Source organism: Delftia sp. WSY_16 (genome assembly GCF_043104415.1).
GTDB lineage: Bacteria > Pseudomonadota > Gammaproteobacteria > Burkholderiales > Burkholderiaceae_C > Comamonas > Comamonas tsuruhatensis.
In genome coordinates this window covers 341915-397378 of record NZ_JBICKS010000040.1, presented here as the reverse complement: position 1 = coordinate 397378, position 55464 = coordinate 341915, and the positions used below count along the sequence as shown (strand labels likewise).

Annotated in this window: 54 protein-coding genes and 1 pseudogene (2 of these 55 only partly in view); 27 read left to right on the top strand and 28 right to left on the bottom strand. The window is 65.2% G+C overall.

Translation table 11 applies throughout. The features are described from left to right. The 3 genes from ACF8O7_RS21485 to ACF8O7_RS21475 form a co-directional block, all read left to right on the top strand. On the top strand, positions 1-704 hold the 3' end of the coding sequence (locus ACF8O7_RS21485; RefSeq protein WP_126312250.1) for a DUF1800 family protein. Its footprint begins 1186 nt before the window's first position; 704 of the gene's 1890 nt are visible here — the last part of the coding sequence; its start codon lies off the left edge, out of view; its stop codon occupies positions 702-704. A 55-nt stretch (positions 705-759) separates the two neighbouring features. Then, positions 760-2208 (top strand): DUF1501 domain-containing protein, encoded by a 1449-nt coding sequence (locus ACF8O7_RS21480; RefSeq protein ID WP_126312249.1) that lies wholly within the window; start codon positions 760-762, stop codon positions 2206-2208. A gap of 136 nt (positions 2209-2344) precedes the next feature. Continuing rightward, positions 2345-2815, top strand: a complete 471-nt coding sequence (locus tag ACF8O7_RS21475) for a sel1 repeat family protein (RefSeq protein WP_280048341.1) — start codon at positions 2345-2347, stop codon at positions 2813-2815. 149 nt (positions 2816-2964) lie between these two features. Here the strand turns inward: ACF8O7_RS21475 and ACF8O7_RS21470 are convergent, their stop codons facing one another. From ACF8O7_RS21470 to ACF8O7_RS21460, 3 genes are all read right to left on the bottom strand, one after another. Continuing rightward, complete coding sequence (locus tag ACF8O7_RS21470; protein WP_126312312.1) at positions 2965-4728, bottom strand: DEAD/DEAH box helicase; 1764 nt, start codon at positions 4726-4728, stop codon at positions 2965-2967. A 505-nt stretch (positions 4729-5233) separates the two neighbouring features. Then, complete coding sequence (locus tag ACF8O7_RS21465) at positions 5234-6814, bottom strand: esterase-like activity of phytase family protein (RefSeq protein ID WP_126312248.1); 1581 nt, start codon at positions 6812-6814, stop codon at positions 5234-5236. Between the two features lie 122 nt (positions 6815-6936). Next, a complete protein-coding gene (locus tag ACF8O7_RS21460; protein ID WP_392444509.1) occupies positions 6937-8037 on the bottom strand; it encodes a porin in 1101 nt (366 codons plus the stop codon). A 597-nt stretch (positions 8038-8634) separates the two neighbouring features. On the opposite strand from ACF8O7_RS21460, the gene ACF8O7_RS21455 reads away from it, so the two are divergent. Further along, positions 8635-11127, top strand: a complete 2493-nt coding sequence (locus ACF8O7_RS21455; RefSeq protein WP_392444221.1) for a PAS domain S-box protein — start codon at positions 8635-8637, stop codon at positions 11125-11127. Between the two features lie 54 nt (positions 11128-11181). On the opposite strand, the gene ACF8O7_RS21450 is transcribed toward ACF8O7_RS21455, so the two are convergent. The 5 genes from ACF8O7_RS21450 to ACF8O7_RS21430 form a co-directional block, all read right to left on the bottom strand. After that, positions 11182-12138: a LysR substrate-binding domain-containing protein gene (locus ACF8O7_RS21450; RefSeq protein WP_392444219.1), complete on the bottom strand. Its 957-nt coding sequence runs from the start codon at positions 12136-12138 to the stop codon at positions 11182-11184. Positions 12139-12305: 167 nt separating this feature from the next. After that, positions 12306-13469, bottom strand: a complete 1164-nt coding sequence (locus tag ACF8O7_RS21445; protein WP_012205503.1) for an acyl-CoA dehydrogenase family protein — start codon at positions 13467-13469, stop codon at positions 12306-12308. Positions 13470-13526: 57 nt separating this feature from the next. After that, positions 13527-13922: a cupin domain-containing protein gene (locus ACF8O7_RS21440; protein ID WP_012205502.1), complete on the bottom strand. Its 396-nt coding sequence runs from the start codon at positions 13920-13922 to the stop codon at positions 13527-13529. Next, complete coding sequence (locus tag ACF8O7_RS21435) at positions 13907-15226, bottom strand: CaiB/BaiF CoA transferase family protein (RefSeq protein WP_392444217.1); 1320 nt, start codon at positions 15224-15226, stop codon at positions 13907-13909. Before ACF8O7_RS21435 ends, ACF8O7_RS21440 begins: the two co-directional genes overlap by 16 nt. 11 nt (positions 15227-15237) lie before the next feature. Further along, positions 15238-16221, bottom strand: a complete 984-nt coding sequence (locus ACF8O7_RS21430; RefSeq protein ID WP_046986438.1) for a tripartite tricarboxylate transporter substrate binding protein — start codon at positions 16219-16221, stop codon at positions 15238-15240. A gap of 221 nt (positions 16222-16442) precedes the next feature. Between ACF8O7_RS21430 and ACF8O7_RS21425 the strand changes: the two genes are divergently transcribed. Then, the gene (locus tag ACF8O7_RS21425; protein WP_126312245.1) at positions 16443-16895 is read left to right on the top strand and encodes an SRPBCC family protein; all 453 of its coding nucleotides are present in this window, start codon (positions 16443-16445) and stop codon (positions 16893-16895) included. A gap of 100 nt (positions 16896-16995) precedes the next feature. Next, positions 16996-17331 (top strand): cupin domain-containing protein, encoded by a 336-nt coding sequence (locus ACF8O7_RS21420; protein WP_016445980.1) that lies wholly within the window; start codon positions 16996-16998, stop codon positions 17329-17331. A gap of 11 nt (positions 17332-17342) precedes the next feature. On the opposite strand, the gene ACF8O7_RS21415 is transcribed toward ACF8O7_RS21420, so the two are convergent. Both ACF8O7_RS21415 and ACF8O7_RS21410 read right to left on the bottom strand, forming a co-directional pair. Then, a complete protein-coding gene (locus ACF8O7_RS21415; RefSeq protein WP_373681058.1) occupies positions 17343-18140 on the bottom strand; it encodes a hypothetical protein in 798 nt (265 codons plus the stop codon). A 112-nt stretch (positions 18141-18252) separates the two neighbouring features. Then, entirely contained in the window at positions 18253-19782 is a 1530-nt protein-coding gene (locus ACF8O7_RS21410) for a PLP-dependent aminotransferase family protein (protein ID WP_392444215.1), read from the bottom strand. 126 nt (positions 19783-19908) lie between these two features. Between ACF8O7_RS21410 and ACF8O7_RS21405 the strand changes: the two genes are divergently transcribed. Further along, entirely contained in the window at positions 19909-20544 is a 636-nt protein-coding gene (locus ACF8O7_RS21405; protein ID WP_047219015.1) for a LysE family translocator, read from the top strand. 27 nt (positions 20545-20571) lie between these two features. On the opposite strand, the gene mnmH is transcribed toward ACF8O7_RS21405, so the two are convergent. The 3 genes from mnmH to ACF8O7_RS21390 all read right to left on the bottom strand — a co-directional run bounded on the left by mnmH (position 20572) and on the right by ACF8O7_RS21390 (position 23636). After that, the gene (mnmH, locus tag ACF8O7_RS21400) at positions 20572-21636 is read right to left on the bottom strand and encodes a tRNA 2-selenouridine(34) synthase MnmH (RefSeq protein WP_034367412.1); all 1065 of its coding nucleotides are present in this window, start codon (positions 21634-21636) and stop codon (positions 20572-20574) included. A gap of 240 nt (positions 21637-21876) precedes the next feature. Then, entirely contained in the window at positions 21877-23001 is a 1125-nt protein-coding gene (locus ACF8O7_RS21395) for a serine hydrolase domain-containing protein (protein WP_392444213.1), read from the bottom strand. 47 nt (positions 23002-23048) lie between these two features. Beyond that, the gene (locus tag ACF8O7_RS21390; protein WP_249343465.1) at positions 23049-23636 is read right to left on the bottom strand and encodes a TIGR02281 family clan AA aspartic protease; all 588 of its coding nucleotides are present in this window, start codon (positions 23634-23636) and stop codon (positions 23049-23051) included. Positions 23637-23773: 137 nt separating this feature from the next. Between ACF8O7_RS21390 and ACF8O7_RS21385 the strand changes: the two genes are divergently transcribed. Continuing rightward, complete coding sequence (locus ACF8O7_RS21385) at positions 23774-24541, top strand: DsbA family protein (RefSeq protein WP_016445973.1); 768 nt, start codon at positions 23774-23776, stop codon at positions 24539-24541. 66 nt (positions 24542-24607) lie between these two features. Here the strand turns inward: ACF8O7_RS21385 and icd are convergent, their stop codons facing one another. After that, on the bottom strand, positions 24608-25870 hold the full coding sequence (gene icd / locus ACF8O7_RS21380) for an NADP-dependent isocitrate dehydrogenase (protein WP_013802507.1): 1263 nt from the start codon (positions 25868-25870) through the stop codon (positions 24608-24610). A gap of 209 nt (positions 25871-26079) precedes the next feature. Between icd and ACF8O7_RS21375 the strand changes: the two genes are divergently transcribed. From ACF8O7_RS21375 to ACF8O7_RS21345, 7 genes are all read left to right on the top strand, one after another. Then, positions 26080-26301 (top strand): hypothetical protein, encoded by a 222-nt coding sequence (locus tag ACF8O7_RS21375; protein WP_016445972.1) that lies wholly within the window; start codon positions 26080-26082, stop codon positions 26299-26301. Between the two features lie 215 nt (positions 26302-26516). Further along, the gene (locus tag ACF8O7_RS21370) at positions 26517-26966 is read left to right on the top strand and encodes a DUF192 domain-containing protein (protein WP_016445971.1); all 450 of its coding nucleotides are present in this window, start codon (positions 26517-26519) and stop codon (positions 26964-26966) included. Between the two features lie 9 nt (positions 26967-26975). Then, positions 26976-27347, top strand: coding sequence for a DUF2946 family protein (locus tag ACF8O7_RS21365; protein WP_013802509.1), 372 nt, complete (start codon positions 26976-26978; stop codon positions 27345-27347). 98 nt (positions 27348-27445) lie between these two features. Next, on the top strand, positions 27446-29659 hold the full coding sequence (locus ACF8O7_RS21360; protein WP_392444507.1) for a TonB-dependent receptor: 2214 nt from the start codon (positions 27446-27448) through the stop codon (positions 29657-29659). Positions 29660-29673: 14 nt separating this feature from the next. Further along, the gene (locus tag ACF8O7_RS21355; RefSeq protein ID WP_203399422.1) at positions 29674-31206 is read left to right on the top strand and encodes a PepSY domain-containing protein; all 1533 of its coding nucleotides are present in this window, start codon (positions 29674-29676) and stop codon (positions 31204-31206) included. Positions 31207-31229: 23 nt separating this feature from the next. After that, on the top strand, positions 31230-31721 hold the full coding sequence (locus ACF8O7_RS21350; RefSeq protein WP_392444210.1) for a MarR family winged helix-turn-helix transcriptional regulator: 492 nt from the start codon (positions 31230-31232) through the stop codon (positions 31719-31721). Continuing rightward, the gene (locus ACF8O7_RS21345; protein WP_392444208.1) at positions 31718-32503 is read left to right on the top strand and encodes a DNA alkylation repair protein; all 786 of its coding nucleotides are present in this window, start codon (positions 31718-31720) and stop codon (positions 32501-32503) included. The genes ACF8O7_RS21350 and ACF8O7_RS21345 overlap by 4 nt, the downstream gene beginning before the upstream one ends. Here ACF8O7_RS21345 and fur read toward each other — a convergent pair. From fur to ACF8O7_RS21315, 6 genes are all read right to left on the bottom strand, one after another. Next, entirely contained in the window at positions 32490-32939 is a 450-nt protein-coding gene (fur, locus tag ACF8O7_RS21340; protein ID WP_016445966.1) for a ferric iron uptake transcriptional regulator, read from the bottom strand. The genes ACF8O7_RS21345 and fur overlap by 14 nt on opposite strands. Positions 32940-32956: 17 nt before the next feature. Beyond that, on the bottom strand, positions 32957-33517 hold the full coding sequence (locus ACF8O7_RS21335) for a hypothetical protein (RefSeq protein WP_016445965.1): 561 nt from the start codon (positions 33515-33517) through the stop codon (positions 32957-32959). Further along, complete coding sequence (ykgO, locus tag ACF8O7_RS21330; protein ID WP_013802515.1) at positions 33514-33663, bottom strand: type B 50S ribosomal protein L36; 150 nt, start codon at positions 33661-33663, stop codon at positions 33514-33516. Before ykgO ends, ACF8O7_RS21335 begins: the two co-directional genes overlap by 4 nt. A gap of 44 nt (positions 33664-33707) precedes the next feature. Continuing rightward, positions 33708-34598: a GTP cyclohydrolase FolE2 gene (folE2, locus tag ACF8O7_RS21325; protein WP_392444207.1), complete on the bottom strand. Its 891-nt coding sequence runs from the start codon at positions 34596-34598 to the stop codon at positions 33708-33710. Positions 34599-34693: 95 nt separating this feature from the next. Beyond that, positions 34694-35914, bottom strand: coding sequence for a zinc metallochaperone GTPase ZigA (gene zigA, locus ACF8O7_RS21320; protein WP_392444205.1), 1221 nt, complete (start codon positions 35912-35914; stop codon positions 34694-34696). 66 nt (positions 35915-35980) lie between these two features. After that, a complete protein-coding gene (locus tag ACF8O7_RS21315) occupies positions 35981-36424 on the bottom strand; it encodes a transcriptional repressor (protein ID WP_392444203.1) in 444 nt (147 codons plus the stop codon). 315 nt (positions 36425-36739) lie between these two features. Here ACF8O7_RS21315 and ACF8O7_RS21310 point away from each other — a divergent pair, with 315 nt between their 5' ends. After that, entirely contained in the window at positions 36740-36949 is a 210-nt protein-coding gene (locus ACF8O7_RS21310; protein ID WP_016445961.1) for a hypothetical protein, read from the top strand. A gap of 111 nt (positions 36950-37060) precedes the next feature. Beyond that, positions 37061-37408 carry an RNA-binding protein gene (locus ACF8O7_RS21305; protein ID WP_016445960.1) on the top strand — a complete coding sequence of 116 codons (348 nt, stop codon included), beginning with the start codon at positions 37061-37063 and terminating at the stop codon, positions 37406-37408. A gap of 156 nt (positions 37409-37564) precedes the next feature. Here the strand turns inward: ACF8O7_RS21305 and ACF8O7_RS21300 are convergent, their stop codons facing one another. Continuing rightward, positions 37565-39799, bottom strand: coding sequence for an NADP-dependent isocitrate dehydrogenase (locus tag ACF8O7_RS21300; RefSeq protein ID WP_392444201.1), 2235 nt, complete (start codon positions 39797-39799; stop codon positions 37565-37567). A 644-nt stretch (positions 39800-40443) separates the two neighbouring features. On the opposite strand from ACF8O7_RS21300, the gene ACF8O7_RS21295 reads away from it, so the two are divergent. The 6 genes from ACF8O7_RS21295 (at position 40444) to ACF8O7_RS21270 (ending at position 47786) form a co-directional block, all read left to right on the top strand. Beyond that, on the top strand, positions 40444-41853 hold the full coding sequence (locus ACF8O7_RS21295) for a GntP family permease (protein WP_016454628.1): 1410 nt from the start codon (positions 40444-40446) through the stop codon (positions 41851-41853). 307 nt (positions 41854-42160) lie between these two features. Then, a complete protein-coding gene (locus ACF8O7_RS21290) occupies positions 42161-43198 on the top strand; it encodes an aliphatic amidase (protein WP_012205469.1) in 1038 nt (345 codons plus the stop codon). A gap of 72 nt (positions 43199-43270) precedes the next feature. Then, positions 43271-44128: a CbbQ/NirQ/NorQ/GpvN family protein gene (locus ACF8O7_RS21285; RefSeq protein WP_016454627.1), complete on the top strand. Its 858-nt coding sequence runs from the start codon at positions 43271-43273 to the stop codon at positions 44126-44128. A 12-nt stretch (positions 44129-44140) separates the two neighbouring features. Beyond that, entirely contained in the window at positions 44141-45865 is a 1725-nt protein-coding gene (locus tag ACF8O7_RS21280; RefSeq protein ID WP_392444199.1) for a nitric oxide reductase activation protein NorD, read from the top strand. Between the two features lie 80 nt (positions 45866-45945). Further along, a complete protein-coding gene (locus tag ACF8O7_RS21275) occupies positions 45946-47094 on the top strand; it encodes a transporter substrate-binding domain-containing protein (RefSeq protein ID WP_392444197.1) in 1149 nt (382 codons plus the stop codon). Between the two features lie 2 nt (positions 47095-47096). Further along, the gene (locus tag ACF8O7_RS21270; protein WP_392444196.1) at positions 47097-47786 is read left to right on the top strand and encodes an ANTAR domain-containing response regulator; all 690 of its coding nucleotides are present in this window, start codon (positions 47097-47099) and stop codon (positions 47784-47786) included. A 212-nt stretch (positions 47787-47998) separates the two neighbouring features. Here the strand turns inward: ACF8O7_RS21270 and ACF8O7_RS21265 are convergent, their stop codons facing one another. Both ACF8O7_RS21265 and ACF8O7_RS21260 read right to left on the bottom strand, forming a co-directional pair. After that, positions 47999-49138 carry a hypothetical protein gene (locus ACF8O7_RS21265; RefSeq protein ID WP_392444194.1) on the bottom strand — a complete coding sequence of 380 codons (1140 nt, stop codon included), beginning with the start codon at positions 49136-49138 and terminating at the stop codon, positions 47999-48001. Between the two features lie 199 nt (positions 49139-49337). Further along, a complete protein-coding gene (locus ACF8O7_RS21260; RefSeq protein WP_392444192.1) occupies positions 49338-49682 on the bottom strand; it encodes a hypothetical protein in 345 nt (114 codons plus the stop codon). A 188-nt stretch (positions 49683-49870) separates the two neighbouring features. Here ACF8O7_RS21260 and ACF8O7_RS21255 point away from each other — a divergent pair. Next, a pseudogene (locus ACF8O7_RS21255) lies at positions 49871-50281 on the top strand (hypothetical protein); the annotation flags it as partial. A gap of 57 nt (positions 50282-50338) precedes the next feature. Further along, entirely contained in the window at positions 50339-51805 is a 1467-nt protein-coding gene (locus ACF8O7_RS21250) for an IPTL-CTERM sorting domain-containing protein (RefSeq protein WP_392444505.1), read from the top strand. A 60-nt stretch (positions 51806-51865) separates the two neighbouring features. On the opposite strand, the gene ACF8O7_RS21245 is transcribed toward ACF8O7_RS21250, so the two are convergent. After that, positions 51866-52144, bottom strand: coding sequence for a hypothetical protein (locus tag ACF8O7_RS21245; protein WP_016445950.1), 279 nt, complete (start codon positions 52142-52144; stop codon positions 51866-51868). A gap of 166 nt (positions 52145-52310) precedes the next feature. Between ACF8O7_RS21245 and ACF8O7_RS21240 the strand changes: the two genes are divergently transcribed. Next, positions 52311-52802, top strand: a complete 492-nt coding sequence (locus ACF8O7_RS21240; protein WP_191625554.1) for a hypothetical protein — start codon at positions 52311-52313, stop codon at positions 52800-52802. Positions 52803-52844: 42 nt separating this feature from the next. Here the strand turns inward: ACF8O7_RS21240 and ACF8O7_RS21235 are convergent, their stop codons facing one another. The 4 genes from ACF8O7_RS21235 to ACF8O7_RS21220 form a co-directional block, all read right to left on the bottom strand. Further along, a complete protein-coding gene (locus ACF8O7_RS21235) occupies positions 52845-53858 on the bottom strand; it encodes an HD-GYP domain-containing protein (protein ID WP_392444189.1) in 1014 nt (337 codons plus the stop codon). Further along, on the bottom strand, positions 53807-54259 hold the full coding sequence (locus ACF8O7_RS21230) for a hypothetical protein (protein WP_392444188.1): 453 nt from the start codon (positions 54257-54259) through the stop codon (positions 53807-53809). Before ACF8O7_RS21230 ends, ACF8O7_RS21235 begins: the two co-directional genes overlap by 52 nt. Positions 54260-54356: 97 nt before the next feature. Continuing rightward, positions 54357-54524 carry a hypothetical protein gene (locus ACF8O7_RS21225; RefSeq protein WP_156493777.1) on the bottom strand — a complete coding sequence of 56 codons (168 nt, stop codon included), beginning with the start codon at positions 54522-54524 and terminating at the stop codon, positions 54357-54359. 335 nt (positions 54525-54859) lie between these two features. Then, positions 54860-55090 carry a hypothetical protein gene (locus ACF8O7_RS21220; RefSeq protein ID WP_392444187.1) on the bottom strand — a complete coding sequence of 77 codons (231 nt, stop codon included), beginning with the start codon at positions 55088-55090 and terminating at the stop codon, positions 54860-54862. Here ACF8O7_RS21220 and dusA point away from each other — a divergent pair. After that, positions 55080-55464 carry the start of a tRNA dihydrouridine(20/20a) synthase DusA gene (dusA, locus tag ACF8O7_RS21215; RefSeq protein ID WP_034363914.1) on the top strand. Its footprint extends 593 nt past the window's final position, so the window shows 385 of its 978 coding nt (coding positions 1-385); the start codon lies at positions 55080-55082; its stop codon lies off the right edge, out of view. The two genes, ACF8O7_RS21220 and dusA, sit on opposite strands and share 11 nt — an antisense overlap.

Here is a 55464-nt window from a genome sequence, read left to right as displayed (position 1 = left end):
GCGTGGCCGCCGCCTTCGCCGACAACGGCAGCGGCACGCGGGGCGACCTGCGCGCCGTGATCGCCACCGTGCTGCTGGACCCGGAGGCGCGCGGCGCGGCAGGGCTTGCCAGCCCCCAGTACGGCCGCCTGCGCGAGCCCATGGTGCGCTTCGTGCAATGGGGCCGCACCTTCGGGCTGCGGTCGGCACGCGGCACCTGGAAGATCGACAACCTGAGCGACCCGGCCACCCGCCTGGGCCAGAGCCCGCTGCGCTCGGGCTCGGTGTTCAACTTCTTCCGCCCGGGCTACGTGCCGCCCTCCACGCCCCTGGCCACGACGGGCCAGGTGGCGCCGGAGTTCCAGATCGTCACCGAGACCAGCGTGAGCGGCTACCTGAACTTCATGCAGAACGTGATCCGCTTCGGCTACTACGTGAACGCGCCAGACCTGCCCCAGGGCGGCAGCAGCGCAGCCAACGGCTTCGATATCACCTGCAGCTACGCCAACCTGCTGCCCCTGGTGGCCGACGCCGCCGCGCTGGTGCGCAAGGTGGCGCTGCTGCTGTCGGCAGGGCAGGTATCGGCCGCCACGCAGGCGCGCATCGTGGCAGCGCTCAATGCCACGCCGGTGACGGCCACCAGCAACACCGCCACCCAGCTCAACCGCGTGGCAGCCGCCGTGCTGCTGGTGATGGCCAGCCCCGAATATCTGGTGCAGAAGTGACCGAACAAGCGACCGAACAAGTGACCGAACGTCTGCAAAGCAAAGCGACATCTCCATGAATTTCATCGACCCCGCCCGCCACACGCGCCGCGCATTCCTGCGCCGCAGCACGCAACTGGCCGCCGCCGGTACCGCCCTGCCCTTCGCCCTGAATCTTGCCGCGCTGGGCGAGGCCGCCGCCTTCGAGGCAAGCGACTACAAGGCGCTGGTCTGCGTCTTCCTCTATGGCGGCTGCGACTACGCCAACACCGTCGTGCCCTACGACAGCACCCGCTACGGGCAGTACTCCGCCATCCGCGGCGGCAACAGCGATGGCACGGCCGGTGGCATTGCCCTGGCCCGCGCCGCGCTGGGCAATACGCTGCTGCAGCCCCGCACGGCGCTGGCCGGTGGCATGCAGTACGCGCTGCACCCATCCATGACGGGCCTGGCCGGCCTCTTCAACGCGGGCCGCGCTGCGGTGCAACTGAACGTCGGCCCGCTGCTGGTGCCGCTCACGCGGGCCCAATATGCCACCGGCGACCGGCGCAGCTACCCGCTGCCGCCCAAGCTTTTCTCGCACAACGACCAGCAGTCGGTGTGGCAGTCGCAGGGCGCAGAAGGCTCCACCCTGGGCTGGGGCGGCAACCTGGGCGACCTGGCGCTGTCGTCCAACGCCACGTCGCTCTTCACCTGTATCTCGGCCACGGGCAACGCCGTGTTTCTCTCGGGCGACCAGGCGCTGCAGTACCAGATCAGCCCGGGCGGCGCCGTGCCCATCAACGCCGTCAAGGGCACCAGCGTCTATGGATCGACCGCCGTGCGCGGCCTGTTGAGCGAGCTGGTGCAGACGGCCGGCAGCCACGCGATGGAGGCCGAGTACGCCCGCGTCACGCAGCGCTCCATCAGTGCCGAGGGGCAGATCTCTTCAGCCCTCTCCAGCGCCAGCCTGTCCACCGCCTTCCCTGCCAACAACCCGCTGGCCGACCAGCTCAAGGTGGTGGCCCGGCTCATCGCCGGACGCAACGCGCTGGGCACGCGCCGGCAGGTGTTCTTCGTCTCGCTGGGCGGGTTCGACCTGCACGACAACCTGATCGCCAACCAGCCGCAGCTGCTCGACAAGGTGAGCAGCGCCATGACGGCCTTCTACAACGCCACGGCCGAACTCGGCGTGGCCGACAAGGTCACGGCCTTCACCGCGTCGGACTTCGGCCGCACGCTGACGTCCAACGGCGACGGCTCGGACCATGGCTGGGGCGGCCACCACTTCGTGGTGGGCGGCGCGGTGCGTGGCGCGTCCTTCTATGGCGCGCCGCCGCCCATCAGCGTGGGAAACGGCAGCGGCAGCGAGGACCAGTGGCATGTCGGCCAGGGGCGCCTGTTGCCCAGCACTGCCGTGGACCAGTACGCCGCCACCCTGGCGCGCTGGTTCGGCGTGGCGAATACCGAGCTGGCGGGGGTGCTGCCGCACATCGGCAACTTCGGCGGCTCGGCGTATCCCATCGATCTGGGGTTCATGGGCTGAAGCCGTGCGCGCCGGGCCTGCACGGCCGATTCGAGTCAGCCTCTGGGTGGCCCTGAGGGCGCCTTTGACAATTCCGAATTTTCAGGGATCGGGATTGCGAAGACGATGGGGCCACTCAATTCAAGTGGAGACAAAAATGCGATTCGAATTCCGCCCAATTGCCACACCAATTGCCACCCCAATTGCCACCCCAATTGCCACGCTGGCCCGGCATGCACGGCATGGCTTGTTCATCGCAGCGGCCCTGTCCGGCGCGCTGGCGCAGGCGGCACCGCTGCCGTTGGACATGGCCACCACTTCCGAGCAGCGGTTTCAACTGGCCCTGGAGGCCCAGACTGCGGGTGACTACGCTTCCATGCTCGCGTTGCTGCGCCAGGCGGCCCGGGATGGCGAGCCACAAGCCCAGGAAACACTGGCATGGATTCTTCTGGCAGGTCCAACCCTGTATGGCACCGCGGTGAAAGCGGATCGCTGCGAAGCAGTGCACTGGCTGCGGCAAGCCGTGGCAAAAGGGAATCAAACGGCCAAAAGCCAGCTGGATTTCCTGAACCGCCTGCGCAATGCGCCGAGTGGCAAGATGGCGTGCACATCCGAGTGGGAAGGGTGATAGGCACAACATCCTTTTCGGATCGCAGCGCCATCCTCAAGAATGCGCTGCGGGTGCAACGCCACTGGTACCACGCCTGGAGCCCTGACCACCGCACCACGGACTTGTGCCCCTCCTCGCCCTGCCCTCAACCCGTATTCACCTCGCCCTCACCCAGCATTCACCAGCGCCTTCGCAAACGCCCCTTCACCCGCCACAGTCAATACCAGTTTTTGTGTCGCCCGCGTCGCAGCCACATAGAACAGTTTGGCCTCGTCCGCCGCATCTTCGCCTTCGCGCGGCATCTGCCCCACTCCTGCAACGGCCACGACCGGGAACTCCAATCCCTTGCTGGCGTGCATTGTCATCACTTTGATGGTGTCGGCCAGTGGATCGAAGTCACCTGACCGATGACGCACGCGATGCGGCAGTTTTTGGCGGCCAAGTGCCATGGCGCACTGGTTCATGGAGTCGTGATCGCGGCACAGGATGGCCATGTCACCCCAGGCGTGGCCTTCCTGATGCGCCGCAGCCAGCAGCTCGGCGATCTTGGCGGGCTCGTCCCGCAAGCTCGGCAGGCGCACGATCAGCGGCTCCTGCCCTTCGCGGCCGCAGCTGATGGGTTGCACCAGCGGCACACCGTCCTCATCCTGGGCATTGGGTTGCAGGAACTCGGCGGCGACGCGGTTGGCGATTTGCAGAATCTGCCTGGTGTTGCGGTAGTTGATCTTGAGAATGGTCGTGCGCCCAGAGGCCTGGATTCCCACGCTCTTGAAGCTGAAGCCACGCGCCTTGCTCTTGCCATAGATGTTCTGGGCGCTGTCGTACAGGATCAACAGGCTGTTGGTCTCAGGGTCGACCATCTGGGTGACGAGCTTGAGCCATTCAGGCTGAAAGTCGTGCCCCTCGTCGACCATCACGGCCTGGTACTGCCCGGACGGAATCTGTTGCCGGTCCACGCCGCGAATCACAAAATCCACCATCTGATCAAACATGCCAGGGCCCTGAGCAGGTAGCGTCTGACCATAGGCCACCAACTGCTGGCGACACCACTTGTGGAAGTTGCGGGCGTGCACCCGATCGGCCAGGCCCTTGGCCGCAAACCAGGCATTGAGCTTCACGGCCAAGGGCTCGTTGTAGCAGAGCACGAGGATGGGCTTGGTCGAAGCAGTCTTGGCCAGGTGTTCCGCACGATAGCCAAGAATCATGGTCTTGCCTGAGCCGGCAACTCCGTGGATCACGCGATGCCCATCGCCCAGGCTGCGCGCGAGTTGCTCCTGCTGCAAGTCCATGACGCGCATGATGTCCGGCAGCTCGTCCGCGTCTTCCGGCAGAAGGCTGCCTTGCACCGGAACACGCACCTGCGGGAACATGATCCACCGCGTGCGCTCGAGCTGCGGCACCGACATGGCTTTGCCGAAAGCGTGGGGGAACATGTTCCACAGGCGCTGCTGAAAAGCCTCCGCATCAACGGATTCCAGCATCTCGTCCTTGCAGATGACCAGATGCGCATCAATCGTCTGGTCCAGTGCAGATTCTTCAAACTGCTTGCGCGTGATGTTGGTGAACACCACGCCGCTGCCCCAGGGAAATGCCAGCTTTCCCTGATGAGGGCCTTCGCCGTGAATGAGTTGCTGATCCCGCTCCAGTGCATTGACCACTTGAATGGCGCAGTGTCGCGCCTGGGCTGCCGGATTGATGACGACTTTGGGCCTTCCATCCACGATGAGCGTCCAGGCCTGTTTGGTCGCCTCTTGAACCGTCTCGAGCCGCCAATCCTTGGTCTCAAGAATCATAACGCCCCTGCGTGGATGAATGACGACAAAGTCAGGATGCGTCTGCTTGGGGCCGATGGGCACGTCATACCAAAGCATGTAATCGTCTTCGAGCTTTTGCTCCAACCGCTCGGCCAGCCGTCGCTCGCCAGGCGTCATGCGCCCAACGCACGCCCCCATCGCAGGAATCAGTACCGCCACTTTCTTCTCCTCTACAGAGCGGCTGAGGATACCGCACGCACTATCTCTTCAGGAATTCGATGACTGGCCAATCCCAAGCCATCGAAAATCCGGAATTGAATTCTGAACGGCTCTCTGTTGAATTTCCTCGACTCACGCGGAAACCAGCATGGAATTTGAAGGCGCTTCTGAAATGGCCAAGCAGATGGGCATTTGATTGTGGAAGTGATCGGCTCGGACGTATGCCTGCCATCTACGCACTCGACGACTACCGCTTTGGGCAATGCCGTAAGACTGCTGGAGGTCGAAAGGTCCAGCCATTGCGGCAACCCCGCACTTTCGCCGCAACGGCGGCGCTGCTCCGTGCAGATGCCAGAGGAGGCGACATCAGCGTTGCGGCCCGTCGCAGCGCCTTCGCGCTGGACGAACCGCCCTGGATCGCCTTGGCCCCGTTGTCTTGCCTATGCCAAGCAGTCGCAGTCGTTCAGGGAGCGCCGTATTCGCTCAGTTTCTTGCTGAACTTAAAGGTCCACAGTCGCTGCGTGCGGTCGTTGACGTCATTGGTGGTGAAGCGAAGGCTCGCCGCGCCCTTGGCGCATTGGCCGTCCTTCACGATCTTGCCTTCGGCGTCCACCATGCATTTGGTGACGTTCGAGCCTTCGATTTCCTTGCCGCTGGCGTCCAGCACGGCCAGCGAAACACCGAAGTCGGTGTCGTTGGTCAGCGCCAGCGTGTAGTCATCGACCAGTGCCAGGCCTTCGGCCTTCTCGGCCACCCAGCCGGTGGCGTTCAGGTTGAAGAGCCGGGTCTTCTTGAGCGTCACGACCTTGGAATAGTCCGAGCCATTGACCGGCTTGCCAGTCAGGCTGCTCTTTTCCAGGTCGGAGCCCAGCGCAGTGATGTCGGTGGCGTTGGCCGGAAACTCGATCAGAACCAGGTCGTTGAAGACTTTCTTGTCCTTGCCCGTGCCTTGCTCGATGGCGATGAATTTTCCCTTGCCCAGCGAGACCACATCACCCAGCTTGGCATTGCCGGTCTTGCCTTGGTTGTACCAGCGGCTGTCCACGGGCAAGGCAAACAGGCGGGTTTTCTCGGTGGTCGGGTCAAACTCCACCCAACGCACAAAGCGAGCGTAGTCGCGCACGTTCTCCGATTTGCCAGTGGCGTCGGCAACGGCAGCGGTGGTGTAGTCGGCCTTGCCGTCGGCCAGGGGGCTTTGCAGGAAACCGTGCAGCTTGCCGCTGGCCACATCGATGCTCAGCCCCTCCATGCCACGGTTGGCGCGGCGCTTGGCGAGAATGGCCGGCAGATCGGCCGCGCCGGTGCCGGGCCCGTATTTCTTCTGGATGATGCCGGTCGCCGGGTCGATCTTCACGATGAAGGGTCCGTATTCGTCGGACACCCACAGCGCATTGCGTGCGGCATCCACCACCACGGATTCTGTGTCCAGGCCGAATTCGCTGTAGCCCTTGGCCTTGCCGGGATAGGTGAAGGTGTCGTCCAGGACTTGCTCGCCCGTGTTGCCTGTGATGCCCCGCGGCTGCACGCGGCCGTTGGCGTTCTGTGTGGCGCTGAATCTGAGCGGCAGGGTGGAGACGAGCCTGGCTCCGTCCTTTCCGAGGGCGATCACGCCGATAGACGGAGTGAAGTTGGGCGAGGGAAACACCGTGGAACTGGCAAAGCCCGCGGGATTGGAGCCGTCGGTGATCTGCGTGACCGGGCCGGTGGTCGCGTTCGGGCCGCGATCGGTGATGGCGTAGAACTCCAGCGTGCCGTCGGCACGCCTGCCCTTCAAGGCCAGGCCCGAACCGTAGGCTGGCAGAAAGCCCTTGGGAAAATCGGCCTTGGTGGCGGGGTGTTGGCCTTCGTAGGGGAAATAGAACCTGTCGTCGAACTGGACTTCCTGGCGCGTGACGGTGGCGCGGATGCTGCCGACGCCGGTGGTCTGCGTCACCGTCTCGGAGCCAGCGACCTGGAGCGGGCGGGTGTCGGCGCAGGCGCTCAGCAAGGCAGCCGCGGCGGCGATCACTGCCACCAGGCAGGGAGAAGAATTGGGGGGTCGCATGGCGAGTAGGTCTTGAGAAGAAGAGGCAAGCCTGATAGGTAGATAGGCAGATCGGCAGGCCCTGCGTGGCAAGGGCCTGCCCAAGCTTGAAGGCTTCGTTTCTGGAAAAGGCGCTGCGCCGCTCAGAACGAGTGGCTGATGCCCAGATCCACACCGGTCGAGCCGGCGTTGGCCACACCCGCAGGGCCGCCAATCAGGCCGACGCTGGCGCCGTTCTTGTTGTTCACACGCGCCAGACCTGCGTACAGAGAGGTGCGCTTGGAGAAGTCGTAGACATATCCGATCGAATACTTGTCGGCCTTGCCGCCGCTGCGCGTGAGGGCAGAGGCGTTGCCGCTGAACTTGGCGCTGGCGTACTTGACGCGCAAGCTGCCTGGCCCCATGGGGATGGTCGCGCCCAGGTAGAAGCCGTCCACCTTCCCGGAGGTTGCGCCGTTGACGGGCTCCCACTTCAGGCTGTTGTATCCGCCATTGAGCAGGAAACTGCCGAAGTTGTACGAGGCGCCCAGCACCAGATCTTCCAGATCGCTGGTTGCGGCGATGGCGCTGGGTGAAGCCACGGCTGCGGTGCCGTCGATCCTGCCGTAGCCGATACCCACGTTCAGCGGGCCAGAGCGATAGCCCAGGTTGCCGCCTATGTACCTGCGGGCCTTGCTTGCGCCAGAGCCGGAGGCGTTCTCGTCACCAAAGGAAACCGAGAACTGGCCATAGATACCGCCCAGGTCGCTCGGCAGGAAGTAGCCCACGGCGTTGCTGATGCGCGTGCGGTCGACCACGCCGCTTTGGCTGGCGGCGTTGTAGGCAGTCTGGCGGATCGTCTGGAACAGATTGGCCTGCACACCGGTGGTGGTGTCGGGGCCCGCGAAAGCGGTGAAGATGTTGTAGCTGGGGGTGTAGTCGCGACCCAGCCGGATTTCACCCCAGGAATTGTTGCTCAGCCCGATCGTGGAGCGGCGCTCGAAGCCAAGGGAGCCGCTGCTGCCGCCAGAGCCGACATCGGGGTTGAGGCCGCCTTCAAGCCAGAGCTGAGCTCGGTTGCCGCCGCCGAGGTCCTCCGTGCCGCGCAAGCCAAGCAAGCTGGTCTTGCCTTGGCTGGAGTTCAGTGCATTGAGCCTGTTGCTGCCGGACTTGGCAACGGTGACACCGACGTCCACCACACCAAAAATGGTGACGGCAGATTGTGCCAGGGCCAAGCTGGAAGGAGAGGCGAAGAATGTGCCCATCGCGAGTCCCAGAATACGCGAGCACGTTTTTTGATTTTTCATTGGCGAGATACGAACCGAACTTATTAATGAGAATGACGGTAGCCTCCTGCCACCGCTGCGGGAACTCTAGGCAACACATAAGTATTCTTCGTGACAGCTGTGCTGTGTGACATGAAAGTCACAGCAGCGGCGGTGCCTGCGGCACGTTTCCCGCAGGGAAGCCCCATCGCCGCCACCCTTCAGCCATGGCCCGCACGACGGAGCAGATCATTCATTGCCGATTTGTTTGATTCATATTCGAGAAATTGGCGGAAATATGCATTCTTTTGCCATTTTCCCGATAAGGTTCTCGACTTCCATATTTTCAATGGAACATTTCGAGCGTTCGTCGACCGATTCATCGGTCATTGGGGACCCAAATTCAGCCCATTGCACAGCCAGTTCAACCCCATAGTCCCTGGGAGGGCGAAGTCCCACAAGAATTGCCGCACCGAGGACTGCGCCTCAACATCGGTCGCACCAGCAGTCACAGCTATGATCCCCAGCAGCATCGCCGTCCCCGCCAGCGGCGAGCTGCCCCCTCTCCTCCACCCAACGCCCCGCTCCACCCCCCCCATGATCCAAGAGTCCGAAGAGATTGCCCTGCTTCGCGAGGAAAACGCCAGGCTGCGGGCGCAGCTGGCGATTGCCACGGCGGGCCATGCCAGCGCCGTACAGGGCGCGGGCGCCAGCGATCAGGACCCTTTCGATGCGCAGGTCGCGGACCAGAAGACGCTGTTCTCGGATTTCATCGAGCATCTGCCGATAGGCCTGTGCCTGGTGGGCAAGGGTGGCAAGGTGCTGATGTCCAACCCGGCCTACCGCCATTTCCTGCCGGACACCCCCATCCCTTCGCTGCTGTCGGCCGAGGAAGACCGCGGGCGCTGGCGCAGTTGGGACAAGGACGGCAAGCCCGTTCCCCGCGACCAGTTTGTGGCCGCCCGCGCGTTCCGCGGTGAGCTGGTGGTGCCGGGTGTTGACTGCGTCTATGACACGCCCCAGGGACTTGAGGTATGGACGCGCGTTTTCGGGGTGCCGCTGCGCAATGCGGACAAGGAAGTCGTGGCCACGGCCATCGCCATTTTGGACATCGATGCGGAACGGCGGGCGCTGGACATGTTGCGCCAGAGCGAGGAGCGGCTGGATGCGCTGGTGCGCTCCTCCTCGGAGGTGCGCTACTCCATCAGTGCGGACTGGAGCGAGCTGCACCAGCTGGCAGGCGGCGGGTTCATCCCCGACACGCAGGCGTCCAACACGAACTGGCTGGAAGACTACATCCCCCCGGAGGACCGCGACCTGGTGCGCGCGGAGATCGCGCGGGCCATCCGCACGAAGACCGACTATGTGATCGAGCACCGGGTGAACCGGGTCGATGGCAGCGTGGGCTGGGCGTTCTCGCGCGCCGTGCCGCTGTTCGATGCCGCAGGCGCCATCACCGGCTGGCTGGGAGCGGCCTCCGACATCACCGAGCGCAAGCAGGCCCAGGCCGCGCTGGAGCGCTTGAATGCCACGCTGGAGGAACAGGTGGCAGAGCGCACGGCCGACCGCAGCGCGCTGTGGCAGTTGTCTTCCGACATCATGATGCGCTGCACGTTCGAGGGCATCATCACTGCGGTCAACCCGGCCTGGACCGAGGTATTGGGCTGGCGTGAAGACGAGCTGCTGGGCACCACGCTTTTTCATCTCATCCATCCGGAGGATCTGGCGCGCACCATCCAGGACACGCAGGAGCTGGCCACAGGCATGGCGCATGCCCGGTTCGACAACCGGTACCGCCATCGGGACGGGAGCTACCGCTGGATCTCCTGGTCCACCCGTTCGGCGGCAGGCCGCATCAATGCGGTGGGCCGCGACATCACCTCCGAAATGGCCAAGGCCGAAGCGCTGGCCAAGGTGCAGGAGCAACTGCGCCAGTCGCAGAAGATGGAGGCGGTGGGCCAGTTGACGGGTGGCCTTGCGCACGACTTCAACAACCTGCTGGCGGCCGTCATGGGCAATCTGGAGCTGCTGCAGCGGATGCTGGCGCGCGGCCAGGTGGACAACCTCACGCGCTTCATCCATGGAGCGCAGGGGGCGGTGCGGCGCGCCGCCACGCTCACGCAGCGGCTGCTTGCGTTCTCGCGCCGGCAGATCCTGGACTCCCAGCCCACCGATATGGCCGCGCTCCTGGCCGATTGGGAGGACCTGCTGCGCAGGACCGTGGGCGCCAGCGTGGACATCGACATCGTGCCGGCAGCCCATCTCTGGCACGCGCAAATCGATGGAACGCAGCTGGAGAACGCCATCCTGAACCTGTGCATCAACGCCCGCGATGCCATGCCCGAAGGCGGCCGGCTGACCATCAGGACAGCCAATATCGAGCTTGAAGAGGCGGCAGCCCGGGAGTGGGATCTTCCGCCGGGCGGCTATGTGTCGCTGTGCGTCACCGATACGGGCACCGGCATGTCGGAGCAGACCATTGCGCGCGCCTTCGAGCCGTTCTACACCACCAAGCCGGTGGGCCATGGAACAGGGTTGGGGCTGTCGATGATCTACGGCTTCGCACGGCAATCGGGAGGAGCGGTCAGGATCTTCTCCCAGCCGGGCCAGGGCACCACCGTCTGCCTGTATCTGCCCCGGTGCGACGCCGCACCCGTTGCAGAACGCGCGGTCGATGCGGCACGGCAGGTGGTCGTTCCTGCCCAAAGGACCTTGCTGGTCGTGGATGACGAAGCCCCGATCCGCCATCTCATCGACGAGGCACTTGTCGACCTGGGCTACACGGTGCTTGCCGTGGCCGATGCAGCCGCCGCGCTGCAGGTGCTGCGTGCCGGAACCCGGGTGGACATGCTGATCACGGACATGAGGCTTCGCGGCGGAATGAACGGCAAGCAGTTGGCCGACGAGGCTCGCCTGGCCCGGTCCGACCTGCCGGTGCTCTTCATCACCGGGTTCACCGAGGCATCGCCCCTCAGCCAGGAAAACCTGCACCCCGGGACGCAGCTTCTGACCAAGCCGTTCACATTGGAGGCGCTGGCGCTCAAGGTGGCGGAGATTCTGGGCAGTACAGACGCTGTGCCATTGGACTGAGTTGCGCGGCTGGCGCTGGAGCTGGCGCAATGGGGGCCTGTAGATTCCGGGCGCCTATCCCTGCGCTGAAACCCTGCGGCTTCCCTTTGCCATCACCCTCACCCTCTCAATAAACGCCTGCAGCACCGCCGCAGGCTGGTCCGCCCGCCAGGCCATAACGGCGGGCGTCATGGCCTGCTGCGGCCCGCGCAGCGGCACGAACACCACGCCGTTCATGCCCACGCGCTGCATGCAGCTGGGCACCAGGGCCACGCCCTGCTCTGCCGAGACCAGGGCCATGACGGTGAGCCACTGGCGCGCGGCGTGGCGTGTGTGGGGGTGGATGCCGGCCTGCTGCAGGCAGGCGATGACGTTGTCGTAGTTGGCCGGGGCCACTTCGCGGGCGAACATGACGAAGGTGTCGCGGGCCAGTTCGCGCAGGTCGATGTCGGGCTGCTGCGCCAGCACATGCGTGGCGGGCAGGCAGCAGACAAAGGGTTCCTCGCCGATCGACAGGGTCTGCAGGCCGTCTGGCGGGGTGGCTATGTTGAGAAAGCCGCAGTCGATCTGGCCGCTGGCAATGGCCTGCAGTTGCTCGCGCGTGGACATTTCATGCAGGCAGACTTCGACCAGGGGGCGTTCAGCGCGGAAGGCGCGGCAGAAGTCGGGCACCTGGCGGTAGACCATGGAGCCGGTGATGCCCACGTCCAGCCGGCCCTGCATGCCTTCGGCCACGCCACGCACCACGTCGGCCGCATGCTGCAGCTGGGCGAGCACCTTGCGTGCCTCGACCAGGAAGGCCTCGCCTGCGGGGGTGAGGCGCACGTTCTTGGCGTCGCGGTCCATGAGGCTGGCGCCCAGGTCCTGCTCCAGGGTCTTGAGCGCCATGCTCAGCGGCGGTTGGGTGATGCACAGCCGCTGGGCCGCGCGGCCGAAGTGGCGTTCCTCGGCCAGGGCGACGAAATAGCGCAGCAGGTGGGTCTTCATGAGAGGCGGCGGATGGGGAGCAAGCGAGATGGCATCTTGCACCATGGCTACCTCTGAAATACAGATTGATAAATCATGGGACTTCAGATGGTTCGCAGCCACAAAACCCGCGCACCTCAACTTTGAGACACCGAGGAAGGGCCGCCCCGCACCGAGGGTGTCGTCCCCCTGCGCGCAGCGAGAAGGGGGAAGGCGCGAAGCGACTCAGGGGGTCAATACGATTTAGGCAAGCCCAATACCTTTTCGGCGATGAAGCACATGATCAATTGGGGGCTGACGGGCGCCAGGCGTGGGATCCAGGATTCGCGCATGTAGCGCTCCACGTGGTATTCCTTGGCGTAGCCCATGCCGCCGTGCGTGAAGATGGCGGTTTCGCAGGCCTTGGCGCAGGCTTCCGCCGCCAGGTATTTGGCGGCGTTGGCCTCGGCGCCGCAGGGCAGGCCCCTGTCGTAGAGGAAGGCGGCCTTTTGCACCATGAGGTGGGCCGCCTCAAGACCCATCCAGGCCTGGGCCAGCGGGTGCTGTATGCCCTGGTTCTGGCCGATGGGACGGTCGAAGACCACGCGCTCCTTGGCGTACTGGGTGGCGCGCGCCAGGGCGGCGCGGCCCAGGCCCACGGCCTCGGCGGCGATGAGAATGCGCTCGGGGTTGAGGCCGTGCAGGATGTACGAGAAGCCCTTGCCCTCTTCGCCGATGCGGTCCTCGGCGGGGATGCGCAGGCCGTCGATGAACAGCTGGTTGGTGTCCACGCATTTGCGGCCCAGCTTGTCGATCTCGCGCACTTCGATGCGTTCGCGGTCCAGGTCGGTGTAGAACAGGCTCAGGCCTTCCGTGCCCTTGCACTCTTCCACGGGCTTGGTGCGTACCAGCAGCAGGATCTTGTTGGCGACCTGGGCGGTGGAGATGAAGACTTTCTGGCCATGGACCACGTAGACGTCGCCATCGCGCACGGCGCGAGTCTGCAGCTTGAGGGTGTTGAGGCCCGCATTGGGCTCGGTGACGCCGAAGCAGGCCTTGTCCGTGCCCGCGATCAGCGGGGGCAGCCAGCGGCGCTTTTGCTCGTCCGTGCCGAAGACGACGACGGGGTGCAGGCCGAAGATGTTCATGTGCACGGCCGAGGCGCCCGACAGGCCCGCGCCCGTGGCCGAGATGGTGTGCATCATGAGCGCCGCTTCGCTGATGCCCAGGCCTGCGCCGCCAAACTCTTCAGGCATGGCAATGCCCAGCCAGCCCGCGTCGGCCAGGGCCTTGTGGAAGTCGTGCGGGAAGCCGCCTTCATGGTCCTTGCGCAGCCAGTAGTCGGCATCGAAGGGTGCGCAGGCGCGCTCGACGGCGTCGCGTATCTGTTCCTGTTCTTCGTTCCACAGAAAGTCCATGGTGTGTTCTCCGTTGCTTGTAGCTGTTCGCTTGTTGTGTCTGTGGGGTGACGGCGCTCAGGCTGCCGGCCGGCGCACGCGCTCCGGGTTCTCGCCGTACGGCGGGCTGTAGAAGACCAGCAGGCGCACGGGCTCGGCGCTGGTCACGCGGAAGATGTGCATGCAGTCCTCGGGGAAGAAGCAGGTGTCGCCGGGCTGCATGGCAAAGCGTTCCTTGCCGTCCGGGGTGTCGATTTCCACTTCGGCCGTTCCGGCCAGCAGGTAGCAGGCCTGCTCCATGCCGGGGTGGGCATGGGGCAGCGCGCCGCCGCCCTGCTCCAGCGTGCCCAGCACCAGCTCCATGTGGCGCGCGCCCACGTTGGCGGCACTGACCAGGCGCCGGTTGACGGTGCCGTGGTGGTTGGCGGGGCTGTAGCCGGGCACGTCTTGTTCACGGATCAGGTAGCGGGGCATGGGCGGTTTCCTTCTGTTTGTGTTTGTGTTTGTGTTTGTGTTTGTGTTTGTGCTTGTGTTTGTGGTGGGGCGTCTTGCAGCGCGGCAGCCTGGCTGCAGGCGCGGCTGGCCTGCAGGGCGGCCAGTTCGGCCTCGGTCAGGCCCGCGTCGCGCAGCACCTGCAGGGTGTGTTCGCCCAGGCGCGGCGCGGGGGCGGCGCGTTCTGCGGGCGGCGTGGCGCTCCAGCGCGTGGGGCTGGCCGTGGTGCGCAGCCGGCCTTCGCTGGGGTGGTCTATCTCGTGCACGAAGCCGGTGGCCTGGTGCTGGGGGTCGGCGATCAGGTCCTCGGGCGAGGCCATGGGCATGTTGGGCACGTCGGCCGCGTCCAGTAGCGTGCGCCATTCGGCGGTGGTGCGCCCTGCCATCAGCCGCGAGACTTCGGCATAGACGGCATCGATGTGCAGCGCGCGCTGGCTGTGGGTGGCGAAGATGGGCTCGGCCATGCGCTCGGGCTGGCCTATGGCGTTGAAGAAGCTGTGCCAGTGCTTGTCGTTGTAGATGAGAACGCACAGGTGGCCGTCGCTGGTGCGATAGGGCCTGCGGTGGGCCGTGAGCAGGCGCGCATAGCCGGGGCCGCCCAGCTGCGGCTCGAACGACAGGCCCGCCATGTGGTCGCCCAGGATGAACTGGCTCATGGCCTCGAACATGGGCACGACCACGGCCTGGCCCTTGCCGGTCTTCTCGCGCGCATAGAGGGCGGCAGTGACGGCGTAGACCGCGTGCAGACCGGTGACGCGGTCGCCCAGGGTCATGGGGGCATAGGCCGGCTCGCCGCCGCCGTATTGCTGCGCCAGCCAGGGCACGCCGGTGGCGCCCTGGATGAGGTCGTCATAGGCGGGCCGGGCCGCGTAGGGGCCGCGCTGGTCGAAGCCGCAGCAGCTCACGTGGATGATGCGCGGGTTGCGCGCCGCCACGTCCTCGTAGGCCAGGCCCAGGCGGGCCATGGCCTGGGGCCGCACGTTGCTGACCAGCACGTCGCAGCCTTCGGCCAGGCGCAGCAGGGCCTCGCGCGCGGCGCCCTGCTTGAGGTCCAGCACCACGGAGCGCTTGCCCTGGTTGGCCTGCAGGAAGATGTGGCCCATGGCGGGGTTGCGCATGGGGCCGACGTGACGCATGTTGTCGCCCTCGGGCGATTCGACCTTGATCACCTCGGCCCCCAGGCCCGCAAGGATCTGGGTGGCAAAGGGGCCCATGACCACCGAGGTCATGTCCAGCACCTTCACCCCTGCAAGAGGGCCTTGCCGCCCTTGCTGCGCTTGTTCCATGCGGCTCTCCTTCACTGCGCCTCGATGCCCGCCTGCTTGACCAGTTGCCCCCAGCGGGCCATCTGGTCCTTCACATAGGTGGCGAACTCGGCAGGCGTGGCCGTGGGCCAGACCTCGAAGCCGACCTGGGCCAATTGCTCCTGCACGGCCTTGTCCTTGAGGATGGCCTGCAGCTCGGTGTTCAGCCGCTCGGTGATCTCGGCCGGCATCCCGGCCGGGCCGAAGATGCCGTTCCACGACGTAATGTCGAAGCCCGGCAGCGTCTTGCCGATGGCCGGCACATTGGGCAGCAGGGTGGAACCCTTGGCCGCCGTCACGGCCAGGGTGCGAACGCGGTCGGTCTTGATCGTGCCCCAGGCCGAGCCCAGGTCGGCCACGTAGACCTGGATCTGGTTGCCCATGAGGTCGGTCAGCGCCTGCGGGCTGGACTTGTAGGGCACCGAGGTGATCTGGGCGTGCGTGACGTACTTGAAGGTTTCCGAAGCCACCAGCGAGGTGCTATTGGGCGTGCCGTAGGACAGGCGGTCGGGATTGGCCTTGGCGTAGTCGATCAGTTCCTGCACGGTCTTGGCAGGAACGGAGGGGTGGACCAGCAGCGCAAACGGCAGCTCGCCCACGCGCGCCACGGGCGTGAAGTCCTTGACGGGGTCGTACTTCAGGCCCTTGACCAGCCAGGGGTTGGCCGAGTGCGAGGTGTTGGTGGTCATGAACAGGGTGTAGCCGTCCGGCTTGGCCTTGGCCACATGGTTGGCGGCAATCTGGGCATTGGCGCCGGCCTTGTTGTCCACGATCACGGGCTGCTTGAGCCGCTCGCCCAGCCGGGTAGCCACCACGCGCGCCACGGCATCGGTTCCACTGCCGGCCGCGAACGGCACGACCAGGGTGATGGGGTTGGAGGGATAGCTGCCCTGGGCCTGCGCAGCGGGCGCTGCAACGACGGCCATGGCACTGAGAGCGCCAAGGGCCAGGGCCCTGCGCAACGGGGAATGCTTCATTTGCTTGTCTCCTGTTTCCTATGGAAAGCGGCGCTGTGTATCCAGCGCTCGCCGCCATGGTGCGGGCGTCAATGATTCAAGTCCAATTCTTTAAAACCAAGCAAGGATTCGATTTATGAATCATTGAATCCTGCATCAGGCTCCATGTGCCGCCTCTTGCGCAAGGACTGCATCGGTGCGAGGCTGGCAGCCCTGCACGACACCACGCCAAGGAGTTCCGCATGCCACACACCGTCCACACCATCCGGCTGCACCGCGTCCTCAAGGCGCCGCCGCAGCGCGTGTACCAGGCCTTCACCACGGCCGCTGCCCTGGCCAAATGGCTGCCGCCCCACGGCTACATCTGCGAGGTGCCCGAGTTCGACGCCCGGGTCGGCGGGCGCTACCGCATGGCCTTCGTCAATCTGTCCACGGGCGGGCGCAGCGGCTTCGGCGGGGAGTTCCTGGACCTGGAGCCTGGCCGGCTGGTACGCCATACCGACCGCTTCGACGACCCGCAACTGCCTGGCGAGATGATCACCACCATCACGCTGCGCGAGGTGTTCTGCGGCACTGAAATGGATGTGACCCAGGAAGGCGTGCCCGCCGTCATTCCCGCCGAGGCCTGTCACCTGGGCTGGCAGGAGTCGCTGCAGTTGCTGACCCTGCTGGTGGAGGCCAGCGTGCCGGGCTGAGACCCTGCACAAGCCCCTGCTGTCACACAGCTGCGGTTGATGGATTGCGGTGCTTCGGAGGACAATGGCAGTATTGCCCGCCAACGCCTGGAGGTCCGCCATGGCCACCCCCTTTGCACTGACCGCTCAAGCCATCGATGTCCTGCCGTTTGGTGCGCGGCTGGCGGGCGCCCGGACCTGTGCCCTGTTCAAGTCCCAGGACATGGAGGTCATCCGCGTGGTGCTGCGCGCCAGCCAGTCGCTGCCGCCGCACAAGGTGCCTGGCAGCGTCAGCCTGCATTGCCTGGAAGGCGAGCTGGAGGTGATGCTCGGCGAAAGCCGCCAGTCCCTGCAGGCCGGCCAGCTGATGCACCTGCCGGCCAACATGGCGCATGCGGTACGCGCCATCGAAGACACCTCCGCTCTGGTTACCATCGTTCTGTGTGACGAGTCCTGACGCCTGCCGCCTCAGCGCACAGGCAGGAACTGCATGAAGGGTCCCGCCACCAGTCCCTGCCCGTAGCCGATGAAGGAGCGCCTGTAGCGCTCGGTGGTGTAGTTGGCGATCAGGTCCAGCCGGCCGATGATCTTGCCCATCTCGCGCTCGAAGCTCAGGTTGCGCGCGTCGTCGCCCAGGTGGTTGGACAGCAGCAGCGGCCCGCCTGCGGCATTGCGCCGTGAGTTGAGTATCCAGTTGGCCACTTCCACGTTGCGCGCGGCGTTGTAGATCAGCTGCGGGTCCAGCCCATGGACCAGGGTGAAGCTGGTGCGCCCGCCGTGGGCCGTGATGATGGTGTCGGCCAGCGCATGGACGAAGGCGGCCACGCGGTCGCCCTTGAAGTCGGGCTGCAGCGCCAGCGAGAGCGCGGCCACATCCTGGGCGCCGCGCAGGTCGGCCCAGGGCTGGCGCTCGGTGATGGCGATGCGCACGTAGGCGGATGCGGCCTCGCGGCTTTCGGCGGTTTTCTTCCACTCGGCGGGGTTGCGCAGGTAGAGCTTGTCCATGATGCGCATCAGGCTGTCCAGGTTCTCCTTCATGGCCAGCGTGGCCATGCGGTTGCTGTCGGACTGCACGATTTCGCTGGGCTCGAACGAGGCGCCCTCCACCTTGCCGCGCGGCGCGGGCGTGTCGGCGCAGCCCGCCGTCAGCAGCAGCGCCAGCACGGGCGCCAGGCGGCGCGCAGCGCCACCTCCCGGCCGGGGCTGGCTGTCGTTCACCCCGGCTCTTCGGCCGGCCTCCCCTGGCAAGACAAGCTCAATAGTCATCCCGGAACGATAGCAGCGCACTACCGGGGCGCCGAGGCCCGATGCCCTGTCTTACACGCCCTGGCGCCGGCAGCGTCAACCTCCCGTCAGGCAGTGTTGCTGCACCGTCCACTCATCCACCACCGCCCCGGTGCTGCGCCAGCAGGTGGCCAAGGATCTTCCAGGTCTGGGGCTGCTCCACCATGGGCACTGGAATGCGCAGCATGCTGCCCGCGGCCTGCCTGGGCGAAAACAGCAGGCCCGGCGCCAGCAGCAGGCCCTGCGGCGCGGCATGGCGGGCCAGCACCTCCGAGTCCACGCCGCAGTCCACCCAGGCGAACATGCCGGCCTGCGGCTCGTGCGGGGCGCGGCAGTCCAGGGCTTCGAGCATGCGCAGGCAGCGGTTGCGCGCGCGGTCCACGCGCTCGCGCAGGCGGTCCACATGCTTGCGGTACTGGCCATCGGCCAGCACGCGGTGCACCACCTGCTCGCCCGGCAGCGCCGTGGTCAGCCCGCCCAGCAGCTTGAGGTCGGTCAGCCGCCGTATCAGGTCGGTGTGCGCCGCGACATAGCCCACGCGCAGGCTGCCGGCCAGGGTCTTGGAGTAGCCACCCACCAGGAGCACGCGCTGCAGCCGGTCCATGGCGGCCAGGCGCACGGGCACGCCGGGCAGGAAGTCGGAGTAGGTGTCGTCCTCGGCCAGGTAGAAGTCGTGGCGCTCGGCAATGCGCAGCACCTCATGGGCCACGCCGGCCGACAGGGTCTGGCCCGTGGGGTTGTGCACGGCCGTGTTCAGGATGAAAAGCCGGGGCTGGTGCTGGCGGGCCAGCCGCTCCAGCGCCTCCACATCGGGGCCTCCGGGCAGGCGGGGCACGCCGACCACGTTCACGCCCAGGGCGTTGAGCCGGCCGAAGATGAGGAACCAGCCGGGGTCTTCCACCAGCACCGTATCGCCAGGGCGCACCAGGCTGCGCACGATGAGGTCCAGCCCCTGCGTGACGCCGGCCACGGTCATCAGGTGGGCCTCGGGGTGGGCGGGCACGTCCTGGGCCTGCAGCACCGAGGCGATCTGCTGGCGCAGCGGCAGATAGCCCTGGGGCACGCCATAGGTCAGCAGGCTGGTGCCCGTGCTGCGGCCGACGGCGCGCAGGGCCGAGGCCAGCATCTCCTGGTCCAGCCATTCCGGCGGCAGCATGCCGGCGCCACCCGAATGCTCCGTGCCTTCGCGGAACATGCTGCGCAACAGAAAGGCGGTATCGAAGGCTGCGCCCTGCTCCAGCGTGGGCAGGCCCTGGCTGGCGCGGGGCGCCGCCTGGGCCGCACGCCGGGCGCTGACGAAGACGCCCGAGCCGCGCCGCGAATGCACCAGGCCCTGGGCGGCCAGCCGGTCGTAGGCCTGGACCACGGTATCGCGGCTGACGCCGGCCTGCTGGGCCAGCGCGCGCACCGAGGGCAGCCGCGAGCCCGCGCGCAGGCCATGGTGGCGGATGAGGCTGCCGTAGTGGTCCACGAGCTGCTCGACCAGCGAGAGATCCGAGGAGCGCAGCGGACGCCAGGGCGCAGCGGCCTGGAAAGCCGTAGCGGAGGATGCACTCGATGTCTGCGGTGTCTGCTGTGCCTGCGCTTGCTTCGGCGTGGCTGCGAGATCAAGTGTCAGGGTCATGTGGGCAGGCCAGTTGGCAAATTGTTCTGGCAAAGTGTACTGCTACTGTACCGAACACTGCCATTAGCATGGCCTGACGGCGCCGCGGCCTGCGGCATGCGCAGACAGGGCGCCGGATCCCCTGTCATGCCTGTTGCCACCATGCCCTTCGATACCGCCCACACCTCGTTCCTGCTGCCGCTGGCCATGTTCTCCTTCGTCAGCTCCGTCACGCCCGGCCCCAACAATGTGATGTTGACGGCCTCGGGCGCCACCTTCGGCTACCGCCGCACGGTGCCCCACATGCTGGGCATCACCCTGGGCGTGGTGGTCATGGTGCTGCTGGTGGGCGCGGGGCTGGGCGCGGTTTTCGAGCGCCTGCCGGTGATCTACACCGCGCTCAAGTACCTGGGCGCGGCCTACCTGGTCTGGCTGGCCTGGAAGATCGCGGGCAGCGGCGGCATCGACGGCGGCAACGCGGGTGCCCGGCCCTTCGGGTTCTGGCAGGCGGCGGCCTTCCAGTGGGTCAACCCCAAGGCCTGGATCATGGCCATCGGCGTGATTGCCACCTACACGCCGCGCGAGGATTTCTTCATCAACCTGGTGCTGGCCGCCCTGGTGCTGGGCATCGTGAACTATCCCAGCGTCAGCGTCTGGACGCTGTTCGGCAGCGCCGTGGGGCGCGCGCTGCGCTCGCCGCAGGCACTGCGCCGCTTCAACTGGTGCATGGCGGCCCTGCTGCTGCTGTCGCTGTATCCGGTGCTGGCCGACTCACACGGCTGATTCAAACGCCTGATTCACGCGGCTGCTTCATGCGGCCGATGCCCCATCCAGCGCCAGTATCTGGCGCGCCAGCGCGGTGATGCCGGCCTCGCTGAGGTCGTCGGCCTGCACCCTGCGGCGCGTGCGCCACTGCGTGAAATGCCGCTCCTGCGAGCGCTCGTAGTGCGGGTCGTAGTGCTGGGCCATGAGCTCGGAGAACAGCGGCGAGAGGCTGCGCTCATGCGCCCAGGCCTGCCAGCGCGAGATGGTCTCCTTGCCCTGCAGTTCCTTGAGCCAGCCCAGCTTGTCGGCCAGCATCTGCGGATCGTCGCCCAGGTAGGCGTAGTCGCGCAGCAGGTAGGCCAGGCGCGCCTCGGGCGTGGCATCGAGCGCAATCACGGGCGACTGGCGCATGTGCTCGACCAGCACCAGCGGCAGGGACACGCGACCGATCTTGGCGCTCTCGCCTTCCACGTACACGGTGCGTGCGGTGTCGAAACTCTCCAGCTGCTGGGCCAGCAGCGTCTCGAAGTATTTCTGGCTGGGCTGCTCCACGCCGGGCAGGTTGCCCAGCAAGGAGCCCTTGTGGCTGGCATAGCCCTCCAGGTCCAGCACCTGCTCGCCGGCCTCGGCCAGGGCATGCAGCACGCGGGTCTTGGCGCTGCCGGTGGCGCCGCACAGCACCTGAAGGCGCAGCTGGGGCACCAGGCGGTCGATCAGCTCGATCACATGGCCGCGATAGGACTTGTATCCGTTGGCCAGTTGCTGGGCATCCCAGCCGACCAGGCGCAGCCAGGTGACCATGGAACCACTGCGCAGGCCACCGCGCCAGCAGTAGACCAGCGGCTTCCAGTTGGCCGGTTTGTCGGCGAAGGTTTCCTGCAGATGGCGCGCCAGATTGGCCGAGACCATGGCCGCACCAAGGCGCTTGGCCTCGAAGGGGCTGACCTGCTTGTAGATGGTGCCGATCCGGGCGCGCTCCTCGTTGTCGAGCACGGGGCAGTTGATGGCACCGGGAATGTGGTCCTGCGCGAATTCGGCAGGCGAACGGGCGTCGATCAGGGTGTCGAACTGGTGGCGGTCGGCGATGCGGATGGGCTGGCGGTGGGACACGGGCAAACGGTGATCTGGCGATCATGCGGGAGGCAGAAACAACCGGCGCCATGGCCTCTGGGGCTCATGGGCCGGCACCGGAACCAGGAAAGTGGATCGAGCCTCGACACGCACCGGCCCGCCCCGCTTCGCGCCCTGCTTGCGCGAGCCGGGCATGCGGCCGACCTTGGAAGCGGGGATTCTCGCACGCCCGCCGTGCCCGCGCACGGCTGTCAGGGCAAGGCAGTCAACGCCAGGCAGTCAACGCAAGGCAGCGGCGACCAGGCCCTGCACGGCCGCCACGCGCTGCACCTGCTGGGGGCTGTCGTAGTTGCCCATGAAGACGGCATACACCAGCGAATGCTGGGGCACGACCACCAGCCGCTGGCCGCCCAGGCCGATGGCCATGTAGTACGCCAGGCCGGCGCGGGTCTGCCCCACGTACCAGTGGTGGCCATAGCGCAGGCCGGGCCAGGCGTCCACGCGCGGCTGCATGGATTGCACAATCCAATGCCGGGGCACCAACGCCCGTCCCTGCCATTCACCCTGCTGCAGCACCAGCTGGCCAATGCGGGCCAGGTCCCGCGCCCGCAGGCGCAGGCCGGAGGCGGCGGCCGCCTCGCCGTTGGTGCCAGGCGTCCACTCGGCCTTGTCGATGCCCAGCGGAGCAAACAGCTTGTGCCGCGCATAGTCCAGCAGCGGCATGCCGCTGCCCTGCGCGATCAGATGGCCCAGCAGTGCCGTCGCCCCGCCGCTGTAGCACCAGCGTTCGCCGGGCGGGGCGACGATGGGCTGTTCCAGCACGTAGCGGTAGCGGTCGCTGCTGCGCTCCATGGCGATTTCGCTGTTGCGCGGGTCGGAATACGGAAGGTCCTCGTCCCATTGCAGGCCCATGGTCATGCCCAGGGCATGGGAGATGAGGATGGCGCGCCGGCGCCCATCGGCCGCCAGATCGCCGTAGGCGGGAAAAGCCTGGACAAGGGGCGTGTCCAGCGCGGGCACCTTGCCCTCGGCCAAGGCCATGCCGTACAGCAGGCCGACGATGCTCTTGCTGACCGAGCGCACATCGTGCAGGGAGTCGGCGTTGAAGGCCACCTTGCCCAGCGGCTCGCCCCAGCGTTCGTCCTCACCCTCGAAATAGCGCTCCAGCGCCAGCCGGCCGTGGCGCATCACGACGACGGCGTGCAGGTTCGCCAGTTCTCCGCTCTGCACGCCCTGGTCCAGGCGTTCGCCCAGGTCCTCGGCCAGGCCGGTGCCAGTGCCGGTGCCGGTGGAGAAGGCACCGCCCTGCCCCACGCTGGCGCAGGCCGTGCAGCCCAGCGCCGCCAGGGCTGCGCCCGTCTGCAGCCACCTGCGCCTGTCGGTGCGAAAGCCGTTGTTTGTCATGTCCCTCTCCCTTGCTTAGCTAGTTAGTTACTTAGTTGCTTACGTACTTACTGCCTGGGCGAAGACCCGCTGCCGCGCGGATGGATCAGCATGCGGTCGCCGCGTATTTCCACATCGAACTGGCGCAGGAAGTTCTGGCCCAGCAGCGCATCCCTGTCCGTGCTGCCCGTATAGCCCGTGCCCACGCGCAGGCCGCTGACCACCAGGGAGGCCACGCGCACCTGCTCGGCGACCACCATGCGGCCGTCGCGCTCGCCATTGGCGGTGCGAAAGCGAACCGGCTCGCCGCCGTCCAGGCCTGCGCGTTCGGCCAGCGGCTCGGTCACGCCGACCATGCTGGCGCCCGTGTCCACCAGGAACAGCACGGGCTGCCCGTTGACGGCCCCTTCCACGCGGAAATGCCCGTCGCGGTCACGCGCAATGGCCACCGTGCCATCGGCCTGGACCTTGACGCCGGCCGGCTTCAGGTACATCTGCATGGCCCAGTACAGCACGCCCATGACCAGCAGCCAGAACAGCAGAAAACCCAGCATGCCGCGCCGGGCGACGGACTGGACACTGGGCTCGGCGGCCGGTGCAGAGGAAGCGGACGGGTCGGACGGATCGGACGGAGGCGGCGTGGACTTGAGGCGCATGGCAATGCAGACGGGATCGACGATGGCAGCACGGTGGCTGCACGGCGGCAGTCGCCCATTCTGCCTGCGGCCCTGCCCCGTCACGGGCAAGCCAATAGCCGCTACAGTGGGCGCCTTCATCACAGCCCGCTCCTGCCATGACCACGACCGCGCAGCCGCCCTTTGTCCTTCACTACATCTTTGACCCGCTGTGCGGCTGGTGCTATGCCGCCGCGCCCCTGGTCAAGGCCGCGCGCAGCGTGCCCGGCGTCACGCTGCAATGGCATGGCGGCGGCATGCTCACGGGCGCCCACACCCGCACCATCACGGCCGACTGGCGCGGCCATGTGATGCCGCACGACCAGCGCATTGCCGAGATGACGGGCCAGCCGTTCGGCCCTGCCTACTTCGATGGCCTGCTCAACGACCTGGGCGCCGTGCTGGACTCGGAGCCGCCCACCACGGCCCTGCTGGCCGCCGAGGAACTGGCGGGCCGGGGCCTGGACATGCTGGCGCGCCAGCAGCAGGCCCACTACGTGGAAGGCCGCCGCATCAGCGACCCCGCCGTGCTGCAGGAACTGGCCCGTGACCTGGGACTGGACGGCGAGGCCTTTGCCCAGGCCTTCCAGCGCTTGTCCGGCGCTGCCACCCAGGCGCATATCACCCAGGCGCGCGAATGGCTGAACCTGGCACAGGGCCAGGGTTTCCCGACCTTCGCGCTGGAGTTCGACCACCCCGAGGCCGAGCAGCCGGGCCAGCGCGCCATCCAGCGCATCGACATCGGTCCCTGGCTGGGAGATGCACAGGGCTGGGCAACGCAGCTGGGCGAGTGGGTGCAGCAGGTGGCGGCCATCACCGCCGGCGAGCAGACCGCGCCCCAAGGCGAGGACTGCGGGCCCGATGGCTGTGCGCTGCCCAAGAGCTGACCCGTCAACGCCCGTCAAAGAAAAACCGCGCCCTGGCGCGGTTTTTTCATGGAGCGCGGGCGCCCGTCAATCCATCTTGGAGATCATCACCTCGCCAAAGCCGGAGCACGACACCTGGGTGGCGCCGTCCATCAGGCGGGCGAAGTCGTAGGTCACCTGCTTGCTCTGGATGGCCTTTTCCAGCGCGCTGATGACCAGGTCGGCCGCCTCGCGCCAGCCCATGTGGCGCAGCATCATCTCGGCCGAGAGGATTTCGGAGCCCGGGTTCACATAGTCCTTGCCCGCGTACTTGGGGGCCGTGCCGTGCGTGGCCTCGAAGCAGGCCACGGAGTCGGACATGTTGGCGCCGGGCGCAATGCCGATGCCGCCAACCTGGGCCGCCAGCGCGTCCGAGATGTAGTCGCCGTTGAGGTTGAGCGTGGCCACCACCGAGTACTCGGCCGGGCGCAGCAGGATCTGCTGCAGGAAGGCGTCGGCAATCGAGTCCTTGATGACGATGTCGCGGCCCGTGCGCGGGTTCTTGAACTTGAGCCAGGGTCCGCCGTCGATGGGCTGGGCGCCGAACTCGCGCGCGGCCAGCGCGTAGCCCCAGTCGCGGAAGCCCCCTTCGGTGAACTTCATGATGTTGCCCTTGTGGACCAGGGTCACGCTGGGCTTGTCATTGTCGATGGCGTACTGGATGGCCTTGCGCACCAGGCGCTCCGTGCCCTCGATGGACACGGGCTTGACGCCGATGCCCGAGGTCTCGGGGAAGCGGATCTTCTTGACGCCCATTTCCTTGACCAGGAAGTCGATGAGCTTCTTGGCGTTGTCGCTGCGCGCCTCGTACTCGATGCCCGCGTAGATGTCCTCGGAGTTCTCGCGGAAGATGACCATGTTGGTCTTCTCGGGCTCCTTCAGCGGCGAAGGCACGCCCTTGAAGTACTGCACGGGGCGCAGGCAGACGTAGAGGTCCAGCTCCTGGCGCAGCGCCACGTTCAGCGAGCGGATGCCGCCGCCCACGGGCGTGGTCAGCGGACCCTTGATGGAGACCACGTACTCGCGCAGGGCCTGCATGGTTTCCTCGGGCAGCCAGACATCGGGGCCGTAGATGCGCGTGGATTTCTCGCCCGCGAAGACCTCCATCCACTGGATCTTGCGCTTGCCGCCATAGGCCTTGGCCACGGCGGCATCCACCACCTTGATCATCACGGGCGTGATGTCCACGCCGGTGCCGTCGCCTTCGATGAAAGGAATGATGGGCTGGTCTGGCACGTTCAACGACATGTCGGCGTTGACAGTGATCTTCTGGCCCTCGGCCGGCACCTGGATGTGCTGGAAGCGGTTCATGGGGACGGGTCTCCGTTGGCTGGTGCACGAGGCAAGAGTGAATGCCCGGAATGGGCACAAATTTGGTGCAGAAAATTCTAACGACAATCGGGTCGCCTTCCTGTCAACGGCGATACAGTCAGTGCGTTGAGCATCTGCGGTGCATCAACAATTTCGCACCGCTGTCTGGTTCAACTTGGCTTCTACCGCTTTTCTAGGAAATGGCATATATGAAAAAACTCCTCGCTGTCCTGGTCGCCGGTTCGTTTGCCGCAGGCGCCTTCGCACAGGCCGCCGCAGCACCCGAAACGCCGATGTCGGCTCCCACGGCCGCTTCCGCAGCTGCTCCCGCTCACACAGCCAAGAAGGCCAAGGTCGCCAAGAGCGGCAAGCATTCCGGCAAGAAGCACGCCAAGCGTTCCACCAAGAAGGCACACAAGGCCGTGGCCTGATCCAGGCGCCGGGATGCCCGCTGGCATCCCCTCAAAAAAAGCCCGCAAGTCAGCAATGCACTGCGGGCTTTTTGCCGCCCGCCCGGCCCTGATGGCCCGGCCAGGCCGATTTTTGCGTCCGGCCACGCGCCCCCTGCGACAAAATGTGCAAGATGACGAAGCCTTCGACACCCCTCCACACATCCCTTTCCCGCCGCGCGCTGCAGCGGTTGCTCATGGCCGCCTGCCTGGCTGGCGCGGCCGTATCGGCAGGCGCACAGCCCCAGGGCAGCCCCCAGATGAACCTGCGCCGCGTGGAGTTGACGGCCGGAATCCACCGCATCGACGCACAGGTGGCCGCATCGGACCGCGAGCGCGCCATCGGCCTGATGTTCCGCCAGGACATGCCCCAGCAGGAGGGCATGATCTTCGTCTTCGAGGTGCCTGCCGTGCAGTGCTTCTGGATGCGCAACACCCTGCTGCCGCTGACCGCCGCCTTCGTGGCCGATGACGGCACCATCGTGAACCTGGCCGACATGAAGCCCATGACCGAGGACTCGCACTGCTCGGCCAAGCCCGTGCGCTATGTGCTGGAGATGAACCAGGGCTGGTTCGCCAAGCGCGGCCTGAAGGCCGGCGTCAAGCTGGGCGGCAGCCTGTTCACGCCCGCGCCCGCCAAGCCATAATCACGGCCCATGCAAGCGCTTCGCTCCTCGTTCTGGCTCACCCGGCTGATATTGGCCTGGTTTGCCGTGACGCTGGGCGTTGCCGTGGCTTCGCCTCTGGTCCATCCCCAGGGTTTCGAGCTGGTCTGCACGGCCAGCGGCGACGTCAAGCTGGTGGCGCTGGGCGACAGCGCAGCCCCGGGCATGGGCCACCACCAGCTTGACTGCCCCATGTGCCTGCCCGCTGGCGCACCGCCGCCGGCCCTGCCGCAGATGGCCGTGCCCCACCAGCAGCCGCTGGCCCACGCGCTGCTGCCGCTGGTGGCGGCGCACATTGCCTCCGTCACACGCGCGCCGCTGCCGGCGCGCGGCCCTCCTCCGCTGACTGCCGTGTTCTCTTGAATCGCCGCCGGGCCTGCTGATGCGCGCCCGGCCCGCCTGCGCCGCATGCGCGGCGCAAGACCCGGAGTCAGTTCGTGAATTCCTTCCCCTTCCCCGCGATGGCAGCGCCTCTGCGCCTGCCTGCACCCCTCTTTCGCCCCCATCCCCTGGCCGTAGCGCTGTGCTGCGCGCTGGGCACGGCCTGGACGCCTGGCGTGCAAGCGCAAGCGCAGGCACAGGCCGATATCCCGCTGGCCCCCGTCGAGGTCTCCGACCAGGCCACGGCCGACGCCAACGGCCTGCTGCCGCTGAACAAGACCGTGGGCACGGCCAGCCGCCTGGGCCTGACGGCGCGCGAGACGCCGGCCTCGGTGCACATCGTGGACCGCGCAGCCATCGAGGCGCGTGGCGCCCAGGACACGCAGGAGATCCTGCGCTCCATTCCGGGCGTCACGGCCTACAGCCCGCCCGGTAACATCGGCATCAGCTACCGGGGCTTCGGCACGGGGTCGGTCAGCCAGCTGTTCAACGGCATCAACCTGCAGTACTCCATTGCGGCCCGGCCCGTGGACAGCTGGATCTACGACCGGGTGGAGGCCGTGGGCGGCGCCTCCGGCTTTCTCTATGGCGCAGGCGGCGTGGGCGGCACGCTGAACTACATCACCAAGCTGGCCCAGCGCGACAGCTTCACCGAAGGCCAGCTGCGCCTGGGCAGCTACGGGCTGAAAGAAGCCTCCGTCGGGCTGAACCGCCGCCTGGGCGATGCCACTGACAGCCAGGGCACGACCCATTACCTGCGCCTGGACCTCAACCACCGCGACGCCGGCAGCTGGGTGGGCGGCACGCAGTCGCGCTCCACGCAGCTGGCGACCTCGCTGCTGTCCGACCTGGGTGGCGGCCTGACGCACACCCTGGCCTACGAGGCCCAGCATGAGCGCGTGGACCGCCCCTACTGGGGCACGCCGCTGCTCAACCCGCTGCGCGGCCAGGCGCGCATTGACGAGGCGACCCTCGGCAAGAACTACAACAGCGCCGACGGCCTGTACGCCCAGCGCGTGCAGTGGCTGCGCTCCATCACCGAATGGCGGGCCAGCGACCGGCTCAAGCTGAGCAACACCTTCTACGCCTATGACGCGCTGCGCGACTACCGCAACGTGGAGACCTACCGCTTCACGCCCGACAACAGCGCGGTGGTGCGCTCGGCCGCGCTGCTGCAGCGCCATGACCAGCGCATGGTGGGCGACCGCATCGAAGGCAGCTACCTGGGCGAGCTGGCCGGCCGGCGCAGCGAATGGGCTTTTGGGCTGGATGTGAGCGTGAACCGGCAGACGCGCTTTCCGAACAGCCTGTCGGGCACGGTGAGCACGGTCAATCCCTACGATTTCACGACGGAGAACTTCTACGACATTCCCGGCATGGCGCCCGGCTTTAGGCCTGACCGCGACAACAAGGTCACCACGACCGCCCTGTACCTGGAAAACCGCACGGCCCTCACTCCTGCCCTGCACCTGCTGACGGCGCTGCGCCATGAACGCATCGAGGTGGACCTGACCAACCGGCGCGATGTGACGCCCGCGCTGCCCGCCAGCTACAGCCGCAGCTATAGCCCGACGACCGGGCGCGTGGGCCTGGTCTGGGATGCCACGCCCGAGGCCAATCTCTACGCGCAGTTCTCCACGGCGGCCGATCCGCCGTCGGGCATGCTGATGGGCGCCTCGTTTGCCGACGCCATCAACAACACCGGGCTGACCACGGGCCGCCAGGTGGAGGCGGGCAGCAAGCTGTCGTTCTGGCAGGGCAAGGGAACGGCGGCGCTGGCGGTCTATCGCATCACGCGCCGCAACATCTCCACCCAGGACCCGCAGGACAGCACGCGCACGGTGCTGGTGGGCCAGCAGTCCTCGCGCGGGGTGGAGCTGTCCATGGGCCTGGCGCCCACGCCGCGATGGTCCATCCAGGGCAACTGGAGCCATGTGGACGCGCGCTATGACAACTACCAGCAAGGCGGCGTGTCCCTGGCGGGCAAGCGACCCACGAACACGCCCGCCAGCGTGCTCAACCTCTGGACCAGCTACCGCATCACGCCGGCGCTGGAGGTCAATGCCGGGCTGCGCCGCGTGGGAGGCATCTATGCCGATGCGGCCAACACGCTGTCCTGGCCCGCCTACACCCTGCTGGACCTGGGCCTGAGCTACCGCATCGACCCGCGCATGACCGTGGTTGCACGGCTGCGCAATGCCACGGACCGCGTCTACGCCGCCAGCCTGACCAGCACCATGGCCTACCTGGGCGCGCCGCGCACGGCAGACATTTCGCTGCGCGTGGCCTTCTGAGCAGGAGACGCACCATGCGCCTTCACCTCAAACGCTGGCTGTTCCTGCTGCACCGCTGGCTGGGCATTGCCCTGTGCCTGTTCTTTGCGCTGTGGTTTGTCTCGGGCATGGTGATGATGTACGTGGGCTACCCCAAGCTCACGCAGGCCGAGCGGCTGCGCCACCTGCCGGCGCTCGATGGCAACGCCGCCCTGCTCGCGCCCGCCGAGGCGCTGCGCGCGGCCGGCATCGACGGCCCGCTCAAGGACCTGCGCCTGCATGCCGGCAGCGCCGGCCGTGCCAGCTATCTGGTCACGCCCGAGGGGCGGCGCCAGCCCGTGGCCATCGATGCGGCCAGCGGCCAGGTGCTGCCCGCCACCAGCCAGGCGCAGGCCCTGGCCAGTGCCCGCACCTTCGCGGGGGACGGCACGGGCCTGCACTACCTGGGCACGGTGGATGAGGATGCCTTCAGCCACTCGCGCGCGCTGGACATCCACCGCCCCCTGCACCGCGTGCAGCTTGACGATGCAGATGGCACGCTGCTGTACATCTCCGGCACGACGGCCGAGGTGGTGCGCGATGCCACGCGCACCGAGCGCGGCTGGAACTACCTGGGCGCCTGGCTGCACTGGCTGTACATGTTCAGGGGCAATGCCTTTGATGGCGCCTGGGCCGACATCGTCAACGTGCTGTCGCTGGTCGGCATTGCCGTGGCCATCACCGGCACCGTGGTCGGGGTGATGCGCTGGCGGTTCAGGCAGCCCTACCGCAGCGGCCTGCGCACGCCCTACCCGGGCCGCGCCATGCGCTGGCACCATGTGGCGGGCCTGCTGTTCGCGCTGACCACGCTGGCCTGGATCTTCAGCGGCCTGATGTCCATGAACCCCTGGCGCCTGTTCGACACGGGCACGCCGCCACTGCACATGGCCCGGTGGCAGCAGGGCCCGCTGCGCCTGACCGGGGACGACGCCACGCCGCAGTCGCTGATCGCCGCGGCGGGCGGTCCCGTGCGCGAACTGCGCTGGCTGCGCACCGCAGGCCGCACCGAGGTGCTGGCCCAGCCCGCAGCAGGCACGCCCCTGGTGCTGGACAGCGCCAGCGCAGCGCCCGCAGCCCACTCACGCGAGGCCCTGCTGGACCGCGCGGCCGTGCTGGTCGACGCACCCGTGCTGCGCAGCGAATGGCTGACCGCGCACGACCTGTACTGGTACGAGCGCGCCGAGCACACCATGATGGGCGGCCATGACAAGCCCCTGCCCGTTCTGCGCGTGGTCTTTGGCGATGCCGCGGCCAGCTGGGTGCACATCGACCCGCACACGGGACAGGTGCTGGGCCGGCTGGACGGCATCCAGCGCCTCAAGCGCTGGCTGTTCGCCATGCTGCACAGCTGGGACTGGCTGCCGCTGCTGCAGCGCCGGCCGCTGTGGGATGCGCTGCTGCTGGCCTTCAGCCTGGGCGGCCTGCTGATGAGCGCCACGGGCGTGGTCATCGGCCTGCGCCGGCTGCGCAAAAAGCGCAGCCACGGAGCCCGGATGCCGGCAACGGCCAAGGCGGGCGCACATGGTTAGCCACCATACTGTATGCTTGCCACATGCAACTCGAACAGAAATACCAGGCCCTGCTGGCCGAGGCCGAGCGCCGCAAGCTGGACGACGTGGACAGCATGCGGCTGTGCTTCCAGACCCTGTCCCTGGCTGCGCGCATCGACCGTGACTGCGCCGCGCTGCTGGCGCCGCACGGCCTGTCCGAAGGGCGCTTCGTGCTGCTGTTCCTGCTGGAATCCGCCAGCGAAGGGCTGGCCCCCAACCACCTGGCCGAGCAGGCCGGCATCACCCGCGCCACCGTGACCGGCCTGCTGGACGGCCTGGAACGCGAGGCCCTGGCCGAGCGCCTGCCCGACCCGGCCGACCGCCGCGCGCTGCGCGTGCAGCTCACCGCCAAGGGCCGCCAGCTGGCGCGCAAGCTGTTTGCCCGGCACAGCCAATGGATCGCCGGCCTGTTTTCCAACCTGTCGCCCGCCGAACGCGGCCAGTTGGGAAAGCTGCTGGCCAAGGCCGCCGCAGGCGTGGAGGCCTGCGCATGAAGGCGCCCGCCCCCCGGCGCAAGGGCGCCAACCGCACGGTCGATATCACTCCCGAACTGCTGCAGGCCCTCTCCCTGGGCGAGATAGAGACCGCCACGCTGACCGAAAGCCTGGCCGTGGACCAGGCCCGGCTGCTGCAGGCCGTCTTCCCCAACGCGTGGCCGCAGCTGGAGGATACGGCGCAGGCGCTGGGCCAGCTGGGCATTCTCAAGCGCATGGAGTGCATTGGCGGCCTGCTGTGGCAGGCGCTGGGCCAGGCCGGCTGGCAGCGCTGCCTCACGCACCGATCTGACACGGTGCGCGGCTGGGCCTGCTTCATGGCCGGTGCGCAGCCGGGCCTGACCCTGAGCCAGCGCCTGGAGCTGCTGCAGCCGCTGGCCGATGACCCGCATTTCGGCGTGCGCGAATGGTCGTGGATGGGCGTGCGCCCGCATCTGGCCAGCGATCTGCCGCAGGCCGTGGCCGAGTTGTCCCGGTGGACAAGGCGGCCCTCCGACCGCCTGCGCCGTTTCGCCAGCGAGGCCCTGCGGCCGCGCGGCGTCTGGTGCAGCCATATCGCGGCGCTCAAGCAGCAGCCGGAGATCGCCCTGCCCCTTTTGCAGCGGCTGCGCGCCGATGCCTCGCCCTATGTGCAGGACTCGGTGGCCAACTGGCTCAACGACGCGGCCAAGAGCCGGCCTGACTGGGTGCGCGCCCTGTGTGCGCAATGGCTCCAGGAATCGCCCGTGCCCGCCACGCGCCGCATCTGCGAGCGTGCGCAGCGCAGCCTCAAGGAGCGGTAGGCGCCTGCCGGCCCGCCAGCCGCTCGCAGTCGGGCTTGACGCAGCGCCCGTAGAGGATGTGGGAGTGCTCCACGATGGCAAAGCCATGCGAGCGCGCCAGCAGCTTCTGGCGCTGCTCGATCACCGCATCGTGGAACTCCTGCACCAGGCCGCAGCGCGTGCAGATCAGGTGGTCATGGTGCTCGCCGTCATCGAGTTCATAGACCGCCTTGCCCGCCGCAAAGCGCTGGTGCCGCAGCAGCCCGGCCTGCTCCAGCTGCGCCAGCACGCGGTAGACCGTGGCCAGGCTGGTGCCCCGGCCCTGGTCATGCAGCTGGCGATAGACCTCCTCCGCCGCCAGATGCCGGTCGGCCCCGTGGCGAAAGATGTCCAGCACCCACAGTCGCGCCAGCGTGGCCTTCAGCCCCAGGTTCTTGAGGTCAGCGGAATCGGACATGCAGCCCTCCCGGCCGGTCAGAACTCATTGTGGATGGCCTTGTAGCCGCGCACCAGTTCGTTGTTGGTGCGGACCACGTCCTCGGAGAAATCGCTGGCATCGGCGGGCACCTGGGCCAGCGTGGACAGGTCGGTCTCCGGGCCTATGCGCGCGGTGGACGGCACATAAAAGCCTGGCGGCAGGTGGCATCCATCGACCACGGCGTTGTAGCGCACCACGCAGCCGTCATCGACCACGCAGTTGAACAGCACGCTGTTGAAGCCGATGAACACGCCATTGCCCACGGTGCAGGGTCCGTGGACGATGGCGCGATGGGCGATCGAGGTGTGCTGCCCCACGCTGACGCGCGCGCCCGACTTGGAGTGGATCACCACCCCGTCCTGGATGTTGGAGTGGGCACCGATCACGATGGGATCGATGTGGCCGTCCGCATCCATCTCGTCGGCACGGATCACCGCATAGGGGCCGATGAAGACGTTCTCCTCCACGATCACCAGTCCGCACAGGATGGCCGTGGGGTCCACGAAGGCGCTGGCATGGATGCGCGGCAGGTCGCCGCGCGGGTTCTTGCGGATCATCCCTTGCGCCTGTTCTTTGCGCCGCCCTGGCGGGCCTTGAAGCGCGGGTTGCTCTTGCAGATGACGTAGATGCGGCCGCGGCGGCGCACCACCTGGCAGTCTCGATGGCGCAGCTTGGCTTCCTTGAGGGACGAGAGCACTTGCATGGAAAACTCCTTGGGTTGTAGACAAACGGGGGCCGGCTCGCGGGTCATGCCCAGGACACGGCGTCGTGCGGATGCAGGCTCTCCATGTGGCGCACATGCACGCGCGGCTGGGCGTAGCTGCCTTCCAGCGCGGCCTGTATGCGGCGCGCCGCATCCTCGACAAACATCAGGTTGCGGCCGTTGAGCGCGGCAAAGGCCTGCTCGTCGGCGCGCTTGACGGCGGTCTGCACGGGCGTGCCCAGCGCCTGCTCCACGCGGGCGATCAGGGGCAGGATGCCCAGGTCGGGCGCATCACAGGCCAGGTCCACGCTGATCTGGGCCTCGCTGCGCTGGCTGTGTGCCGTGGCCAGCGTGCCGTGCCGGCGCAGCCAGGAAGCCACCTGGTCCGGCTCCACCAGCGGCTCGCCCGCAAAGGCCTGCAAAAAGCCCTGCTCCAGCAACTGGCGCGACAGTGCCGCCGAGCAGGGGCAGGTCGAGGAATAGCCCACGCCCACCTGCAGCCGCAGCTGGAACACGCCCTGCGCCAGCGTGGCGTCCAGGCGCACGGGATAGGACTTCCAGCCCGACAGATCGTGGGTGACCAGGGCGGGCCGCTGGGTCAGCAGGTCCAGCGACAGGCGCAGCCGGGCGCTGCGGCTTTGGCAGTCCAGGTGGCTGTCGATCATGGCCTGCAGCGCATGGCGCAGCGCCAGGGCAGACAGCGCGGATTCCTCGGCCAGGCTGTCCAGTTGGCGGTACAGCCGGGACATGTGTATGCCCTTGACATGGGCCGCAGGAAGATCGACCTGCACATCGGCACGCGCATGCAGCTCGCGCCAGTAGCCGGGCTCGGCCACGGTCACGGGCAGGTCTATGCCCTGCATGCCCACCCATTGCAGCGGGCTGAGGCTGGGCGCGGGATCGGTCAGGGAAACATCGGGAAGAGGTGCAAGCATTCGGGGCTCCAGGGGCCACGCCCGCGAGGGCGGCGCGGCAAGCGTTCAATGTCGGCTCAGGGCCGACTCAGGGCCGGCTCGGTACCGGCCGGGCATCAGTTCCATCCGGGAAAGGGGTTGTCCCACTGCGTCCAGGCCTGCGGGCCCAGGGCCATTTCTGCATCGGTCAGCAGGCACTCGTCCAGGCGGGCGCGCAGCGCGTCCTCGTCCATGCCCATGCCGATCAGCACCAGTTCCTGGCGCGCGTCGCCCACGCCATCGACCCATTTGTCCAGGATGCGCTCCACGCTTTCGGGGTCGCGCGGCCAGCGCTCGGCCTCCACGGCGGCCCACCAGTGGCCGGCCGGCCCATGGCGGGCCACGGCGCCGGCCTGCGACCAGGAGCCGGCCAGCGCCGGATGGCTGGCCAGCCAGAAAAATCCCTTGGAGCGCACCACTCCGGGCCATTCGCTTTGCACCAGGCCGAAGAAGCGCCGGGGATGAAAGGGGCGGCGGGCGCGGTAGACAAAGCTGGCAACGCCATAGGCCTCGGTCTCGGGCTGGTGCGTGCCACGCAACTGCTGCAGCCAGCCCGGCGCCCTGGAAGCCTCCTCGAAATCGAACAGCCCCGTATCGAGCACGCGATCCAGCGGCAGCTGGCCGAAGGACGCGATCTCCAGCCTGGCACGCGGGTTGAGCCCGCGCAGGATGGCCATGAGCCGGCTGCAGTCCTCGTCGGTGACCAGGTCGATCTTGTTGAGCACGATCACATCGCAGAACTCCACCTGCTCGATCAGCAGATCGACCACGGTGCGGCGGTCCTCCTCGCCCAGCGATTCGCCGCGCGAGCGCAGGCTGTCGCGCGAGCCATAGTCGTGCAGGAAGTTGAAGGCATCGACCACGGTCACCATGGTGTCCAGCCGCGCCACATCGCCCAGGCTGCGTCCGTCCTCGCCCGCGAAGGTGAAGGTCTCGGCCACCGGCAGCGGCTCGGAGATGCCCGTGGACTCGATGACCAGCTGGTCGAAGCGGCCCTCGCCCGCCAGCCGCGCCACCTCCACCAGCAGGTCCTCGCGCAGCGTGCAGCAGATGCAGCCGTTGCTCATCTCCACCAGTTTTTCGTCGGTGCGCGACAGGTCGGCCCCACCATCACGCACCAGGGCAGCGTCGATGTTGACCTCGGACATGTCGTTGACGATGACGGCCACGCGCCGACCTTCGCGGTTGTGCAGGATGTGGTTGAGCAAGGTGGTCTTACCCGCGCCCAGAAAGCCCGACAGTACGGTCACCGGCAATCGGGCATGCGGCGGCTGAACCGGCGCTACGGTATGCATCATGGAATCTCTCAAGCAGGGAAAGGGAGCACGCTGCTGGCACTGCAGCCGCGTGCGGCAGGCAGGGCCTCAGGCGTGCAGCGCAGTGCAGGCAGAGCACTTGCCATGCAGCTCGATGTTCGAATGGGCCAGCGCGAACGCATGGCCGTGCGCCCAGTTGCCCAGGCAGCGGTTGAGCGCGTCGTCGACAAACTCGTCCACCTGCCCGCAGCTGTCGCAGATCGCAAAGGCCGAGAAGTCATGGCTGCCCTCATCCGGGTGCGAGCAGCACACATAGGCGTTCAACGACTCCAGGCGGTGGACCACGCCCTGCTCGGCCAGCTTGTCCAGCGCGCGGTAGACCTGCGTGGGGGCGCTCAGCCCGTCGTCACGCAGCTGGTCGAGCAGTGCATAGGCCGTGCGCGGTGCACCGGCCTGGCGCAGGGCGTCGAGCACCCGTTGCTGGTTGGCGGTCAAAGGGGTGGGCATGGTGATTTCCTGTTCCAGAAAACGGTTGGCGATGTTGCGCCACATCAGAATTGTGACGTTATAACATAACAAAACAACGGCTGTCAGGCAGGTTTTTACAATTAAAAAGAATATTAAGTTGCGTTTAAATATTCAACAGGATATAGTCAGCACCGTTGTCGAGACCCGTACCCAGTACCTGAGTCGGCAACCACATCTCCCGCGCAACGGCTTGCCAGCCGCTTCCTGCAGGATGTGTTTCGCGACCTTTGTCGCCCAGTTGGTCTGTAGAGCTGCAGCCAACCGAGTTCCTAGATGCTCACGCAGGCCTTTTCAAGGCTGCGAACCTGACTGAACCACATTTCAAACACCGGCATTCCCATGGGCAAGTACGTCGTCTCGCCCTCGACACACCCGACCGACTGCGGCCGCTTCCGTGCCTCCTTCTCGGTCCATCGCTCCCAGGGCAACGGCAGCTACTGCCGCGTATTCCGTTTCGACAAGGCATTCGCCTCCAGCGAAGCGGCACGGCTGTTTGCCGTCACCCAAGGCTGGCTTCAGACCTGCATGCAGCACCCGCCTGCGTGCTGATGGCCCGCTTGCTGCGAACCCCTATCCATTTCCTGCGGCGGATTGCACAGTCCTCCGCCTGCATTCCAACGGTGCGCCCGTTTGCGCACATCTAAGCAAAGAGGTTTTCCTATGACCACCAAAATCTACGTGGGCAATCTGCCCTACTCCGTGACCGACTCCAGCCTGGAAAGCAACTTCGCCGAATTCGGCAGCGTGGCTTCCGCCAAGGTCATGATGGACCGCGAAACCGGCCGCTCCAAGGGCTTCGGCTTTGTGGAGATGGCTTCTGCCGAAGTCGCCCAGGCCGCCATCACCGGCCTGCACGGCATGTCCGTGGACGGACGCTCGATTGTCGTGAACCTGGCGCGTCCTCGCGAAGAAGGCCGCAGCTCGGGTGGCTACAGCCCGCAAGGCTATGCAGGCAAGCGTGCCGACGTCGGCTATGGCAATGGCGGACACGGCGGCGGTCGCTACTGATAGCGTCCAATTCCAAGAAAGCCGGCTCTCTGGGCCGGTTTTTTTTTCGCCTGCGGTTTTCTGCCGATGTCGGCATGAAAAAACCGGCCGCCCTTGCGGGCCGGCCGGTCATGCTTCAAGCCTGCCGGGGTCTGGCCCCGGCAAAGGCGAAGTGGCTTACCGCAGCGCGTCGATGGCGGCGTTGAAGGTGGCGCTGGGGCGCATCACGGCGTCCATCTTGGCCACGTCGGGCTGGTAGTAGCCGCCAATGTCCACGGCCTTGCCCTGCACGGCGCGCAGCTCTTCGATGATCTTGGACTCGTTGTCCGTCAGCTGCTTGGCCAGGGGAGCGAACTTGGCGGCCAGCTCGGCGTTCTCGGTCTGGGCAGCCAGGGCCTGCGCCCAGTACAGGGCGATGTAGAACTGGCTGCCGCGGTTGTCCAGCTCGCCGGTGCGGCGCGAAGGCGACTTGTCCTCGTCCAGCAGCCTGCCGGTGGCTTCGTCCAGGGTCTTGGCCAGCAGCTTTGCGCTGTCGTTGCCGTTCTTGATGCCCAGGTCTTCCAGCGACACGGCCAGTGCCAGGAACTCGCCCAGCGAATCCCAGCGCAGGTGGTTTTCTTCCACCAGCTGCTGCACGTGCTTGGGAGCGGAGCCGCCGGCACCGGTTTCGTACATGCCGCCACCGGCCATCAGCGGCACGATGGACAGCATCTTGGCGGAGGTGCCCAGTTCCATGATGGGGAACAGGTCGGTCAGGTAGTCGCGCAGGATGTTGCCGGTCACCGAGATGGTGTCCAGGCCGCGGGCCACGCGCTCCAGCGTGTAGCGCATGGCGCGGACCTGAGACAGGATGTGGATTTCCAGGCCCGTGGTGTCGTAGTCCTTGAGGTAGGTGTTGACCTTCTTGATCAGCTCGGCCTCGTGCGGACGGTAGGGGTCCAGCCAGAACACGGCAGGCATGCCGGAGTTGCGTGCACGCGTGACGGCCAGCTTGACCCAGTCGCGGATGGGCGCATCCTTGACCTGGCACATGCGCCAGATGTCGCCCTGCTCCACGTTCTGGCTCATCAGCACTTCACCGGTGGCCAGGTCGACGATGTTGGCAACGCCGTCTTCCTCGATCTCGAAGGTCTTGTCGTGCGAGCCGTACTCTTCGGCCTTTTGCGCCATCAGACCCACGTTGGGCACGGTGCCCATGGTCTTGGGGTCGAAGTTGCCGTGCCACTTGCAGAAGTTGATCATCTCCTGGTAGATGCGGGCAAAGGTGGACTCGGGCATCACGGCCTTGCAGTCGTAGGGCTTGCCGTCGGCGCCCCACATCTTGCCGCCCTGGCGGATCATGGCGGGCATGGACGCATCGACGATCACGTCGTTGGGCGAGTGGAAGTTGGTGATGCCCTTGGCGGAGTCCACCATGGCCAGCGCGGGACGGTGTTCCTGGCAGGCGTGCAGGTCACGGATGATCTCTTCGCGCAGCGAGGCGGGCAGCGTCTCGATCTTCTCGTACAGCGTGGACATGCCGTTGTTGACGTTGACGCCCAGCTCGTCGAACAGCTTGCCGTGCTTCTCGAAGGCTTCCTTGTAGTAGATCTTCACGCAGTGGCCGAACACGATGGGGTGCGAGACCTTCATCATCGTGGCCTTGACGTGCAGCGAGAACAGGATGCCGGCGTCGCGGCAGTCGTCCAGTTCCTTTTCGTAGAAGTCGCACAGCGCCTTCTTGCTCATGAACATGGAGTCGATGATCTCGCCGGCCTGCAGCGCGACCTTGGGCTTGAGCACCACGGTCTTGCCGCTCTTGGTGGTCAGCTCCATCTTGACGTCGCGGGCCTTGTCCAGGGTCATGGACTTTTCGCCGTGGTAGAAGTCGCCGTGCTCCATGTGCGAGACATGGGTTTGCGACCACTGCTTCCACTCGCCCATGGAGTGCGGGTGCTTCTTGGCGTAGTTCTTGACGGCGGCGGGAGCGCGGCGGTCGGAGTTGCCTTCACGCAGCACGGGGTTCACGGCCGAGCCCAGGCACTTGCCGTAGCGCGCCTTGATGTCCTTTTCCTGGTCGTTGGACGGGTTCTCGGGGTAGTCGGGGAGTGCGTAGCCCTTGCCCTGCAGCTCCTTGATGGCAGCCGTCAGCTGAGCCACGGAGGCGCTGATGTTGGGCAGCTTGATGATGTTGACATCGGGCTCCAGCGTCTTCTTGCCGAGCTCGGACAGGGTGTGGGCCACGCGCTGGTCTTCGGCCAGGAATTCGGAGAACTCACCCAGGATGCGGTGGGCCACGGAGATGTCGGCGGTCTCGACATTCACGCCGGCGGGTGCTGCAAAGGCGCGCACCACAGGCAGGAAGGCACTGGTGGCCAGGCGCGGGGCCTCATCGGTCAGGGTGTAGATGATGGTGGGTTGCTGCGTGCTCATCTCTTGTCTCAGGTAGTGAAAAAGGTAGGGGTCGCGCCGCAGGCCGTCGAACCGGGCATCCCCTAGGGGAAACGGGCCGGTGCAGCCTGACGCTGTAGGACCGTCACGCAATGCCCCGTCGCGCCAGCATGCTGCCCCGGCGTTTTCTGCAATGCGATCCCACAATACAAAATTCTAAGCGGAACCTGCCGGATTTTTTAAGTCTTGTAGAAGACTTAGGGTTTTACAGCGGCATTCAGGCCCTGTTTTCACAGGGAAACGGCTTGGAGCCCCTGCGTTTTCTGCCATGCAAAAAATGCTGTGGCGTGACGGACACGCAAGCATGGCAGAGCACCGGGCCACACCCAGAGCCGATACATCCACAACGATTCATCGTGCGCGAAGCGGCGGGCAAACACCCCCGGCGAAAACCCCGTGATCAGGCGCTGATCAAGCGCTGTTCACGGCACACACAGGCCGGGTCGGAAACGCCCCCGGCCAGCACCGGCGTCTGGGGCAGCAATCGCACGCCAATGCCCGGGAACACGGGTAAACGTGGCGACATATTGCGCCAAGTCATCTACAAAGCACGCCAATTACGCCAAATTGTCATCCATCCACCTTTATTCTGTCTTTTTGACTAGAACTACTGGACTGGAGACGATTTGAGTACCCTGGCAATCGTGATTTCACTGGCGGGACTGATGTTCCTGGCCTACCGAGGCATCTCCGTGCTGCTGCTGGCCCCCCTGATGGCTGCCGTGGCCGTGCTGCTGTCCGGCGACCTAGGCCATATGCTGCCGCTGTACACCAGCACCTTCATGGGCGCACTGGGCAACTACATGCTGCAGTTCTTCCCCGTGTTCCTGCTGGGCGCGCTGTTCGGCCAGTTGATGGCGGACTCGGGCGCGGCCACCGCGATATCGCACTGGATCATGCGCGTGCTGGGCGAGAAGCACGCCATCCTCACCGTGGTGCTGGCCTGCGCCGTGCTCACCTATGGCGGCGTGTCGCTGTTCGTGGTGGCCTTTGCCATCTATCCGATTGCCAAGTCGCTGTTCCGCGCGGCCCATGTGCCCAAGCGGCTGATACCGCCCACCATCGCGCTGGGCTCGTTCACCTTCACCATGACGGCGCTGCCGGGCACGCCGTCCATCCAGAACGCCATTCCCATTCCCTACTACGGCACGAACGTGTTCGCGGCGCCGGGCCTGGGCATCATCGGCGGCATGACCATGCTGGCCCTGGGCCTGTGGTGGCTGCAGTCGCGCGCGGCCAAGGCACGCGTGGCGGGCGAAGGCTACGGCGATCATGACGACGCTGTCGAACAGGGCCTGCATGACGAAAGCGACCCCGCCCTGCACAGCCGCCGGGACCTGCCGCTGCTGCTGGCCCTGCTGCCGCTGGTGCTGGTGATCGCGGTCAACGCGCTGCTGACCTACGGCGTGTTCCCGCAAATGGATTTCGGCTTCCTCAAGGACCGTTTTCCTGCCGTGAACCCGGCCAAGCAGACGGGCCTGTGGGCGCTGATCCTGTCCCTGGCCGTGGCCTGCGCCGCACTGGTGCTGCTGGGCCTGGGCCGCTGGCGCAATCTCAAGGAGTCGGTGAACAAGGGCGTGCTGGGCTCCATGCTGCCCATCTTCAACACCGCCTCGGAAGTGGGCTACGGCGCCGTCATCGCGAGCCTGGCCGGCTTTGCCATCATCCGCGAGGCCGTGCTCAACGTGGCGCCCCACAACCCGCTGATCTCCGAGGCCGTGGCCATGAACGTGCTGGCAGGCATCACGGGGTCGTCGTCCGGCGGCCTGTCGATTGCGCTGTCCACGCTGGGCAAGGACTACCTGGCCATGGCCGCCCAGCTGGGCATCAGCCCCGAGCTGCTGCACCGCGTGGCCGTGATGGCGGCCGGCTGCTTCGACACCCTGCCGCACAGCGGCGCCATCATCACGCTGCTGTCCATCTGCGGCCTCACGCACCGCCAGTCGTACGGCAACATCGCCATCATGACCATAGGCGCGCCCCTGCTGGCCCTGGTGCTGGTGATCACGCTCGGCACCATGTTCGGGTCCTTCTGAGGGACCAGGGCGCAGAGCGCGCGCGGGAAATACCACGGCATCGCGCCCGCCACAACCGGCATATGACGTATATGCGCGGGGCGGGTGCATGGCAACAATGCATGCACGGCGATAAGGCATCGCCCCGGTTCATTCCCGCATCACCGACAAGACGACATCCGCTGCCAAAGCTGCCAGCGCCGATGTCGGGCAACAAGGCCCGAACCGCTCCCTGACCTGGAGCGGTTCGGGCCTTTTTTTGTTGGCCGGGAATCGAAGGGGCAGCGATGCCGCACGCCGCCCCCTCAACCCCTTCAGGAGCAGCAGCATGAGACACGGAGATATTTCCAGCAGCAACGATTGCGTCGGCGTGGCAGTGGTCAACTACAAGATGCCGCGCCTGCACACCAAGGCCGAGGTGCTGGACAACTGCCGCAAGATCGCGGACATGCTGGTAGGCATGAAGCGCGGCCTGCCGGGCATGGACCTGGTGATCTTTCCCGAGTACTCCACGCACGGCATCATGTACGACGCCAAGGAGATGTACGACACGGCCAGCGCCATCCCGGGCGAAGAGACCGAAATCTTTGCCGACGCCTGCCGCAGGGCCAATGTCTGGGGCGTGTTCTCGCTGACCGGCGAGCGCCATGAGGAGCACCCCAACAAGGCGCCCTACAACACCCTGATCCTCATGAACAACCAGGGCGAGATCGTGCAGAAGTACCGCAAGATCATGCCCTGGGTGCCCATCGAGGGCTGGTACCCGGGCGACTGCACCTATGTGAGCGAAGGCCCCAAGGGCCTGAAGATCAGCCTCATCATCTGCGACGACGGCAACTACCCCGAGATCTGGCGCGACTGCGCCATGCGCGGCGCCGAGCTCGTCGTGCGCTGCCAGGGCTACATGTACCCGGCCAAGGAGCAGCAGATCATGGTCTCCAAGGCCATGGCCTTCATGAACAACTGCTACGTGGCCGTGGCCAATGCGGCGGGATTCGACGGCGTGTACTCGTACTTCGGGCACTCGGCCATCATCGGCTTCGACGGCCGCACCCTGGGCGAGACCGGCGAGGAGGAAATGGGCATCCAGTACGCCGAGTTGTCCAAGCACCTGATCCGCGATGCGCGCAAGAACGGCCAGTCTCAGAACCACCTGTTCAAGCTGGTGCACCGGGGCTACACCGGTACCATCAACTCCGGCGACGGGGACAAGGGCGTGGCCGCCTGCCCCTACAACTTCTACAGCCAGTGGGTCAACGATCCCGAGGGCACGCGCGAGATGGTGGAGTCCTTCACGCGCACCACCGTAGGCACGCCCGAATGCCCCATCGAAGGCATTCCGCACGAGGCGCCCAAACACCGCTGACAGCGTCCTGCCTCCGAGCCTGCAGGCCTGGGGGCAGGCCCGCATATGAACACGGAAAGGTGAAGAGTGAAGATGAGCACGACAACAACCACAGGCCCGCTGCACGCTCCTGCCAACCAGGCCGCCGACCCGCTGGCGGCCTACCGCATCGAGGAAGAGCCCTTCTACCGCCCCTCGGGCCGCGAGGTGCAGCTGTACCGCCAGGCCTACCAGCACCGCATGCCGCTCATCCTCAAGGGCCCCACGGGCTGCGGCAAGACGCGCTTTGTGGAGTACATGGCCTGGGCGCTCAAGCGCCCCCTGGTCACGCTGGCCTGCAACGAGGACATGACGGCCTCCGACCTGGTGGGCCGCTACCTGCTGGATGCCGACGGCACGGCCTGGCACGACGGCCCGCTGACCCTGGCCGTGCGCCACGGCGGCATCTGCTACCTGGACGAGGTGGTGGAGGCCCGCCAGGACACCACTGTCGTCATTCACCCGCTGACCGATGCGCGCCGTGCCCTGCCGCTGGACAAGAAGGGCGAGGTGGTGCATGCCCATCCCGACTTCCAGCTGGTGGTCTCCTACAACCCCGGCTACCAGAGCAGCGCCAAGGACATGAAGCCATCGACCCGCCAGCGCTTCGCGGCCCTGGACTTCGACTACCCGGCGCCCGAGATCGAGGCGGACATCGTGGCCCACGAGACCGGCATTGCCCCGGCCACCGCTCGCAGCCTGGTCAGCCTGGCACGCAGCACGCGCGAACTGCGCCACCGGGGCCTGGACGAAGGCGCCTCCACCCGCATGCTGATCTACGCAGGCCTGCTGATGCGCGACGGCATGCCGGTGCATGACAGCTGCGACATGACCATCACCAGCGCCCTGACCGACGACCCCGACACCGCCGCCGCGCTGCGCCAGCTGGTCGAAGCCGAGTTCGGCGCCTGAGGGCCGCGCGCCATGGCCATCGTCTCCGCTGTCTTGCCCGAAGAGTCCCGTCTGCTGCACACGCTGGGCCTGCTGGCCAGCGGCCTCGCGCGCCAGCCTGTCGCCGTGCAGGCGCTGGCCAGGGCGCCGGCGCCGGGCCAGGCCCACGCCCTGCCGCCGCGCGCCGTGCTGATCAGCCAGCCTGCCCGGCTGCTGATTCCCGCCAACTTGCCCATTCAGGCACACCTGCACGCAGCGACGATGGCCCATGCCGCAGCCCATCTGCGCTTTTCACCCGCCCGCCAAGACAGCAGCGCCCTCAAGCCCATGGGCCAGGCCGTGGTGGGCGCACTGGAAGATGCGCGCGTGGAGCGGCTGCTGTGCCTGCAGCACCCCGGCGTGCGCCACTGGTTCGAGGCCTGCATCGCGCCCGAGCCCGACCCATCCGACCTGGGCTTTGCCGCCTTCATGGCCCGGCTGGACCGCATGCTGCTGTGGCCAGGCCGTATGGACGGCAACCACTGGATCCACAAGGCCCGTGACCTGTTCGAGGACACCGCCACGCGCCATGGCCTGGAGGACTACGCCGCATTCCGGGCCATTGCCTCCATCCTGGCCAACGACCTGGGCCAGATGCGCGTGCGCATGGACCCGCAGCACCATGCCGTGCCCAGTACCTACCGTGATGACAACAGCTATCTCTGGCAGCATCCGGAGTCGCCCCAGGGCGAGGAAGACACACTCGCGCTGCAGCAGAACGCTGCGCGCACGGCTCCGCCTCCATCGGCCGGCGCAGGACAGCAGTCCGATGCCCAGGAAGGCCAGTCGCTGGACCTGGACCCAGGCCTGGAACTGTCGCGCCACAGCTATCCCGAATGGGACCGCAGGTCGGAGCGCCTGAAGACGGACTGGTGCACCGTCATCGACACCCTGCCCGCATGGCAGGCCGAGGCTCTGGCCGGCAAAGGCTCCCAGGCCGGTAGACAGACACTGCCGCCCCTGCCGCTGCCGCCCGCACGCCAGCTGGACCGGCGCCAGCGCCTGCGCCGCCAGTGGGAGGGCGACGACCTGGACTTCAATGCCGCCATCGAGGTCCAGGTGGACCGCCGCCTGAACCTGCGACCGGAACCTCGCCTTTTCATGCGGGCCGGCAAAGGCCCGCGCCCCACCAGCGTGCTCGTGCTGATGGACGCTTCCGAATCGGTCAACACGCCCGGCCTCCACGGCGCCAGCCTGCTGGAGCTGGAGAAACAGGCGGCCCTCATGCTGGCCGAGTCGCGCGCAGGCCGCAGGACCGGCGTGGACCGCCTGGCCATCCACGCCTTCTCGTCCAACACGCGCGCCGAAGTCCGCTACCTGCGCCTGCTGGACTTCGGCCAACCCTTTGCCGCAGCAGCGGCCACCCGGTTGCAGGCACTGCAGGGGCGCCATTCCACCCGCCTGGGCGCCGCCCTGCGCCACGCCAGCAGCCTGCTGGCGGCCGAGCCTGCCGGCCAGCGCCATCTGCTGGTGATCACCGATGGAGCACCCGCCGACATCGACGTGCATGACGACCGCTACCTGATCGAAGACGCGCGCCATGCCGTGCAGCAGGCCCGCGCCGCAGGCATACGCATCAGTTGCCTGGCCGTGGACAGCCAGGCCGACGGCTATGTGCGCCACATCTTTGGCGGGCGCAACTACGGCATTGCCGACGACGCGCGGCATCTGCCAAGGCGGCTGTCCCAGATGGGCGCAAGGCTCGCAGCCGGCCGCTGACCACGGCAAGCGCCACGGAAATCTCGATTAACCTGAAGCCTGCAAAGAACGCACGCCAGCACCTGGCATACAAGGAACCCATGAACGACCCCGTCAGAGTCGGCATTCTTTACTCGGCCACCGGCACCACATCGACCATCGGCCAGTCCCAGCTGCAGGGCGCGCAGCTGGCCATCGACGAAATCAACGAGTCGGGCGGCCTGCTGGGGCGTGAACTGGTCGCCGTGCGCTACGACCCGGCCTCCACGCCGGCCCGCTATGCGGCCCTGGCCGAGCAGCTCATCGTGCGCGACGGCATCAACGTCATCTTCGGCTGCTACATGTCCAGCAGCCGCAAGGCCGTCATCCCCATCGTCGAGAAGTGGAACCGGCTGCTGTTCTATCCGACGCTCTACGAAGGCTTCGAGTTCTCGGGCAATGTCATCTACACGGGCGCCGCGCCCAACCAGAACAGCGTGCAACTGGCCGACTACATGACCAGCAGCTTCGGCGCGCGGGTCTACCTCATCGGCTCGGACTACATCTATCCCTACGAGTCCAACCGCATCATGGGCGAGCTGGTCATGCAGCACCCGGGCAGCGACAAGCTGGGCGAACACTACCTGCCGCTGGACGCCACCGAGCGCGACTACGCGGCCATCATGCAGGACATCCGCGCAAGGCAGCCGGACTTCATCTTCTCCACCGTGGTCGGCGACTCCACGGCCAGCCTCTACCGCGCCTATGCCGATGCGGGTTTCAACCCGCAGACCATGCCGATTGCCAGCCTCACCACCTCCGAGGCCGAGATCGCCCAGATGGGTGCCGACGTGGCGGCCGGCCACTTCACGGCCGCGCCCTACTTCCAGTCCATCGATTCACCGGCCAATGCGCGCTGCCTGGCCCGGCTGCGCCAGCGCCTGGGCGACGACTGCCGGCCCAACCTGTGCTGGGAGGCCGCCTACTTTCAGATGCACCTGTTCGCCAACGCCTTCCGCCAGGCCGGCAGTGACCGCATAGGCGAGCTGCTGCCCCATCTGCTGGGCAGCGAATTCGACGCGCCCCAGGGCCGCATCCGGCTGGACCCCGACAACCACCACACCTGGCTGCACCCGCGCGTGGGCCGCGCCAATGCACAGGGCGGCTTCACCATCGTGCGCCAGGCCACCCGGGCCGTCTCGCCCGACCCCTACCTGGTCACCCACTCCCTGGGCGACTGGACCGCCAGCCTCGGTGCCCTGGAGAACTGAGCGTGGATGCCGCCCCGAACAAGGACGCAGGCAGCGCTGCCACAGGCCGGCCGCTGCTGGAAAGAAAACCGCTGCTGCGTGCCACCTCGCCCCAACTGAAGGAACTGCGCCAGCTGCGCATTGCCATCGTCCACCCCGACGACGCGGACGGCCGACTGCTGGCCCAGCAACTGCAGCGCATAGGCTGCCAGGTCCAGGCCATCTGGCCGCCCCAGCCCAGCCTGCCCGAGGGCACGGACGTGGTCTTCCTGGCCGTGCGCCCCGATCACCTGCAGTTGAACTACGCCTGGACCCAGGGCGAGGGAGAGAGCCCGCCCACCGCCATCGCCGTGGTCAACTACGAGAACCCCACCATCGTCTCCGCCGTGCTGGAGCTGCAGGTGCAAGCCATCCTGCCCTCGCCCATCCGCTCCTTCGGCCTGCTGTCCACCCTGGTGCTGGCGCGCAGAAACCACAAGGAATCACGCCAGCAGCAGCAGCGCATCGCCAAGCTCCAGGCCAAGCTGCTGGGCCAGCGCCGCGTGGCCGAAGCCAAGGCCATCCTCATGCAAACCCACCAGATCAACGAAGACCAGGCCTACGACATGATCCGCGCCCAGGCCATGAGCCGGCGCAGCTCGGTGGAGGAGATTGCCCAGGCCATCGTCCATGCGAGCGAAATACTGTCGCTGGGCAAGCGCGTGGGCGGGTAAATCACGCAGGACTCCTGCCGCCAGCAGCCATGGCTTGACCCCGGGGAACCAGGGCCCTCTTTCTTTTGAACGCATGCAACGTGTCAAGAAAAGTGCCCCCGACGCCGAGGCTGTCGGGCTCGGCACGACGTGCTGATGCCCGCTAACTGAGGCTTTACATGGTCGGTTGATAGCAGAGTGCTTTCGCCTACAAGAGAAGCCTCTCAGCAACCTTACTTTGTCGCGGCCAGTTGGCTGATTCTCTGCATTGCGTTGTAGATTTCGCCAGCCATATACGAAGAAATCTCTTCACTGCTCACGCCAGGAACGAGGGCAGCGCTTCCCTTCTCAGCGGAAGCGCTCCAATGCAGATTAAACAAAAGCTCCTTCATATCGGCAGACTCCATTACATCAGACATCAGCCCGTGAAATTCCGTAATGATCTCCATACGTTTCTCGCCATCCTTCGCCAGCTTGCAAAGCTGCTGAAACCAAGATGCTCGACGCAGGTATTCTAGGAATTCAAGTACTTCAGGTTGATATACACCCTCCTGCCCATCAACCAAAAACTCTTTCCCAGGCGCAAAAGTATCACGATAACGGAGAAGCTCCTGTAGCTCATCAGCATTGATGTCAAAATCCAGCGCTGCCAACTTCTTGCGCGGCACTTTTAGCCAGCGCAGCTTCATTTCATGTACATCGCTCGTAATGCGCTGCGGAACCTGGCTCACACCTTTCTCATACATCTGGATATCCTGAACAAGGAGAGGGCGTTTCCCTATCAGGGAGGTTTTTGCCTCCTCACAAGCCCGGATGATCCAGTAAGATTGATCCTTGTCTTTGGCACTGAAGCTCGTGGAACTCCGGGCAATGAACTGAATATTTTCTGCCATTTCCCAAGCCACCACTGCCCAATAGCGGTGATCCGTCAGCTTCTCTCGGGAAGGCGATTCGTCATGAATATACTCATTCCATGGGCCGCTGGGCACAGTTCCGATGGCGGCAACCACTGCGGTCTTTTCATGGGTTCCCAACCATCCATAGCCATGAGCCTTGCCCCCTTCGAAAACACATAGAGCGTAGTCTTTACTGCTCTCCTCTGACTCAAAGCGGACGAAGCTTCCATCTCGCACAAAAGAAGCCAGAGCCTCGAACTGTTCGGATACCTGTTTGGTTATTTTATCAACATCAATCTCATCAATTATCAGCAGAGTTTTTTGATATTTTCCATGCCAGCCAATAGCTGCCATTGCGGCATCCAACGGCATATCCTCGGCAATCCATCCCTTGTCCTGCAGAAGCTTGGAAATCTCCTTGCCTTGCTTCTTGGCAATCTTGATGTTGATTTCAGTCTGACGAAAAGCGATACCCATTGCCAATTTCCTCTGAATATTTATCGCAAGCCTTGACACAGCTTCAGGCGCACGCATGAAACGCCCTACCAGGCGCATGCGTTCAAGTTACGAACGCAGCTTCCCGCAGACGGAATATAGCCTCAGAGCACCCTCCGGAAGTTGACGCTTTGTCCAGTCATCACCACCTGCGGATCTATTCTCAAGCGAAGCCTGCCATTCAGAAACGATCATTCCTCGGGCACCGAAGAGTTCGAATAATGGCTCTCAGTCCTGCCGTATTTCTTGGCAGTCGCAGTGAGCGCACAAGGGCCGTGGGCCGCTCGGACGCCCTGCGTTCCGCGCAGACCTCGCTGCGTACCGCCTCCTTGCGTACCGACTGCTCGGCCTTGTCCTGGATGCGTCCCGACAGCATCCAGCTCCAGTCATCACTCTCAGCGCGCTTGCGGATCGCCCCCTGGCTGATGTTCTGCTCTGCTGCGATCTGCCTCAGGCCCTTGATGCCGGCCCTGTAGTCCAGCTTGATGCGTTCCCACTGCGGAAACTGCCTGTATTCCGTGCTCATCCCTCGAAGCTGGCAGGCTTGGGACGACCACCGCAGGGCCAGGCCGCCTAGCCGGAGTAACTACCAAGTTTCAGTGATAGACACAATATACACAAATTCATACAATTTGCAGCGCGTTTGGTCATCAAACAAAAGTTCAGCAAACAGAGCTAGAGAGATTGCGCCGATCTCCAAAGTAAGGGAACAACATGTCTTCTGGGGTTTTCCGCACATGGGTGCTAGGCGGCATCTTTGCTCTTGTCACCTACACCGGCTCTGCAAGCGCACAGCTGACCTTGTCCGTGTCCCACACCGATGCCTCTTGTAACGGGGCAAACAACGGCACGGCCACTGCCCAAATCACCCAGAACGGTGTTGCGCCCTTCAGTTACTCATGGAGCCCCTCTGGAGGCACAAACGCTACCGCAACAGGGCTCACAGCAGGCACCTATACAGTTACGGTTACTGACAATAACGGCCTGCAAGGAACAGCTTCTACGACCGTTGGACAGCCTGAAACATTGTCAGGCACACAGTCGCAGATCAATCCCGTTGGAGGCAACAACGGTAGCGCAACAGTTGTCGCGACAGGGGGGACTCCTGGCTACGCTTACTCATGGACCCCCTCCGGTGGCGCAGCGGCAACCGCGACAGGACTGGCTCCCGGTCAATATTCGGTGACCATCACAGACTCCAAAGCCTGCGAAACCACGCTGAGCTACACGCTTGTAGCTCCTGCCGCCTCAGTGCAATCAGTAAGCGTCCCCCCCGACGGAACCTATAGTGCTGGACAGAACCTGCAGTTCACTGTGACCTACAGCGCTCCCGTGACCGTCACAGCTGGCGGCACGCCCTCAATTCCTTTGACGATTGGTTCAACTCTGCGGCAAGCGAACTTCGTCGGTGGCAGCAACAGCTCCGCCCTGACCTTCATATATACCGTGCAGCCAGGTGATGTTGACGCAAATGGAGTGTCGTTAGGAACCGCTATCGATCTCAACGGGAGCACGATGACGAGCGGTGGCGCCAACGTTGTGCTGAATTTGGCGAACGTAGGCGCCACGACCGGCGTACTGGTGAATGGACAGCAAAACCAGAACATCACGTTCCCAAACCCCGGCGACCAAACTTTCGGCACAACGCCAACACTGACCGCGACGGCCAGCTCCAGCCTGCCGGTGGCCTTCAGCGCAAACACAACTGCGGTGTGCACGGTCACCACGGGCGGCACGCTGACTTTTGTGAACACAGGCTCTTGCACCGTTGATGCGAACCAAAGTGGTAGCGCAAGCTACCTGCCTGCATCACAGGTGTCTCAAACCTTCATGGTGAATGCAGCGGCACCCGGAGCCCCCACCATCGGCAACATCGCTGCAGACGACGGGCAGGCTACGGTAACCTTCACTGCACCTGCTTCCAATGGCGGCGCGCCCATCACAGGCTATACCGTGATCGCGACCCCCGTGGCCGTGCCCGGTGCGCCTGGCGTGATCACTCAGCAAGGAACGACATCCCCCATCGTCGTGGCTGGCCTGAGCAATGGCTTCACCTATAACTTCACGGTCGCAGCCTCCAACGGGACAACCGGTGCAGCCTCTGCAAGCACACAAGCCACGCCACGCAAACTGCAACTGGTGAGCGCGCCCGGCAGCGTGCCTGGCATGACCGGCATACCGTCTGCCACGATGTCCGGCGGCGGCACCACTTGCACGCTGCAACCTGGCGGCGGCTTCGGACCTGTGACCTCCACCCCACCGAACCTGCAAGCGCCCAGCGGACAATTCGCTTTCAGCGCCGAAAACTGCACCGGATCTGTGACGATGACTCTCACCTATCCCAGCGCTCTCCCCGAAGGCGTGCAGTTCCGCAAGCCCGATGGTGTCGGCGGCTGGTTTGACCCTGCGACCGCGCTGAACGTGATCGTGGACAGCGCGCGCACCACGGTGACCTACACCATCACGGACAACGGCCCTGGTGACACCAACCCTGCCGTGGGCGTGATCGCCGATCCGCTCGTGCCCGTGCTGGCAGCAGCCCCAGCAGGCGGCGCAGCAGCCGTTCCCACGCTCAGCGAATGGGGCGCCATCCTGATGTCTGCCCTGCTGGCAATATTCGGCCTGCGCCGCATGCGCCGCCAGCGCTGATGCAGGCCTGACTTGAAAAAGCAAGGCCCGCAACTGCGGGCCTTTCCTTTGTCCGGGCGTCTACAGGCGGCGCGCGGCGATCAGCAGGCGCTCGGCCAGCGTGGGCTTTGCAGCCAATCGTCCTGCCGTTCCCAATACACCGTCGCGGCCCGTGGCTGCGCGCGCTATCAGTGCCGTGCCCAGCGCACCACTCACAAGGCGGCCCATGCCACTTTCCGCGCGCCGGGCATGGCGCAGCGCCAAGAGGCCGGCACCGAGCACAAGCCAATGCTCTCCCGTGAATCCCTTGCGAGAGTCATCCCACTTGCGCAGGTCCTGGATCTTTTCTGAAATCGCCATTCATTGCTCCTGTTGCTTCAGAGCTGTCATGGTGTGCCAGCAACAGGCTGCAGGCTGTCGGTCCCTGGGCAAGATTCCGGTGGCGAGAGTCCTACGGACGCGCAGCGAGGACCGGCTCCAGCAATCCCGCTTGATGCGCTCCCACTGCGGCGCCTGCATGTGTTCCTTGCTCATCCTGCCGAAGGTGGCAGCCTTGGTAGGCACGACGTCGAGATTTATGCCAAGTGACCATCCGTGTTTCCACGTATATCCAGATATTACTCTTGCCAAGCGTGATTTTGATAATAAATTATCAAAATCAATTACTTTGTCAAATTTTGCATCAATTGAAATATCGAGCGGCTTTCATAATAACATTTCATGCTCAAGAATTGGCATGGTGGCGCCAATAATAAATCACAGCACAGCGAGGCATAAAATGATCGAAGGCGGATGGTGGAAAGCCTATACAAAAAATGGCCGGTATATAGGAATAATCGAAGGAGATGAATTCATAGTCGGAAAAACGAGGATTTTATATAGAATAAGCAAAAACAAGCTGTATTCAACAGAAGTACCGCCTTCACTTATAGCTGACATATCAGAAAAACAAGCAATTACAACCAATGGAGAAATTCTACTCAAATTCTCAAAAACAACCAGAGAGCGAAGGCTATAAAAAACTGGACCAAGTCCAGACCAAAATAATTACTCAATCCAATCAAACAGCCGTCGCTACAGCACGAATTGGAAACTTTCGACCAAGATCAACACGCAATTGCATTCTGCGTATCAACTCTGGCGTCAGAACTCGACCTGCTGTAAGCAAGACCAAGCCTTCCCTCGATACGAAGTCTTGAGCCAAAATCATCCCTGGCCTCAATTCTGAACAGGGAACATTAATTGGAGCCGGGTCGGGAGCAGGGGTCGCCTGAATCACAATTTGCAAGAAAGCATCCACAACCTCTGGATCAAATTGTGCTCCTCTACTATGCGAAATGAGCGTTCTTGCCTCTGCGCAAGTTAGCGGCTTACTGCTCAAATGCCCCACCATCAGGTCATCGTAAAAATCAGCAACCGCAATTATGCGAGCACCTATTGGAATATCCTTCCCCTTTAGGCCATCAGGGTAACCTGCTCCATCGAATCGCTCATGGTGAGACCTGACGAGAGTAGCGACAAGATGCGCATCATCTATCGACAGAAGCAGTTGCTCTCCCAAACTGCTATGGTTTCTATACTTATCCAGTTCCTCATGACTTAAACTTGGGACGGGCTTGCTTAACATCCCATCGGGAAGAGTAATATGAGCGATATCATGAATGAGCGCAGCGACAAAAGCATTCTGCTGCTCTGCTTCACTTAGCTGCATAATACTTGCGGTTCGGCGGGTTAGATCCGCAACGCGTCTTGAATGTCCGGCAAGTATCCCCCCTCGCCACTCAAGCAGATTTGAAAACATTCGGATCGATGCGACGAAGCTTTTTTTAAGTTTCCTATGCGCCTCCAACAATTCGTCGTCATGCTCATGGGCAGTCAGCTCAACAGCTGCATTTAGTTCTGCCAACTCCTTCGTCAGCGCTCTATTTTTTTGCTCTAGCCGAATATTCTCATAGCGTGTAATTTTTTGATCATTCAGTTGCTCAATGACAGCCAAAAATTGCTCACTATTCCAAGGTTTGACTATATGGCGGTGCAAGCCCAGCAACCGACCAAGGCCTTTCGTAATTGCCACGGGACTGCATTCCGAAAGAAAATCACGAACAGATCAGGGGACTGCCCAACGAGATTTTCCAGCCACTGCCCACCATCCTTGTCAATTACACGCGTATTGCATATCAACAAATCAATTCGTCCACCAGCAAACTCAGCCAACGCTTCCGGCGCACTTGCCGCCATTCGCGTATCATATCCAGCCTGACCGAGCAACAGGCCCAACCCTGAAAAATCTTCCACCTCGCAATCAACCATCAATGCTTGCAACCGCGATTGCGGCGCGAATGATTCTTGCCTCTCTCTAACATTCATTTGGCGTGCCTCCATTTGTCTTATTCGATGCATGGCCTCGCCAATATGCCATCGAAAAGCAATGTGCAGATAGAAATTCTTTACCAACACCAAATGAATGAAGATCAAATTTATCCGCTTCTCGCCACTCACTTACATCTAGCTACCATTACCCCAGTTTCGCGCAATGGATGAAATTTGCTCCAGGGAGAGCTCTCACTTGGATTCAAGGCAGTCTTGTCGGCCACGCTTGAAGCCCGGCCGCGTAGGCGGGCACCCGCGTGCGCAGCAGCTTGAGCCTGGCGCGGTCCAGCACCTGCAGCGGCGCATCAATGCCGCGCGCGGCCGAAGCATGCAGGAAGACCTGGCGCAGCCACACCATGTCATTGAGCACGGCGGCGGGCCGGCCTCGTCTTCCGTGCGCCGCTTCTTGGTGTGGCCCATCAGATCCTGCACCGTGAGCTTGGCGGCCTGGAGGTCGGCCCGACCAGAGGCCTGCAGTCGCGCGATGCCGGCCTTTTTGCAACGGCCCCACTCAGTCACGTTTTTGACCGCACTGACATAATCCCGCAGTGGCTCCCCCACTGAAATTTTCTTGCGCACGGCCTGGCGCTTGGCCAGAAGCGTGCTCCCGGTCCATCTCGTGCTCGCGCCTGCGCAGCCACCCATTGGCCAGCACTTTCCGACGGTAGGCCTGGCTTTCGCGGTGGACAAACGTGCCGTTCTCCATCAGCCGGGTCTGTGCGGTGCAGGCAAGCGGGCAAGCAAGCCATCCGTGCGCTTGCGTGAAGTGATGGTCCCATCTGTTTTGCGACAGGTGAAGGATGTGGCAAAGCCAGCGAGAAAATCAGCAAAAACGGGGTTGGATGGCGAAGAACCAGACAACGACGCCAGAGCAAAAAACCCAATCAGATCAATGACAAACGTAGAAAACCAAGCACCTGCCAGCATGTGGCGCATGTCCGTTGCGCCCATGATGGACTGGACTGACAAGCACTGCCGCTACCTGCACCGACTGCTGAGCCGCCATACCCTGCTGTATACCGAGATGGTGACCACGGGCGCACTGCTGCACGGTGATGTGCCACGGCATCTGCGGTTCGAGGCCGAGGAGCATCCGGTGGCGTTGCAGCTCGGCGGCAGCGAGCCGTCGGATCTGGCGCAGGCTGCGCGGTTGGGAGCGCAGTGGGGATATGACGAGATCAATCTGAACTGCGGCTGCCCCAGCGAGCGGGTGCAGCGCGGTGCATTTGGCGCCTGCCTGATGAACGAGGCGCCGCTGGTGGCCGATTGCGTGAAGGCCATGGTGGATGTGGTGGACGTGCCTGTCACGG

Excerpts from the sequence above, each read along its gene's own strand:
- ACF8O7_RS21465 (WP_126312248.1), bottom strand. The coding sequence starts at position 6,814 with ATGCGACCCCCCAATTCTTCTCCCTGCCTGGTGGCAGTGATCGCCGCC.
- ACF8O7_RS21265 (WP_392444194.1), bottom strand. The coding sequence starts at position 49,138 with ATGGGTATCGCTTTTCGTCAGACTGAAATCAACATCAAGATTGCCAAG.
- ACF8O7_RS21390 (WP_249343465.1), bottom strand. The coding sequence starts at position 23,636 with ATGCGCCTCAAGTCCACGCCGCCTCCGTCCGATCCGTCCGACCCGTCC.
- ACF8O7_RS21475 (WP_280048341.1), top strand. The coding sequence starts at position 2,345 with ATGCGATTCGAATTCCGCCCAATTGCCACACCAATTGCCACCCCAATT.
- ACF8O7_RS21285 (WP_016454627.1), top strand. The coding sequence starts at position 43,271 with ATGAGCACGACAACAACCACAGGCCCGCTGCACGCTCCTGCCAACCAG.
- ACF8O7_RS21245 (WP_016445950.1), bottom strand. The coding sequence starts at position 52,144 with ATGGCGATTTCAGAAAAGATCCAGGACCTGCGCAAGTGGGATGACTCT.
- ACF8O7_RS21425 (WP_126312245.1), top strand. The coding sequence starts at position 16,443 with ATGCCACACACCGTCCACACCATCCGGCTGCACCGCGTCCTCAAGGCG.
- ACF8O7_RS21420 (WP_016445980.1), top strand. The coding sequence starts at position 16,996 with ATGGCCACCCCCTTTGCACTGACCGCTCAAGCCATCGATGTCCTGCCG.
- ACF8O7_RS21455 (WP_392444221.1), top strand. The coding sequence starts at position 8,635 with ATGATCCAAGAGTCCGAAGAGATTGCCCTGCTTCGCGAGGAAAACGCC.
- ACF8O7_RS21470 (WP_126312312.1), bottom strand. The coding sequence starts at position 4,728 with ATGACGCCTGGCGAGCGACGGCTGGCCGAGCGGTTGGAGCAAAAGCTC.
- ACF8O7_RS21440 (WP_012205502.1), bottom strand. The coding sequence starts at position 13,922 with ATGCCCCGCTACCTGATCCGTGAACAAGACGTGCCCGGCTACAGCCCC.
- ACF8O7_RS21375 (WP_016445972.1), top strand. The coding sequence starts at position 26,080 with ATGAAAAAACTCCTCGCTGTCCTGGTCGCCGGTTCGTTTGCCGCAGGC.
- ACF8O7_RS21300 (WP_392444201.1), bottom strand. The coding sequence starts at position 39,799 with ATGAGCACGCAGCAACCCACCATCATCTACACCCTGACCGATGAGGCC.
- ACF8O7_RS21480 (WP_126312249.1), top strand. The coding sequence starts at position 760 with ATGAATTTCATCGACCCCGCCCGCCACACGCGCCGCGCATTCCTGCGC.
- ACF8O7_RS21370 (WP_016445971.1), top strand. The coding sequence starts at position 26,517 with ATGGCCGCCTGCCTGGCTGGCGCGGCCGTATCGGCAGGCGCACAGCCC.
- ykgO (WP_013802515.1), bottom strand. The coding sequence starts at position 33,663 with ATGCAAGTGCTCTCGTCCCTCAAGGAAGCCAAGCTGCGCCATCGAGAC.
- zigA (WP_392444205.1), bottom strand. The coding sequence starts at position 35,914 with ATGATGCATACCGTAGCGCCGGTTCAGCCGCCGCATGCCCGATTGCCG.
- ACF8O7_RS21360 (WP_392444507.1), top strand. The coding sequence starts at position 27,446 with ATGGCAGCGCCTCTGCGCCTGCCTGCACCCCTCTTTCGCCCCCATCCC.
- ACF8O7_RS21280 (WP_392444199.1), top strand. The coding sequence starts at position 44,141 with ATGGCCATCGTCTCCGCTGTCTTGCCCGAAGAGTCCCGTCTGCTGCAC.
- ACF8O7_RS21415 (WP_373681058.1), bottom strand. The coding sequence starts at position 18,140 with ATGACTATTGAGCTTGTCTTGCCAGGGGAGGCCGGCCGAAGAGCCGGG.
- ACF8O7_RS21385 (WP_016445973.1), top strand. The coding sequence starts at position 23,774 with ATGACCACGACCGCGCAGCCGCCCTTTGTCCTTCACTACATCTTTGAC.
- ACF8O7_RS21355 (WP_203399422.1), top strand. The coding sequence starts at position 29,674 with ATGCGCCTTCACCTCAAACGCTGGCTGTTCCTGCTGCACCGCTGGCTG.
- ACF8O7_RS21435 (WP_392444217.1), bottom strand. The coding sequence starts at position 15,226 with ATGGAACAAGCGCAGCAAGGGCGGCAAGGCCCTCTTGCAGGGGTGAAG.
- ACF8O7_RS21310 (WP_016445961.1), top strand. The coding sequence starts at position 36,740 with ATGGGCAAGTACGTCGTCTCGCCCTCGACACACCCGACCGACTGCGGC.
- ACF8O7_RS21220 (WP_392444187.1), bottom strand. The coding sequence starts at position 55,090 with ATGCGCCACATGCTGGCAGGTGCTTGGTTTTCTACGTTTGTCATTGAT.
- ACF8O7_RS21275 (WP_392444197.1), top strand. The coding sequence starts at position 45,946 with ATGAACGACCCCGTCAGAGTCGGCATTCTTTACTCGGCCACCGGCACC.
- icd (WP_013802507.1), bottom strand. The coding sequence starts at position 25,870 with ATGAACCGCTTCCAGCACATCCAGGTGCCGGCCGAGGGCCAGAAGATC.
- ACF8O7_RS21260 (WP_392444192.1), bottom strand. The coding sequence starts at position 49,682 with ATGAGCACGGAATACAGGCAGTTTCCGCAGTGGGAACGCATCAAGCTG.
- ACF8O7_RS21405 (WP_047219015.1), top strand. The coding sequence starts at position 19,909 with ATGCCTGTTGCCACCATGCCCTTCGATACCGCCCACACCTCGTTCCTG.
- fur (WP_016445966.1), bottom strand. The coding sequence starts at position 32,939 with ATGTCCGATTCCGCTGACCTCAAGAACCTGGGGCTGAAGGCCACGCTG.
- ACF8O7_RS21410 (WP_392444215.1), bottom strand. The coding sequence starts at position 19,782 with ATGACCCTGACACTTGATCTCGCAGCCACGCCGAAGCAAGCGCAGGCA.
- ACF8O7_RS21345 (WP_392444208.1), top strand. The coding sequence starts at position 31,718 with ATGAAGGCGCCCGCCCCCCGGCGCAAGGGCGCCAACCGCACGGTCGAT.
- ACF8O7_RS21430 (WP_046986438.1), bottom strand. The coding sequence starts at position 16,221 with ATGAAGCATTCCCCGTTGCGCAGGGCCCTGGCCCTTGGCGCTCTCAGT.
- ACF8O7_RS21450 (WP_392444219.1), bottom strand. The coding sequence starts at position 12,138 with ATGGTGCAAGATGCCATCTCGCTTGCTCCCCATCCGCCGCCTCTCATG.
- folE2 (WP_392444207.1), bottom strand. The coding sequence starts at position 34,598 with ATGCTTGCACCTCTTCCCGATGTTTCCCTGACCGATCCCGCGCCCAGC.
- ACF8O7_RS21315 (WP_392444203.1), bottom strand. The coding sequence starts at position 36,424 with ATGTGGCGCAACATCGCCAACCGTTTTCTGGAACAGGAAATCACCATG.
- ACF8O7_RS21395 (WP_392444213.1), bottom strand. The coding sequence starts at position 23,001 with ATGACAAACAACGGCTTTCGCACCGACAGGCGCAGGTGGCTGCAGACG.
- ACF8O7_RS21460 (WP_392444509.1), bottom strand. The coding sequence starts at position 8,037 with ATGGGCACATTCTTCGCCTCTCCTTCCAGCTTGGCCCTGGCACAATCT.
- ACF8O7_RS21335 (WP_016445965.1), bottom strand. The coding sequence starts at position 33,517 with ATGATCCGCAAGAACCCGCGCGGCGACCTGCCGCGCATCCATGCCAGC.
- ACF8O7_RS21305 (WP_016445960.1), top strand. The coding sequence starts at position 37,061 with ATGACCACCAAAATCTACGTGGGCAATCTGCCCTACTCCGTGACCGAC.
- ACF8O7_RS21290 (WP_012205469.1), top strand. The coding sequence starts at position 42,161 with ATGAGACACGGAGATATTTCCAGCAGCAACGATTGCGTCGGCGTGGCA.
- ACF8O7_RS21445 (WP_012205503.1), bottom strand. The coding sequence starts at position 13,469 with ATGGACTTTCTGTGGAACGAAGAACAGGAACAGATACGCGACGCCGTC.
- ACF8O7_RS21350 (WP_392444210.1), top strand. The coding sequence starts at position 31,230 with ATGCAACTCGAACAGAAATACCAGGCCCTGCTGGCCGAGGCCGAGCGC.
- ACF8O7_RS21365 (WP_013802509.1), top strand. The coding sequence starts at position 26,976 with ATGCAAGCGCTTCGCTCCTCGTTCTGGCTCACCCGGCTGATATTGGCC.